We start from the raw sequence: 57,671 nt of genomic DNA on the forward strand, positions 1-57,671 counted from the left end.
TGGAAATCATTGATTCTTTTTCGCTCAAGATACTATTTAAATAAAATCATATAGATGATTTGGAAAACCAGCATGAATACAGCAACAAATAGTTGATTCTTGATCACGCCGTATTTATCTTTCATTTCTAACATCGCCACTGGTACTACGTTAAAGTTAGCAGCCATCGGTGTCAACAACGTTCCACAGAAACCGCATGTCAACGCGACCATACCGATCAATGCTGGATTAGCCCCTTGACTAAAGACAAAAGGTGCACCGATTCCGACTGTCATGACGGTGATTGCCGCAAAAGCATTCCCCATGATCACTGTAAATAGAACCATTCCTAGCGCATAGATGATGATACCAATATTGACATTTCCTTCTGGAACGATCGTACCGACTGCACTAGAAATCACGGTACCAACACCTGCACTCGTGAAGACCGCACCCAATGAAGCTAAGAGCATCGGTAACATACTTAAAGGACCGACTGTACCTAACATGTCTGAAGCATCATCCAAGAAAGTCGTTGGTCGATTATCTCTTGAAAAGAACATCAAGATCAACATCGCTACAAATACCCCAACACCTACACCGACTAAAGCACCTAAATCAGTGAATAGTGCGAATAAAATGGCAAAGATCCCAATACTCAATGCCGGAATAAAGATTTTCATCCCTAATTTATCTGACATTTTTTCCATGTATTCTTTTGATGGCAAACGACTTGCACCTTTACTCACTCTTTTGGTGATTGCTGGGATCGTCATCGCGAAAATCAAGATTCCGTTGTAAGTTGGAGATATCCAACGTCCAGCAGCAATCACGACTCCTAAAACTGTCCAGAAAAAGGCAGAACCAAATCGATGAGGATTACTTTTATCAAAGGCATTACGAAGGCCCGTATAGATCAAGACTAGTCCCATCAAGATATATAAGATTTCCAATAATTTTTCACTTAACAATATTTCAGAATTTGTAAAAAAGTTCAAAAAATCCATCTTATTTCTCCTTTCCTGAATAGTATTTCTTCGCTAATTTCTTTTCTTTTAGATAAAAATAGACACTCGCCACGACTAAAGCTGTGATTGCGACTGGTATTTGCACCAGTGCCAACTGTCCAAGAGTTACCTCGTAGCCTAAGTCTTTTAATGTGGATTGTACTAACAAAGCACCGGCCCCACCGATAAATAATACTTGACCAAAGAACCAACAAATATTTTCCATCGCTGAAGACATTCCTTTTAATTCCTCTTCATGTTCGGGATTGACGGTTAATCCTTTTGATTCAACGGTACCTAACGCCATTGGCATGATGATTGGACGTACAAAGCCGGCCACCCCACCAAAACTGACATTGAAAGCTGCAAAGATCATGCGGAAAACACCATAAATATCGATGATCATTCCAGCGGATACCTTCTTGAAACGTTTGATCAACGTTGCAGCAGACTCCTTCAGACCATTGCGTTCTAACGTACCAGTTGCTAACATAATAATAATAAAAATTGCCATTCCTCGGTTATTCACAAAACTTGTACCTAAAGTTTCCAGCATACCTTCTAGTCCTAATCCACCAGTAAATGCGGTCACGACTAACGCAACCATAACGATCAAGATCGAATCTAACTTGAAAGCAAAACCAAGAATAACAATCAGTACGCCTAACAGGCTAAGATAATTTTCCATCTGTTTTCCTCCTAAAAATTACATGATATTTTTTCATTATAAAATAAAATTGATTGAAAATATAGAGAATTCTTACAAAAAAAATAATATATTTTAAAAATTCTGTCAATTCCATAACAACAAATGACTTAGAGTCTTATTTATACTGCCGATTTTCTTGAACTACATAACATTTCTTTACATCTAACTAAGGGATCAAAACTGTAATGTTTGAAACTACTCATAAAAACAAATGAGACGTTTCTGAGACATTAGTCCTCTCTCCCCTAAAACCGAATAAACGACAGGAACAGAAGTAATCTCTTCGAAAAAACAAGACGCCATCCACAAGAATTTGAAGAACAATTTTTGTGGATGGTGCCTTATTTCTTGAGGCTGAACACTTCTGTCCAGACCTCGCCTCATTTGTTTCTTAATGAATAAAAGAAAAAATCAAATAAATGATCCATAAATGTAACGGATAAAACAAGTAAAAAAAGTATTTGTCGAATGCGCGTCCGGTTCCACCTAGTTTTCCATTATAAAGAATGATAAATGGGATGACGGTGACCATCATAAATTCATTATCAAACGTTAAAAATTGATACAATGATTGATAATCAGGCATTTGTGTGTAGGATAAAATTGCTAGACAAAATAAAATCAGCGTATACACAAAAATACCTAGAACCAATTTCCCTCGTTCTTTTTTCTCGCGGAAGAAATACATCAGCAACAACATTGGAACTAAATACAGACCACCTTCTGAAAAAGCAATCGTGATCATGACCAATAAAAGTGCTACTGCTACGAGCATTCCTTTTCTCCAAAGTGTTTTTCCTTTTATTGTAGAAAGAAGCCACATCAAGCAAAACAGCAAAAATAATGTCAAAAAGATATTATGTGGACCTAAAAATAAATAATAGTTTGGCTGATGATTATATTCACTGATGTAATTTCCTGTTAATAAATGATAGATGATATTTCCAATCGCTACTACGAATGCAGCTATTCCTAATCGTTTCGCATACTGATATTTACTATGCGTATACTTGAAACCTTCAACTAATAAAAATACAAATAATGGCGCAACAAAACGTCCCAACCACGAGACCCAAATTGGTAACCCTAATTGCATCCCGAAATAACTGTTGATATGATCAACGACCATAAAAACAATTGCTATCCATTTCAATTGATAGCTCGTCAACCCTTTCACTCTCATATATTCCCTCCATTTTTTTATGCCTCAAGGAATAAGTATAGGCAATCACTACCTATTTCGACCATCTTTCTCTCAACTTTTTCTCTTACAAAATTGTTTGTTTGGATCATCATTAAAACAAAATCTGCCTCAATGTGTCAAAATGTGACAACGTAACCATTCCTCTTCACTGAAATGAAACGAACAATCGCGGAAAAACGTTGTGAGAAAGTCACGTATCGTTTTTACTAAACAATCAGTGAATAGGCAGCATGAAAAAACACCTAAGAAATGACCTGAATCGGGTCGATCTCTTAGATGCTTTTTGAGTGATACAAAAGAATGGGTTTCAACTTTTGTGCGTTTTATAAATGCAATACTCCAGTTGCAAATAATGCCAATGCCACTACTCCAAAAATCGATACTAACGAAAGCAATAAATAATCAAGTTTTGTCTGTGGAACAGCTTGCTGTTTTTCTTTTCTTGCTTTGAGATAAAATAAGATACCTGGTAAAAATAATACAAGAACGAGCATCACTTCATTGAAAGCGACAAATAGCATTGCCCAAATTTGAAAAGCACTTGCTAATGAGCCAACCAAGAACTGGACCCATTCTTTTCTTTGATAAGATAGTTTCATTTGATACAATCCTAAGAATAACCACGTAAAGAAGATCGCTGCTGTTCCGAGGGTATAAGCAAAGTTATAGGCACTATCTGTAAACAGTAGCGAAAGTAAAAAGACATTTGTACATAAAGTCGTTAATACAATCGCATATGTCGGTGCGCCCTTTTTATTGACTTTTCCCCAACGCGCTGGCAATAAGCCGTCATCCGCCATATTGCGCATCGTTTCAATGGGTAAAATCGTCCAAGATAACCATACACCGACCAAGGAAATGATCAGTCCACCATTGATCACGACAGCTCCCCATTTACCAACCATCATCTCAAACACATAGCCCATTGCTGGTTGCGTTTGGATTGTTTGGAGTTCTTCCATCGTCATCGTACCGTAAGGCAACATCGAAACTAAAACATAGATCACGATCAATCCAAAAATTCCTAAGATCGTGGCTTTTCCGACATCTGATTTTTTCTTCGCTCGTGAACCCACCACAGATGCACCTTCAATTCCAACAAATACCCAAAGCATCACCATGATACAACTTAGGATTTGACTTGAGAAAGGAATCGACTGTCCATTGGCATTCAAGATGATATCACTTGAAAAATTATTGATGAATTGTTGCAATGAGAACGTGCTGATAGCAACAATGATAAATAAAAATAGCGGAACTAATTTACAAATTGTCACGATTGCATTGACGTAACTGGCATTTTCGACTCCTCGATTGACGAGCCAAGCATATCCCCACAAAAATATAGTACTGACGATGACCGAGGCGACATTTTGCCCCCCATCGAATACTGGAAAGAAATAGCCCAACGCACTCATCAATAGCGTAGCAAATGCCACGTTTCCTAACCAGCAGGTCAGCCAATAGCCCCACCCACTGATGAATCCCGAAAATCGACCAAAGCCAGCTTCGGCATAGCTAAAAATACCACCTTCTAATTCTGGACGTTTCTTATTGATATTATTGATTGACAAAGAGAGCATCATCATGGACGTCCCAACTAATACCCAGCTGAACAATGCTGGGCCACCAGCCGATCCTGAGATGTCGGTCATAATACCGAAAACGCCACCTCCAATCGCTGACCCAATCACTAAGGCCGCTAGTGGGATCAATCCAATACCTTTTTTCTGTTGCTCTGTGTCCATGTACGCATCCTCCAAAATAAACCGCTTTTATGCAAAGTATAGCAAAACTTCGTTTCATTTATTTTTTTCTAAAAAATTCTAATTGAAATTTAATTGTAACTATTTTTTTCTAATTATACAAGGAAAGCGACCGCTTCTCTTCCTCTTCTTATCTACCCAAAAAACAAAAAAATGCTATACTGGATAAGAATGATTGGAGGACGATATCATGAATATCTTATATATCTCAATTTCTGGTAACACCCGAGGATTCGTCAAAAAATTAGCAGCATTTGCTGTGGAACAACGTGAAAAAGATGCTTCACTTCCCTTAGTCCACTTGAAAGAGATCCATGAAAATAGCGACTTTGAAAAAGAAACTAAACCTTTCTTTGTGTTTGTGCCAACCTATCTAGAAGGAGGCAATGGCATTGACAGTGGTGACCAAGAAATTTTGACAGAAACCATGCGAGAATACTTGGAATATCAAGAAAATCATGCGCTTTGTCTTGGTGTTGTCGGTAGCGGAAATAAAAATTTTAACTATCAATATTGTTTGACAGCGAAACAATATGCTGAACAATTCGGCTTTCCTATGATAGAAGATTATGAATTACGTGGTACACCAATAGATGTTGAAAGAATCTACCATGCCTTAGTTCAACGATATAGAGCTTAATAAAAAGCGCAAAATCCTTTGATTTTGCGCTTTTTATTATTTTACACTTTCCACATCCATCACGGGTGTTTTTGCTGTTACTTCACCTGTATGTGTTAAAACAAACGTTAGGACATGTTCCATATTTGTCAGGAGAACCATCATAGCGGTTTCTTTTCCTGCCTCTTTGATCGCAGCTAGATCCACGTCCGCTATCATCGTATCTTTTGTGACAGCTTGTCCTTCACTCACTTTTATATCAAATGGCGTCCCACCTAGTTCCACAGTATTGACTCCCATGTGGATTAATAGCTCTAACCCATCAGCTGTTGTTAATCCGATGGCATGTTTCGTTGGGAAAATAGAGCTGATGATCCCAGAAGTTGGCGCATAGATATGACCATTCGTTGGTTCAACAAAATACCCTTCTCCCATCATCTTTTGAGCAAATACAGGATCACTCGCTTGTTCGATTGATTGCACTGTACCATCTGCTACTGCACATAATTGAACGGCTTGTGTTTGATTTGTTGAGTCAGTACTTGATGCTGTATAAACAGGTGCTTCTTCTGCTAATTCTTCTTTCGCTAATTGTTCTTTAGGAATCCCGAAAAAGAAAGTAGCTAAGAATCCGCCCGCATAAGCAGCTAATAATCCAAGGACGTAGCCAAACCATTTGCCATCTGAAATCAAAGGAATCAACGCTGCGCCAGAAGGTCCAATAGCAATGGCACCAATATTCCCGATCAAGCCAATCACCGCACCACCGATACCGCCTCCAATACAAGCAGTAATGAATGGACGACCTAAAGGCAATGTTACCCCATAGATCAATGGTTCACCAATCCCTAAAATCCCTACAGGTAACGCACCTTTGATCATTTCAGTCAATTCTTTGTCTTTCTTACAACGTACCCATAAAGCAAGCGCAGCACCAACTTGTCCAGCTCCTGCCATTGCTAAAATAGGCAATAATAATGTACGTCCTGTTTCATCGATCATTTGCACATGGATCGGAGTCAATATTTGATGCAAACCAAACATGACCATCGGTAAGAATAATGTACCTAATACAAATCCTGAGAAGGCACCACCCACACTAAGTACCCAATTGATCCCTCCTACCATACCATCTGAGATAAAACCAGCTAATGGCATGATCAAGAAAATCTCGATCAGCCCGATGACAATCAATGAAAGTGTTGGTGTCACAATGATGTCTACTGCATCAGGAACGATTTTGTGTAATTTCTTTTCAACGATCGAAAGCAACCAGACCGCAAAGATCACTCCGATGATCCCACCTTGTCCGGCAGCAAGTGGGGTTCCAGTAAACAGGTTCGTCAAAGGAGCTTCTGGATTCATCCCTGTCAACATGACAACCGCACCGATTACTCCACCAAGTGTTGGCGTTGCGCCAAATACTTGAGCGGCATTGATCCCAGTATAGATGACAAGATAACTAAACATCCCATTTTTAAGAATGTTCATGATGTCGATGTACTGTTGCCATGATGCGCCATCGATGGTTCCGGCTGTCACAAGGTTTGTCAATACTGCGGCAATCCCTGCAACGATCCCTGTACCAACAAAAGCTGGAATCATTGGGACAAATATATTCGAGATATCTTTTAAAATAGATTTGATTTTTGACGGTTTTTGTTTTGATTTTTGTACGTTCTTCATCTCTTGGGCACGTTCGTTGACCTTGTCTTTCCCTGATAAACCAGTTGTAACATTAGGGTTTCCAGGAATTTTTTCACCTAGTTTGACTCCTGCTTGGTCAACCATTTCTTGTGCGACTTTGTTTACTTTCCCTGGTCCGATGATGACTTGTAACTGTTCGTCCTCAACTACCCCTAACACGCCCGGTATCGCTTTCAATTTCGCTACGTCGACCAACGATTCATCAATGACCTTCATCCGAACCCGTGTCATGCAATGGACAACGCTGTCTACGTTGCCCATGCCACCAGCCCCAGCATAAATTTGTTTTGCCAGTTCTGTCAAAGTCAATTCATTTTTTGCCATTTCCTTTTCCCCCTTACAACGTTCGTTTTACAAAGCCGTCTGCCTCAGCTAGTTTTCTTTTTGCTGTCTCTTTGTCACTATTCGTCAATAACATAACGATCGCTAGTTTAACATTTTGTTCCGCTTCATAAAAGTATTTTTCTGCTGTTTCATAATCCACTTCTGTTGCTTCCATGATGATTCGCTTTGAACGTTCGACTAATTTGTCATTTGTTGGCTTGACATCGACCATTAGATTATTGAATACTTTTCCGATACCGATCATACTGATTGTAGAAATCATATTTAAAATCAATTTCTGTGCAGTTCCAGATTTTAAACGTGTCGAACCTGTTAAAAATTCTGGTCCGGCATCTACCTCAATAGGAAAATCAGCATGTTGACTGATTTCAGCTTCTTTATTACAAGAAATCGTGGCCGTCTTTGCGCCGATTGAACGAGCATAGTCTAAGCCACCAATCACATAAGGCGTGCGACCGCTAGCCGCGATACCTACGACCAAATCATTTTCCGTCAAGTTCAACTGGATCAAATCTTCTTTCCCTAACTCAAGTGAATCCTCTGCACCTTCAACTGCGACAGTCATAGCCGCTTCACCACCTGCAATCAAACCAACGACCATTTCAGGCTCTACACCAAATGTAGGAACACACTCGGCTGCATCCAGTACACCCAATCGTCCACTTGTGCCAGCGCCCATGTAGATCAAGCGTCCATTTTTTTTGAAAGAAACAATCGCGGCTTCAATCACTGGTTCAATACTTGGTAGTTCTTTTGCGATAGCTGCCGCCACTTCATGATCTTCTTGATTCATCAAGCGAGCGGCTTCAGAAACACTCATCTCATCCAAACCAAATGTCTTTTGATTTCTACGTTCCGTTGTTAATTTATCTAAATCGATCGTCATTTCTCAATTCCTTCTTTACATTTAAATTTATAAATCATTCCTGCATGGATTTGTTGGATCAATGGCAAATCAGCCGAGATCACTCGTGCCACACAATTGACTTTTTCATCTGCTGGTAAATCTTCTTTCATTAGTTGGATTTCACCCATATAGCGAAGATACGCTTCATTATCTAACGTGACCGTACCTATTTTCCGTTCATCTGTTAGTCGAGCAGGAATAGGAGGGATTTCTCTAAATCGTGCATCTGCACTACGTACCACAGCTTTAGCTTCATCTTGTCGATTCGTATGTGTACCTAAAATGATTGGACCAAATGTTGGGTCCAACAATGTCACATGCAATAAGATACCACCTGTTTCTTTATAATACGAAAATTGTTCCTGCGTGGTCAGCGATAGCCCACCGTCACCAATATAGATCAGATCCGTTCCACATGAAGCTAAGTCTAGCGCTGCTGCCAAAGGATGTTGGTAACGATGTTCTTCCAATGTTGGAAGTCCTTTGTATAAAGGCCCTCTCAACACTTCATCTCCTGGTACAAATCCTTGAATCGTAAATCCTTGTTCTGCTAACCATTGATTTTTTCTTTGGTACCACGATTTGTCTAACCCTGTTTCTGGGCGCGGATAATAATTGTGCCAAGCTTCCATCTGAGTAAAATCAGCACCTGCTTCTTTTAATTCTTGCACATCTTGTTCAGTGATCGTGCTTGCATTCAAACTGATTTTCAATTGATGAGACCACTTCGCAATCTGTTGGTTCGACAGGTGATAATCCATCCGCAGACCTGTCACACCAATCTCTTTTAATGGCTCAAGATTTTCTAAGGAGAACCCTGCCAACTCTAATGCCTTACCCGATATATCTACCATCAACTCTAATCCGGTTGCTTTTGCTTCTTGGCCAAGTTCAGTCAAACGCCTTTTATAAGCTGAAGGATCATCTTCTGGAATATGCATGGATGTAAAGATACCAATAAATCCCTTCTCTGCCATTTCATGGATATACGTTTTCGTTTCTTCGGACAACTCTTGATTCATAAATACAGAAAAACCAAACATGTACTCTCCCCCTTACCATGTATCCGCATTCATTTATAAATTGATTATACTTCGTATGAAATAATTTTTCAACATAAATATAAAATATATTAAATTTCATTTCTTGGTAGTGTAAAAAAAAACGAATCAATGAATTCATCTAAGCAACTAATCCAAAAAAGCCGAAAATAGTCCAACCTATTTTCGGCTTTTATAGATTATTCAGTTGATCAGTTCTGACAGAATCCTTTAATCAATTTATGTAGAATAAGTTTTTTGTGTTTCTTTGACTAACCTTTGTCTAAGGCTTTTTCTTGTTCGTCTAAAGCTAGCGACACTTTGTTGCCAAATTGCCCTTTGAGGGTCTCCTTCAATCCTGTACCTGCTGAAGAAATCGTGCGTTTTGCTCTATTTGTCTCATTCTTCCCAGATTGATTTGTCGTTCTTATTTTCAATCCCTTCTCACTTTTCAGCGCGATTCCAAGTGAACGAGTTAAGCATTTCTCCATATCTTTCTGATATTTCTCCCACCATTGATCAATCGTTTCAATCATTTCAAACATCTCAAAACCTCCATTCTTTTTAATCCAATTGTGCCAGTTTCTTACGATAGACCTGCTCGTTATCTTCTAGGTCAAGCTGGATTTTCTTTCGTTGATGGCGCAATTCCGTCGACAGATTCTCTTCTAAACGAGAAATCATGATACGTCCATAGTCAAAGGCCTCTTGTGGTTCAGAAAAAGAGTGCAAAATCAATCGGAGATCTTTGTAAGTTGCTTCCGCTAGCTCATGGACTTTTCTTTCTGTTGCAATCAATGCTTCTTCTTGCTCTGATAACCCTCGTTTCGTTGCTTGATATGTTTCATAAAGCTGTATTTCCTGACTCAATTTTCCTCTCCTCCTTTTATACACCAAACAATTGATTCGCTAATTCTTTGTCATTTGTCACCATTTCATTGATTTTTCGGGTGATTTCATCGGCGAGCGTTTGAAACTGTTCCGACATCTGATCGATCTGGCGGATTTTATCTCTAAATTCCTGTGTTGGCTCATCGACAATCTTCCATTTTGTACAATTAACTTCGGCTAATGTTTCAATTACCTCGTTGTACGTCAAATGTGGCGTATAATTGCGTACTCTTCCCAACCAGTCATTCCATAACTCTTCCAACTCCGTGATCCCGTTTTGGTAAATCACGCGAACATTGCTCATCGCCTCATCAAATTTACTTGCTGCGGTCCGTACTACAGCTAATGCTTGGCTATCCTCTAAATAAATTTTTTCTGATTGAGAAAGTCCGCCGCCACTTGCAGTCAGCTTCTTACCTAACTCTTTTAAGGTCAAGAATTCTTTGATTTGAACCTTGAGCCACTCATTTTCTTCTTTCAAACGCTTGATTTCATCTAGCGTATGTTCGCCACTGACTGCTAGTAGTTTGATCATTGCTTCGTTTTCCAAAAGCGTTTGTTGCCACAAAGTTGGGGCTAACAAGATCCCCCCATTGCCATCGACGTATACGATGATCTGTCCATGCTTATCGATATAATTTCCTTCTTTATCAACCCTGAATTGATCCAATGAATGCCCTGCTGTTTGCCACCCCGGGTTATCAATCCCAAAACTATTGATTGGAAGCATCCCTTTCCCACCAGTGAAAAGCCCACTCGTGACGACATCCGAAGTGTCGTAGATATTGATCAGGGTACCGTTGTGATTATCGAATAAGGCTTGTGCAAGCCCTGGTCCTGCCGCGCCGTACGTCACACTATCATAACCATTGATCGCTGCGACAAAAAGTGCTTTAGCGCCACCTAATGAGTGTCCTGTCGTTGAGATCGTATAGCCATCTGATTTGGGATACTGCTTTTCAATTTCACGGGCATAGTTCAAGGCAGAAGCAAATGCACCATTTGAGTGTTTATTACTTCGACCAATTTCCTCAAGGTTAGTATGCCAATCTTTGAGCGAAGTCGTGCCAGCATAGGCAATCGTCAGGTTTTTGGTGATGACGGAGTCGGGAAAGCCAGGTACTTTTTTTAATTCATCATGATTAAGTTTTTTGAATTCATCTTTAATTTCTGCTACTACCATTGCCTGTGTACTATTTTTCTTTGGTTTAGTTTCAGTACCGATTATGTTTTTATCGGTATCTATTGTATTTATAACAATATAGTTTTCATTTCTGTTTATCCTATCACCTACGACTAGATTACCATTTTCAACTTGATATACTTCATCTGAGAATCTTCTATTTTGATCCATTGAATTATATCCCTCCATTGTAAAATAAAATCTCTATTTCGTTTAGTTGATGATTGGGATATTCTAGCTCTTCTAAATAGTATTTATTACCAGGTTTAGTTTTACCTGAATCGATATCATAAATCCATTTATCAGTTTCAGCAGACTTGACACCTAATGTAGCAATTTGCTTATTTGAATCATTTATCAAAAAATGTACTTCTAAAAAATTCATTGGACTTACTGTATATCCAGTAAATTCTATTTTGTCTATATCTATATATTTCCTAACACTTACTACTTTTTCTACATATTCTTCTGTTGTCAAATCCCCATTACTATATTCTTGTGTAAACCTATCAGTTTCCTCATCATTGGTTGTATATAATCGATAGTTATTGTATACATAATTCGCCAGATCTTTCTGTATTTCCAGCAATTCTTGACGATCTCCTTCTCTTTTATCCATATACATTTTTCCTCCAATTCCTCCTAAAATAATTACTACTAATACACCTAACCAAAGTCGTTTCTTCATAGCTCCTCCTTTCAGATTCTATCTTGTTCTATATATGTTCAGACTAAGCTTCTCGCTTATTCTGGAATTTTTATGTAATATATATTTTTTTCATAGTTATGTACTTCTACAATAAAAGATAATTATATGAATAGGTAATACGTCATAACCGTTGATTTCTCTCACCAATTTCCTCAAGGTTTGTATGCCAATCTTTGAGCGAAGTCGTGCCAGCATAGGCAATCGTAAGGTTTTTGGTGATGACGGAGTCGGGGAAGCCAGGTACTTTTTTTAATTGCTCTTCATTGTACCCAAGATATTCCTCTTTTATTTTAGCAACTACCATTGCTTGCATACTATTTTTCTTTGGCTTAGATTCATTGCCGATTTTGTCTTTATTTGTATCTATTGTATCTATAACGATAAATTGAGTCCCTTTTACTAGTTTACCGATTTTTACTAGACCGTTTTCGATACGATATACAAATTTAGATATCTTTCTATTTTGGTCCATTAGTCTATCCCTCCCCTATAGTATATAATTTGATCATCAGGGAGTACAAGTTGAGTTTTTGCTTCTTTTTCAGTGATATAATAGGGACCTTCACCTGTACTATTAGTTATTGTATAAATGAACTTGTCTATTTCTGCTGACCTTGTATCTAACCATACTTCTTCTTGATAGACATCATTAACTGTGAAATAGATAATTAATGAATTCATTGGATCAATGGAATATCCAGTAAATTCAATTTTAGTTATCTCCTCATATTCTCTGACCTCCAACAATGCTTTCAAATATTCTTCCGTTGTCATTTCACCTTGTCCGCGGTCATACTTTCTGAAAATTTCTTCTTCTTTCTCCCGATTGTTTACATAGAGACGATAATTATTATATACATAATTCGCCAGATCTTTCTGTATTTCCAACAGTTCTTGACGATCTCCTTCTCTTTTATCCATATACATTTTTCCTCCAATTCCTCCTAAAATAATTACTACTAATACACCTAACCAAAGTCGTTTCTTCATAGCTCCTCCTTTCAGATTCTATCTTGTTCTATATATGTTCAGACTAAGCTTCTCGCTTATTCTGGAATTTTTATGTAATATATATTTTTTTCATAGTTATGTACTTCTACAATAAAAGATAATTATATGAATAGGTAATACGTCATAACCGTTGATTTCTCTCACCAATTTCCTCAAGGTTTGTATGCCAATCTTTGAGCGAAGTCGTGCCAGCATAGGCAATCGTCAGGTTTCTGGTAATGACGGAATCGGGAAAGCCAGGTACTTTTCTTAATTCATTATCACTAAGTTTTTTGAATTCATCTTTAATTTCTGCTACTACCATTGCCTGCATACTGTTTTTCTTTGGCTGGGATTCATTACCGATTTTGTCTTTATAAGTTCCTATAACGATATAGTTTGTTCCAAGAGGTTTATCGCCATAATTTACCTTGCCACTTTCTAATTGATATATAAATTTAGATAAGTATCTATTTTGATCCATTAATTTATTCCTCCTGTATAATAAACAATTTGTTCATCTGAGATATCTAGTTTTTTTTCTTCCTTTCTTTCATCAATAAAATACGGTCCTTTACCTCTACCACCAGTTATTCTGTAAATAAACTTGTCTGTTTCTGCCGATCTCGTATCTAACCATACTTCTTCTCGATAGACATCATTTAATGTGAAATAGATAATTAATGAATTCATTGGGTCAATAGAATATCCAGTAAATTCTATTTTGTCTATATCTATATATTTCCTAACACTTACAACTTTTTCTATATATTCTTCAGTTGTCAAATCCCCATTACTATATTCTTGTGTAAACCTATCAGTTTCCTCATCATTGGTTGTATATAACCGATAGTTATTGTACATATAATTCGCCAAATCTTTCTGTATTTCCAGCAATTCTTGACGATCTCCTTCTCTTTTATCCATATACATTTTTCCTCCAATTCCTCCTAAAATAATTACCACTAATACACCTAACCAAAGTCGTTTCTTCATATACGCTCCTTTATCTATGAATATCTGTTCCCTCATATTATTTTCTATCATAGGGTTACTCTCTTTTTTGTTATATACGTTTTTTCACTCAATTGTTTTTATGTAAAACTTCTCACTATGCCTATGGTCGTATCACTAAGGATTGATATCGGATGTTTTTTAATGAAAAAAGACATCTAAAACAGAAGGATTTCTGCTTTAGATGTCTTTATGACTATAAGATTATTCGCTAACTGTTACGTCGCCTGTTACTGATGCGTCGTTTTCGTCAAGTTTTGCTGAATCTTGGTATTCTTGTTTTTCAAATGTTACGTTACCCTCTACTTTTGCTCCGTCTAATACAAAGCCGTTCGCTTTTACAAGTACGTCACCTTTGATTGTTCCGTGAACGATATTTGTGTTTTCTGATTCAACGATCAATGTTGGAACAGTGATTGTGTATTCAGCAGTTACGTTACGGTCATCGTCTTGTGAGTACAAAGCAATTTTACGGTAGATGTCTGCACTTGCATCATCTTTGTCATGGAATTCGCCTGCGATAGTTACATCATTTGAGAATGTCACATCACCTGTTGCTGCAACGATCCAGTTACCGTCAGCTGACATTGCTTTTTCTAAAACAGCTGGATCATCACTGATTGAAGCTGTTGATACAACATCTGCTGAACTTTCTGTTGTACTTACTTCTGTTGTTGATGAAGCTGAACTAGAATTAGATGAATCATTGTTGTCAGCACCACAAGCTCCTAAAGCCAAAAGTGCTGTTGCTGTTAAACCTAATAAAGATAATTTTTTTGATAACATTAAATTTCTTCCTCTCTTTTTGTATTCCTATGAAATTATACCATGAAAGCGTACTTATGTGAAATAATCTTCATGAAAAGAAAAAATATTTTATATAGTAGAAAATTTACGATAACATCCTCTAGTTATTCTTGTTACGCCAAGAATAAAAACAGCTAGTCAAAGGTAACTAATTCCGTATTTTCAACAAAAAAGTCAAAGAATGTGTCATTTGCCATCGGATGAAAATAGGCATTGATGATTCGGATCAGTGCATTATGGCAAACAAGCAAGTAGACATTGTCCTCATCTTCTAAGCACTCTTTCAATAAAGGAGTGATCCGTGCATACACATCTAAAACCGATTCCCCATTTGGAAAACGTACCGCAAAATTTTGGCGTGCACGTTGAAAGTCTTCGTCTTCGCTAGGACGCCCATCATAATCCCCAAAATCCATCTCGATCAGTCGTTCATCCACTGTCATAGGTAGATTGACTTTTTTGGCTACCGCTTGTGCCGTATCTCTTGCGCGTTGCAAAGGGGAATGGATGATCTTGGTGATCGGTATTTCCAAGTTTACAACTTTTTCAGCGAGTTTTTCTGCTTGTTGTTTACCTTTTTCTGTTAATTCGATGTCTGCATGGCCACAAACTAAGCCTTGAGCATTCCAAGTCGTTTCGCCATGTCTAGTAATATATAACATTAGATAACTCTCCTTTATTTTATGCTCTTTCAATTTTATCATACAATTTCAGTCCAAATGGATCATCTGCTTGGAGTCGACGACGTTCGATTAGCCTTAGTGATTCAAATGTGTGTTTCTCTTCTTCTCAAGTCGATTCTTTTCGTTGCGACTTTTTCTAAGAATCGCTGGTCATGGTCGACGATCAACATCGCTGGTTTGACTTGTACTAAAAGCTGCTCGATTTGTTCTTGATTGAACACGTCCAGATAATTCAATGGCTCATCCCAGATATAAAGATCTGCGGATTGTGCAAATGATTTGGCTAATTCCACTTTTTTTCTTTGCCCCATACTCATGTTTTCAATGGAGGTATGAAACACGTCTCTTTCCATTCCTAATTTACGAAGATTATTTAAAAAGAGTTCCAAGTCTAGCTGATTCTTTTGCGCAAAATCTGTTAATGTTCCGGTGTTATCTTCATAGTTTTGGCGAACATAACTGATGCTGATTGTTGCCGGACGTGTGACATCCCCCTTGGATTGACCAGTAAATTCCCCAAGTAAATACTGGATGATCGATGATTTACCACTACCATTAGGTCCAGTTATTGCCACACACTCTTGTTGCTCGATGCTAAAGCTGATAGGATCGAATAACATCTCTTCATAGCCTAATTGTAGATTTTCTACTGTCAATAAGCGTTTATGATGCGACTGATTTGGGCACATATTCAATGAATCGATCGACTCTAGATCTTTCAATAATTTCTCTTTCTCACTAATTTGAGTTTCCATCCGATTGACGATCGCTTTTGAACGTTTCATTGTACGAGCAGCATCCGCTCCAATTGCGCCACGATTGACACGCCGTGCTTCGGTATCAATAAAGCCAACACGTTTTTTTGTTTTGTCTCCTTCTCGAGAGTTAGCCCACTCCGCTTTTTCAGCTGCGGTTTTTTTCAAACGTCCGACTTCTTTTTTGATTTTTTGGTTTTGTGCTAACTCAAATTCATCTTTTCTACGCTTTTGTTCTTCGTAGACGGAATAATTTCCTTGATAGATCACTAATTGACTTTTTTCGATGACCAAAAGATGGTCAACGACTTCATCAATAAACTGACGATCATGACTGACAACAATAAACCCTTGTTTTTTCTTATTCAGGTATTCAGCTACTTGCTGACGCCCAATCAAATCTAAGTGATTTGTTGGTTCGTCAATCAGTGGAAAATGTAGCTCATCGGTAAATAAGAGAGCCAGCAATACTTTTGTTTTTTCTCCGCCGGAAAGGGAATCGTAAGGGCGCCAGAGAATTTCCGGATTTGCCTGCATCAACATCAGCTCACGCTCGATCTCCCATAACTCACAATCTGAAACTTCTAACAACACATCATAGGTTAGTCGATTCGTTTCCCTGACCTGTTGTGGAAAATAGACAAATTCTTGTTGATGGGTCACTTGTCCTTGATAAGGTAGTTTGTTTTGCAAAATAGTTAATAACGTCGTTTTGCCACGACCATTTCGACCAATCAGTCCTAATTTCCATGTGGAATCAATATTTAAGTTTGCTTGATCGAATAACAGATCGTCTTGGCTGTCATAGCCAAACGTCAATTGTTTGATTTCGATTTTAGACATTTATCTTCACCTCGTTATAAAAAAGACCAGTCCTATTTTCAGAACTGGTCAAAGAAGATGAGTACAAAAAGAGACCCACTCATTGAAAACAGCCAATTCTGAAAATCTGCATACTATCCCCTTGAACGAACAAGGTATAGTTAAAATGCAGCTTCAACAAATTGACTTACTTTTTCAATGCGCGGATCCCTCACTTTGTCTTTATTTGCCACTAGGTTACCATAGGTGTTTTAAGACTGTCAACCAATAAATTATTGAAACAAGCCACTGATTGCCTGTGAAAGCAGTCTGACGTTCTCTAGTGTTTCTTGATGATCCAATGCCTTATCAAGAGAAGTTGGGCCAGTTTGGATACTAAATACACTAGGAAGGATCGTCGTTAATTCACCTAAATCTTTTTCCCGACTCCCACAGAACGCTACAACTTTTTTGTTGTGTTTTTTTGCCAAAGAAGCTACACCATAAGGCACTTTCCCATGAATTGTCTGTTGATCGATCCGTCCTTCTCCTGTAATCACGATATCGGCTGATTTGATTTTATCTTCTAAGTCTACTAACTCAGAGACAGTCATAAAACCTGCTTTCATCGTAGCCCCGACAATGGCTAGAGCGCCTCCGATTCCACCCGCTGCGCCACTGCCAGCGAGTTTATTCAAATCAATTGCTGTGCTTTCTTTGATTTGTTCAACGATCTTTTCTGCTTGGGCTTCCAAATATGCTAGAGTTTCTGGTGAACCACCTTTTTGTTTCCCAAATAGTTGAGTCGCACCCTGTTTGCCAGTGTAAGGACTCGTAACGTCCGCTGCGATCGTTAATCGTTGCTCGATTCGCTCTAATTGAGAGACGTCGATTGTCTCGATGGATAACAAAGGATTCCCTTCTGTAACGCCATTTAGTTTCGCCCCTAATGACTGCAATAAACCCAAGCCTCCATCAGAACAACCGCTACCACCTAATGTTACGATAACTTCGTCTACTTGCTGATCCAAAGCATCTTTGATCAACTCTCCTAAACCAAAACTTGAAGCTAACCGGATCGTTTGATCTGTCGGTTCGGTCAACAAGTCCAATCCAATGACTTCCGTCGATTCAATGATGGCTAACTTACGGTTCTTTTTTTGTGTCAGTAAATAACGACATGCTTTTTCCCGAAAGAGCAAATCTGGACAAAAAAGTGTTCGCCATTCCCCACCTAAAGTAGCGTAAATCACTTCAGCAGTTCCTTCGCCACCATCTGCGATAGGTTGATTGACTGTTTGTTCCGCCTCCCCCCAGCCTTGCAATGCTGCTTGGTTGAGTTCAATAGACGATGCGCTACCTTTAAACGAATCGATTGCTGCAAGTAATTTCATTCTGAGACTCCTTTTTCTGCGATGATTGAACAACGTGTTTTTCTTTAACTATATCATATCTAACGTGCTTCAATACCGCTATATTCATAGATAGAAAATACTTCAGGATCATAATCGATAAACCGCTGTGACCAATTTTCTACATCAAAAAATTCGATGATCTCACGATCGACGGTTTGATAAGGGCTATCTAAGAAGGCAGGAAGTTCATCCAAATTCCTTTCTTCCAACAAGAAAATATTTTGTGGATTGTAGAAACGATACCCGGAAATCGCTTTGTTATCAGTGACTAATTTTTTTTGGAAGAAAATAGATTCAAATGTTCGTAAAGTCACACCACTTTGACCTTCTCGCAACAATTCCAAAATACCGGTCGAACCATTCGTCTTTTGTAAATATTCTGTATAGGTCAGATACCCTTCTTGATCATTTCCACGACTTGGTAAAATATAAAAGTTTGTTGAAATACCTAACTGTTCAAATGCGGCTTGATAATCATCTGCTCGTTGTTTTCTGCCGTTATCAGTTGCTCCAAAGAACAGATCAGTCGTGACTTCAGCTTTTGGTAATTCCATCTCTTTTGAATAAAAAGAACTATTGTGTTTAATCCCTAACTCTTTTGCTTCTAAAATATCAAAATGGTAAATATCATCAATTGCTGGTTCTGCTTCTGCTTTCTTCAATAATTGAAGGTGTTCTTCTTTAAAATGGTTCCAAAAGAAGAGGATGATCTTCGCATTTGTGTACGGTCGAATACGAGAAGCAAATGCCACATCAAATCCATAATCTAAAAAAATAATTAGTTTATATTGATCGAGTTGCTGTTGGAACGATGACATAAAGAAATCATCCATCAAATCTTTTGCTGAGATGACGTCCATTGTTTGTACGTATGGGAAAAAATATAACGCCTTATTTTTCGCTATAAGCAATCGTTCGTGTTGGCTCATAGTTATCAACTCCTTATTTTTACTTACTCAAAACAATCCTATTAATTATGGGTTTCCTCTTATAATAGCCCTGCATGAAAGGAAAAAGCGAATGAAACGCTTTCGTTTCAAGTTATTTTTTATAGAAATATAACAATAATTATCAAAACAGATAAGAGTTCTATGATTGTTTCATTAAAAATTACAAAAAAGTTTTCAGAATAGTTGTAATTGTCAGACAATTTGTTATTATAGAGAATATTATTTTATAACCTATTTGTTTTTTCATTCATGTTTTTAGAAAAGAGGGTTTTTGATGGAAAGTACAGAACAAACAAAATTAAAAAAACAGCTAAGCTCCAGACACATCACGATGCTTGCTTTGGGTGGTGCAATTGGTGCTGGTTTATTCAAAGGAAGTGGTGAAGCCATTGGGATCGCTGGTCCTGCGGTCTTGCTTGCTTTTTTGATCGGTGGTGGTATTTTATTTATTGTTATGAGTGGTCTGGGTAAGTTAGTTTTAGACGGTGGGGATACACAACATGGATTATCTGGCTTGATTCGCCCTTATTTAGGTAATCATTCTGCGGATTTCGTCGACTGGGTCTATTATTCCATGTGGATGATCAATATCATCGCTGAGGCTGTAGCAGCAGCTTCCTTCTTACAATTATGGTTTCCGCATGTTCCTGCATGGTGTTTCATCTTACTTTTAGCTATTTTAACGACTCTGATCAATCTTTATTCTGTCCGCTTGTTTGCTGAAACCGAATATTGGTTGGCTTTTGCGAAGATCAGTGTCATTATCTTGATGATTCTTTTCGGGTTATATCTCGTCGGACAACAAATGTTAGGAACTGGAATTTTTCCTACATTAAGTCAATTGACTGATCACGGTGGCTTTACTCCCCATGGATTAAAAGGGGTCGTTAGTTCATTACTTGTCGTTATCTATTCATATGGTGGGTCAGAATTGATTGCAATTACTGTCAGTGAAGCGGACGATCCTAAAAAAGCCATACCAAAAGCGATAAAAGGGGTCATGGGCCGAATTGTTTCCTTCTATATTATTCCGCTTTTCTTATTGCTGATTCTTTTCCCTTGGAATACTTTAGCTGGTTCTGCGGTTAGCCCGTTCGTCTTGGTGTTTGAACAGATGAATATCCCTTTTGCTAGTGATATCGTGAACTTCGTCATTGTCTTGGCACTCTTTTCATCGATCAATTCTGGCGTTTATGCTTCTTCTCGTCTCTTGTTTTTCCGTTTGAAAGACAAAAAAGGCACCGCCAAGAAACTGGCAAAGTTGAACAAACATTATGTGCCACAACGTGCTGTATTATTTTGTACCAGCGTGCTATATCTAGGGGTCATCCTTTCCTATTTCGTAGGTGACAAACTTTTCGGTTACTTAGCCGGTTCTCTTTCTTATACGGTACTCGTGATTTGGCTAATGATCAGCGCTGCCGCTTTTCGTTTAGCATTGAAGAAAGGCACTTGGCAAGCCAAAAGTTTTAATTTATTTGCTTTGATCGCGTTAAGCTTGATCTTGATTGGGATACTCATGACAAATTCAATTGGTGTAACGGTCTTGACAGCTTTATTATATGCGGTGATTTTCTTTAGCTATCAAAAGAAAAAAGATGTCTTTACGATAAAAAATGAGCCTTTTTCTTCGATATGATTGATGGTAAAGATAGATAACTAAAACTTCCCCATGAACCAGCTAGAAAATACGAGATCACTTGATGGATCTTTGAGCTTTCTAGCTGGTTTTTATTAATCTTTTTAGAGAACTTTGAGCCTGAATGAACCATTCGTCCAAAAAGATCCCCCTCGTTTTTTTGCAACGACACTTGAACAGATGTTGTTTCACTTCATCGATACGTTCACTTGATAAGTCAATCCATTGATTATCCAAAAAAAAATAGCCCCCCGCTGATTGGGTGACTATTTTTTTGAGTTTATATCGTTTCCTTCACAACGTTCAATTGTTCCTGCTTTTCATTATTTTTTGCAATACCTAAACCAGTAATGGCACTGACCATTGAAAAGACGGGAGAAAGCAAACTGAAAAATACGAATGGTAAGTAGGTCATCGTTGGTATTCCAAACGTGCTGGCAACAAAACTACCGGCAATCCCCCAAGGAATAAGGTAATTGATGACTGTCCCTCCATCTTCTAAGGTACGACTCAAAACAGTTGGATCAAGTCCTGCTTTTTTGTATGTTTCTTTGAACGCATTTCCTGGTAAGATCACAGATAAGAACTGTTCACCGATAAACAGATTGACACCAATACTTGTCATTAGTGTCGTAAAAATCAGTTTAGGTATCGTCGTCATTTTCTTCGATACCACTTCCATAACTGTAGAGATCAACTCAAATTCGATCAATAAACCGCCTAATGAAAGCGTCAGAATAATCAAGGAAACTGTAGGCATCATACTTTCGATCCCACCGCGGCTAAGTAACGCATCGATTTGCGTGTTTCCTGTTTCAGATAGAAAACCAGATTCGAGGACTGTCGCTAGTCCTGAGAAGGAAGTGCTTGGATCTTGGATAAAAATCATTCCAACTGCTACGGCAATATTCAACAGGATCGTTAAGATCGCTGGAACTTTTTTCCAAGCACAAACCAACATCAAGAATAAAGGGATTAGAGACCAGATCGAAATCGTAAAGTTGTTTTCTAAAATAGTTGTTACATTTTGGATTTCTGTCAAGCTGGCACCTTTATCTGTATGTCCTAAAAATGCAAACAAAATCAAAGAAACAATAAATGCCGGAAGTGTTGACCACATCATATGTTTGATATGTTTAAATAGATCCGCATCAACAATGGCTGCTGCCAGATTTGTCGATTCAGATAATGGCGACATCTTATCTCCAAAAACTGCCCCAGAAACAATAGCACCGACAACTAATGCGGGGTTCAATCCCAACGTTGTGCCGATACCGAAAAAGGCGATACCGATGGTTGACATGACAGTAAAGGCACTACCGACTGCACTGCCGACAATGGCACACACAACAAAAACTGAAGGCACAAACCATGGGACACTAATGATGTTAAAGCCATAGACCATCAACGTTGGAATGATGCCAGCTTGGATCCAGACCGCAATCAATGCGCCGACTAAAATAAAGATAAAGATCGGGATGATCCCCGGTTTGAGACCGTTGATGATTCCTTCATGTAATCGATCGGTTGGCTGTTTCTTCACTACTGCGTAGACCATGACCATACCAATAGCAATCAAAATCGCGATATTCGGTGAAATCTTAAAGCCAACTACTCCGGCTGCTATCGTTGCAACGATAATTATTAATACACTCACTGCTTCTATAAAACTAGGTTTTTTTATTTTTTCCATATCCATTCTCCTTTTTTAAGTTTGTTACGTCTTAAAAAAGCTTCGATATCGAATGACTCCGCCACAATTCATCTGCGTTTCCTCCCTAAAAAAAAGACAAAAAGATCTGTTTTCAACTAAGGACGAATTTCTCCGCGGTACCACCTTAATTAAAAACAGATCTGTTTTTCACTTTGATTTGAATGATTTAATTGTTAAAACTTTTCCTGTAATTCATAGAATTGGCTTGGTCGGTTCGCAGCAACCACCGACTTTCTGAACAAAACACCAAAACTACTACTGGGTGAAAAGTGAACTTTCATGAAGTTTACCTGCATCTGTCCAATTTGTCAATCTAAATGTATTTTTTCTGAAAACAAATGTTTTGATTCATAACGATCTAGTCCTTTCACCCATCCATCATTTTCCGTTATTTTTTTGCAAGGATTGCTTGATGCTCCTGCTTTATTTTATCTAGAAGTTCTGGCTTTCCAAATAGATCTAATGCAGTATTTGCCAATAGTTCAGCAGCAATGGCAATCGAAGCTAGTCCTTTTTCACTACGAGCAGCTGCTTTAAATTCTTCCGAATGACCGGCGATATATTCATCAGCAATCGAGACGGTTGGTTGGATCGTCGGAATCACATGGCTCACGTTACCAACGTCAGAAGAACCTAGACTTGTTTGTTCTTTTGTTTCGATTTCTTCATCAGGTACACCTGCTGCATTCGCATGACTGAAGAACAGCGCATCAAATGAAGGCGTCACGATCACATCATCGACAGAATTTTGGAACAATCCAAATTCATAACTTGTTCCCGTACTCAAAGCCGCCCCTTTCACGATATTTTCGACTTTTTGATACACCTCATTCAATGTCTGACGATTTTTTGCTCGTAAGTAGAATCGACCTGCTGCGTATTCGGGAATCACATTCGCAGCGACTCCCCCATCCGTGATGATCCCATGGATATTGACGTCTTTTGGCAGTTGCAGGCGCAACGCATTGATTCCATTAAACACTTGAATCAACGCTTCTAAGGCATTCACTCCTTTATCTGGTGCGGCAGCTGCATGGGAAGCAACACCATGGAACTTGATGTCCACCGGGTCATTCGCTAATGATTCTGTCGTTTTGCCGTAACGATATGCGGGATGGACACAAAGTGCCGCATCCACATCTTCAAAGAAGCCTTCCCGTACAAAACTTCCTTTAGCTGATCCGTTTTCGCCTCCCTCTTCTCCAGGTGTGCCATATACCCGAATCTCTCCACCAATCTCAGCAATTCGTTCGCGCAAGACACTGGCAGCTAAGACAGAATACGTACCAAACAAGTTGTGTCCACAAGCATGACCGATTCCTGGTAAAGCGTCAAATTCTGCTAAAAAAGCAATCGTTGGTCCTGGTTTTCCTGAAGCGTAACGAGCATCAAATCCTGTTCGATGACCAGCAACATCTTTTGTGACAGAAAATCCTTCTTTTTCTAATTGTTTGATCAAAGCATCTGAGGAATAAAACTCATAATTACTTACCTCAGGATGGTCATGGATATCTAGTGCTAATGCTTGATATTCAGCTAATCGTTGCTGGATTGCTTCCTTAAAAGAATGTGTTGTTAAAGTAGATGTTGTCATATTGGCTTCCTCCAGTTTGCTTTTTATTTTTCACCAAATGTTTCCCAGGCAGGTACGCTTGATCCTTTTGATGTTTCTTCGATCACTTTTGCTGTTTCTTCCGTTTGATAGGTGTCAACGATCTTTTGATAGATTTCGTTATTTTCATCTTCTTTTCTTGCTACAATGATGTTGACATATGGTCTGGCACTGTCATCGACAGGTTCTAAAAAGATAGCATCACTCGTTGGGTTCAATCCTGCATCGACTGCCACACCACTGTTAATCACTGAAAGATCCACGTCATTCAATGCACGAGCTGTTTGTGAGGCATCCAGTTCAGAGATGTCTAGTTTTTTTGTATTTTCAGTGATATCTGAAGTAGTCGGCGTTTGGCCTTTCGCTGGATCAACTTTGATCAAACCAGCTGTTTGTAGCAATAGCAACGCCCGTCCGCCATTTGTGACGTCGTTTGGAATAGCTACTTTTGCGCCATCCTTGATATCATCAATGGATTGGATCGTATTGGAATAGATCCCTAAAGGTGCATTCACTGTGTTGCCGATCGAGACTAGATCCGTTCCGTGTTCCGTATTGTAATTGTCTAAAAAGAATTGATGTTGAAAAGCATTGAGATCGATCGAGCCATCTGCTAATGCAGCATTCGGTTGATTATAGTCGGTAAATTTCACGTATTCTAAGTCAATATCTTCTTTTGCTAAACGTGCCTTGACATCATCCCAAACGTCAGTGTCCTCTCCAATAATCCCAAGTTTTACTGTCGTTTGTTTTTTTGTGTCTGTTTCGGCATTGCCTTGGCTACAGCCAGCCAACCAAATAAGTGCAACAAAAGCAAGTACTGTATAACGAATGAGTTTTTTCATGATGATTCCTCCAGTTTAATGTGATATTTTTTTGATCAATAAATTGCTGATCCATTGACTTAAGAAAACAAGGATCAAGATCAACAAAGTGGCGACGATAGTCACGTCTGTTTGAAAACGATTATACCCACGAGAAATAGCTAGGTTTCCTAATCCTCCTGCCCCAACTGCTCCTGCCATAGCAGTCAAGCCAATGACATTGATGATCGTCAATGCAGAGACACGAATGATCCCTGGCAAGCCTTCGATCAAATAGACTCTAAAAACGATCCCTATTGGACTGGTTCCCATAGATTCGGCTGCTTCAATCACTCCAGGATCTACTTCTAACAACGCATTTTCCACTTGTCGAGCGAAAAATGGCACAACACCAAAGATCAAAGGGACTAAAGCAGCTTTCGCGCCGATCGTAGTACCGACTAAAAAGCGAGTCGTCAATGCCAGTAAAGAAAGTAAAATGATAAAGGGAATCGAGCGGACAACATTGATGACCTTGTCTAGCACCTCATAAAGCAAGCGATTTTCAAGCAATCCTTGGGGCCGTGTCACAACCAATACGATCCCAAAACCAAGACCGATCGCACCTCCGATCAACGCGGTCCAAAAAGACATATACAACGTTTGTTTCGTCGCTTCAATAAATTCATCGGGTATCAAATAGACATTAGGTAAATAGGTTTCTAAGAAATGGGTCATATCAGCGTCCTCCTTGAATCACTTTCATTTCCTTACTTGCGCCATTTTTTTGTAAAATCGTTGCTTGTACACCGGATTCAATAAGATAAGCCAAGGCTTTTTCTCGTTGATGGATCTCTCCTGATAAAGTAACGATCAATCGTCCTAATGGGGTTTCTTGTAATAGTTCTACATTGCCGTATAAAATATTCGCACTGACTTGGTATTTGCTATAAAGTTGTGCGATCAACGGTTCATTCGTTTGTGTGCCCACATAACTCAATTCCACTAACCATTTATTGGTCAACTGATCTGCAAAAGCACGATGCGAGCGAATCGTTTCTAATGCTTGGTCAACGTGGGTGGCTGTTCGGATAAACTCTTGCGTCAAAACTTCTTTTGGTGCACTGAAAATCTGAACGCTACTTCCCTGTTCGATCACTTCCCCGTTTTCCATCACAGCTACTTTGTTGCAGATTTCTTTAACGACTTGCATCTCATGTGTGATCAAAACGATTGTCAATCCTAATTGCTGATTCAGTTTTTTCAATAAAGCTAAAATCTGATGGGTCGTTTTTGGATCTAAGGCACTCGTTGCCTCATCACAAAGTAATACTTGCGGATCACTGGCTAATGCACGAGCGATAGCAACTCTTTGCTTTTGTCCTCCTGAAAGTTGTTTTGGATACGCAGTAGCTTTTTCTTCTAACCCGACTAATGTTAAAAGCTCATTAACTTTTTGACGACGCTCCTGTTTCGATTTTTTCGTATATTTCAACGAGAAATCGACGTTGTCAAAAATCGTGCGACTTTCCATTAGGTGAAAATGTTGAAAAATCATCCCGATCGATTTTCGTTCTTTTCGTAATTCTTTCGGGGATAGTTTTCCTAGCTCTGTTCCATTGATGATGACTTTGCCACTTGTTGGTTTTTGTAACAGGTTCATGACACGAACCAGCGTACTTTTCCCAGCACCTGAATAACCTACGATTCCGTAAACATCCCCTTTAGCAATCGAAAGATCCACCTGTTTCACTGCCTGGATCGTCTTTTCTTTTTGTTGGAAAGAAACATTTATTGCTTGTAATTCAATCATTTTTACTCCTCCTTCGGTTTGACGATAAAAAAAGGCATCCTCAAGAAAATGACTCATCACTTTCTTGAGGACGCCTTTTTGCGTGTTACCACCTCATGTTCAAGTTACACTTACATGTAACTCCTCTTCGAGTACAATCATACTCTAGCAAGCTAACGGTTGCGACCGTCACCGTCTCACAATTTTGCTCGGGGTGAATTGCTCAATAGCCATTTTCCAAACATGCCGCCTTGCTTCTTCTCAGCTACCGAAGCTCTCTGTTAAAGGTTTTTGTATTTGTACTTACTATTTCAACGCAAAAAATATAAAAAAAATCCTTTTATCAGCATAAATCTACTGATAAAAGGACGACGTATCGTGGTACCACCTTTATTCGGAAGTTTCCTTCCCTCGATCCAACATCTCTTGACGAGAGATTGGTTGTCCGTTTTAACGGTCAGACATTTCCGAACTTGCCTACTTATCGACAAGTTATTCTCCAAGGCCATTTTTCAACTTTTCTTACTTGACTCTTTCCACCAACCAGAGCCTCTCTTTGAAGTTTCCAAGTTTACTTTCCTTATCAACGAATCCATATTTTGTTGTTGAGAACACTTTATCTAAGTGAAAACAAAAAGTCAAGCAAGAAATTTAAAAAAATATGCACTCAGTCGATTGATCAATAAAAAAATCGTTGGTGGCACTGGATTTCCAGCCGTTTATTTTTTTCCTTTTTGTTTTTCTAACATCTCCAACACGATCAAAAGATCGGTACCTTCTGCTAAGATCGATAAATCTGCTTTTTCTCTTTCGGTATAAGCCCGATCAAAGCTTGAATCTGGAATCAAAACAACACCCATTCCTGCTCGTGATGCGGCGGTCGCACCAACCAAAGAATCTTCCACTGCAAAGGCTTCTGACGCTGTCAATCCCGACCGCTCTAGCGCAGTTAGATAAGGAATTGGTGAAGGTTTATTTTCAGACACTTCATCCCCAAAGGTATATGTATGAAAATAAGGCTTCAAAGAAAATTGATCCAAAATATTGTTTGCTCGTTTTGTTACCGTCGTCGTTGCGAGACCAAGAATGAGTTTTTGGTCATTCAATTCTTTCAATACTTCTTTTGCATGAGGTTTTAATTGGATAGCGCCACTATGCAGTTGTTGATAAAAATATTCTTCTCGTTTTTCGCGAACCTTTTGTACCATTTCCGGTGTTCCCGCCATTTTGATCAACAAATCATAGCTTTGTTTCCAATTTTTTCCACCCCATGTATCAACGATTTCTTGAGGTATTTCGATATCAAATTGCTTGAATCCCCATAGCCAACCGTCACGATAAGTTCTTTCTGTATCAACTAATAGTCCATCTAAGTCAAATATTGCACCCTTCATATCCACTGATCCTTTCAAAAAAACAATATCTGTAGTGTATCATGTTTTTTCATTCAAACCAATGGGATCTCAAGCATTTTTGTTATGAGTGGTAATTACACTCACCCTCCGTACTCAATTATTCGGATTCATTTTAGTTATTTTATTTCTACGAATCTTTAATAATTGATTCGTAAAATTTGCCCAATCGACTGCCCTTGGAGGAACTAACCAAATGATTTGGAACAAGTCTCCAAAAGAACAGATTTCTTTATCTGTCAAAAGTAGATCTGTTTCATCATCTGCCTTCGTTTGGTAGATGATATTCAAGTCAGAGATTTTCTGGATATTATTTTTGATCAACGCATTAAATTGTGGTCCAAAGGAAAAATCAATGCAAATACGGAGCGGTTTCAATTGTTGATCGATGGGTAATATATCCATCATCACTAACACATAATGAAAAAATAAAAATTCTTTTGCGAGCCAAATTTGCTTGTTCTTTTTTTGTTTTTTGATGTAATCTCTGCAAAACAAAAAATATTCTGGATACATTTCATAAAATAAGTGACATCCAGGTTGTTATTGTCATCAATATTTTCTTCTTTGAAATATTTGACCTTCAAATGCAAGACCGTCAGCTGTCTTCTGATTTCTTTTAGCTGATTCTCTGAGAGAATAAATGCTTGTCCAAGTTCTTCAAGAAATAAGTCATTCAAGGCAAGTATTTCCTTTAGTGTCACTCCCTCAATAAGTTCCGGCTCATTGATTGCGCCTTCGACAACAAGATAAGCAAAAATCTGTTGCGCTTCGCTATATAGCTCTTTTTCCGTATCGATCTTTGCCTCTTTTTCAAGCCAAGAAAATATGCTTCGAAAGAAATCATTAGTTTCTAACATTTTTTTATTGAATGTCAATTGACTTTTTTTATTCTCGGACATTCGCCAACCTTGCTTTATTCGAATCAAGCTGACTGAAAGAAAATGTTGGAGTTTTGTTTCACTAAAACCTGTAAAAGAAGCAGCGAATTTCGGTTCAAGCAACCGAATCAATTCTTCCACTGGTTTCGTGATCTCTGTTGGATAAACCGAATAAGCCCGTCCGTATAATTTGGTGAAATAAATCGTCACCAATCCACGTACAGAGCCTTCTTCCCCACTTAGTAAGAATTCTTTTGTGACTGTAAGTTCTTTGTCTGCTAATCTCGTACGCATGTCTTTCAGCTTTTGGTAGACGAGGGGATGACTGATATAATTCTTGATCGCATAGTCATTGACAGATTCGAACGTTTCAAAAAATATTTCTTGTAACATCAAAAAACCAAAGGAATGGCGGACATACATTTCACCTAAAATTGTCGAATTCCCTCGACCACTCTCAATCAGTCGGACGTTATTTCCTTCGAAAAACAGTTGAAATTCATCCGTTAGCCCATAGTCCACAAAATCATGTGACAATTCTTCCATTGACTTATTCAGCAGAAAATAAGAGATATCCAATTCTTCCAGCACTTTTTCATGATTTTCAATTAAAAGTGGCTTTGTTTCCAAATAACGTAGCAACTCTAACTTTCGTTGCGCTGGCTTATCTAAAAATAGTTTGAACATTTTGATTTCCTCTACCTTCTGGTTTTTCTCCATAGAGTATCGTAACTGAAAATAAGTAGCTCATTACTGCCATCTGACTATTATCTGAACTAGCAGAACCAGAACCACTCGATTGTGGCAACATCACTTGGCTATGAGAGTGATCATCAGAAAAAAATTGATCATCTAAGGTTATTTTACGTGATGTACTAGCAATCTGGCTAATAATATCGCCCTGGTTATCTAATAATTTTGTTTTGTTTGGTCGCTTTTTTTTAGGAATTGAAGAATCTTGATACGGTAATTCGGCTGGTGGTTGTTCTTCAACTTTCTGCTTTTCGTTATTTATAATTGCAGTATCTTGTGATTGTTCGGTGTGTTCAACCTCTGCTTCTTTCTCATCCGTTACAGGCCGTTGGGGAGTAACTGGTTGAATTTGGATTTCTTCTGTTGGATTCAACGGATCATAAATGATCGTTTCTGCATATATATAGTTGGAAGATTCAAAATAGACTGCCGCGAACAAAAGTGTTCCTAATATGGCGATTTTTTGTCTTTTCACTTTTCTCCCCCTTTTTTGATTAGACATTTTAAGTAAGTGAAACCATTCGTTTCCAAGTAAAAATTGTCTGACTGATCTTATTTATTTGATCAGTCAGACGTTTTTTTATCAGGGATTGATATTATTTATTTTCAGATTCGTCTTCATCTTTTTGTTTTTTTCTTTTCCAAAAAATAAATAGAAGTAAAAGAATCAATAATAATAGGATACCGAATAATAGATAGATCCAAGTATTGTCTTGTTCGATCGTCACATCTTTTTCGTTTAATTCCCTAGCAACTTCGCCTTTGATTTCAAAGTCTTTTTCAAATTCCCATTTATATTTATAGGTTTCCTCAGAGCCATTAGAAGTTTTGACTTTGTATTCTCCATCTTCAGCTTTTTCGCCGTAAGCAGTCATCTTCATCGTATACTTCCCTGCTTCCAACTTTTCACCATTTAAAGAAATGGGGTAAGCAAAGTGAGAATTTGGCGCCACTTGCATACTTTCGGCTTGGCTTTCGTACAGCACTTCAGCTGATCCTTTTTTCGTGATCGTTGTTGCTACATTCAATTGATTCAAGTAAACCGCTTGAGGGTTTTGCAAATGTACATTGATCACATTTCTCGCATTGACTTGTGCGGGTTCCACTTTCGTTGCTTTGAGATCAGGCTTGATCGCTGTCATATTTTGACGGATCAATAATGCAACTACGTAAGAGTACTCATTTTTGATGGCTAATCCTTTATCTTCGGAAGAAGAGTCCTGAGTGTCATCCGTTTTTTCTTTAAAAGTGATCCCGCCTGCCATGACACCATCAAATTTTTCTGCTGGCATCGTGACTGTGATTGGCACTGTCACTTCCGAATGTTTTGGTAACGTCACTTCTGGCTCTGCTTTCGCATAATCTTTTAAATTGTAAACCAAACTATTATCGGGTTCAATTTTATTTTCACCATACTCCACCACACCATTCAAATTAGTTGTTGCACTGTTGATCGTGGTTTCGATCGTGATGTCGTTGTCTGTGTCATTGCGTAATTGGACTTCGATTGTTTGTTGTTTGTCAGGTTCCATCAATAGATCGAAATATGTTTTTTCTTTATCGATTTGATTTTCAGGAATCACTGGGGTAACCGCAAAATTAAATTCTGATGCAAAAGTTGATTGGACTGGAACCATACTTAGCATGGCAACAATGAGGCTGACAATAAGGATAAATCTTTTTTTCATAATATTTTTAACTCCCTGATAAATTAGATGTTGGCGAGGCTATGACAGAAGCGTTCTATCCCTTCAAAGGTAACTAATATCACTGCGTTGCACCAATTTTTTTGAGGTCAAGACAAAAAGTTCTTTCATTTTTGCCTTGACCAGATTGTATTCGATTAGTTTCCTGGCGCATCTGTTAACGTCCAAGTGAACGTTGTTTGATAAGCTTTTGCGTATTTTGTCGTTGAACCTGGTACTTCTAGTGCAATACTATTTTTCGCGGTATCCACTGAATTTCCCCAATCCATCAAATACGTTCCAGCACCTTCACCATTTTTCGCACTCATCACTAATGATTCACTACCACTTGGATCTAAGCTGAAAGTTGCAACGCCTGTTGGTTTTGCTGATTGTGAACCAGTCACGACATTACCATTTGATAATGTGATTTTTGCACCTGTCAATTCTTGGTCTTCCGCTGTTTTGAATTGTGCATTTTGTTTTACTTTCAATGTCCAACCTGTTTCAGTTCCGCGGTTGTCAGATACTTGAACAAAGTTTGGTCCTTCTTTTTCAACATCACTTGCATCTTTATATTTTTGTGCTGCAGCATAGTATGTTTGCGTTTTAGACGTGATTTTTTGTTCACCGAAGACTAGACTTGAAGCAAAGTCGATCGACAATGGTCCATTTGTACCTGGATTTGGCTTACCATCAGGATTTGTTGGATCAACTGGCGTCACTGGTTGTTCTGGATCAAGTGGATCAACTGGATCAGTCGTCTCTGTATTTGGCACATAATTGATGACACCATTTGAAGTATACTCTCCACCATCAGCTGCTGCTACGCTAACTGTGCTAAATACTCCGCCTAATAACATTGTTGATAATAAGATCATTGGTGATTTTTTCATTTTTATTTTCTCCATTCTTAATTTCCTGGTGTATCAGATAGATTCCAAGTTAATGTTGTTGAGTACGTGACTGCATCTTTCGGCGTTTTACCCGGGATGGTCAATGAAACACTTTTTGTAACCATTGAGGATACGTCTTTATTTTTTGGGTCTTTCATTGTGATTGTCTCCACTTTATCCCCCCACGCTTCGATCCACGTGCCAGAACCTGCATCTTGTCCTGCACTTAGAACAATCGATTCTGCACCGTTTGGATCTAAGGCGATTTCAGTGGTCGCAGTCGGTGCAGCCACACCCTCTGCATTTGATTTGACTACCGGATCTTGCAATTCGATTACCGCGCCAGTCAACGTGTTGTTTAATGTGTCATCGTTCTTAAATTGACCGTTTTGACATACTTTCAATGTCCAACCAGCATTATTTCCTCGGTGATCAGACACTTGGACATAATCTGGTGTGACTAGATCCGAAAATGTGCCATCGTCATTTACATAAGTCTGTGCTTTGGCATAATAGGTTTCTGTTTTATTCGATATCTTATTCATGCCGAAATCAAAACTTGAAGCAAAGTCGATCGATAGTGGTCCTTTTGTACCTGGTTCTGGGTCGGTTCCATCTGGATTAGTTGGATGAACCGGTTTGTCTGGATCAGGGTCGATTGGATTGACTGGATCGGTTGGTTCCGTATCAGGTATAAAATTGACCGTACCGTTACTTGTATACTTTGCTTGATCGACTGCTTGGACGGTAACCGTAACTCCTGTCAAAAGACTAATGATCATTAAACCACTTACTGTTTTTTTCATACGATCCCCCAAAGTGATTCATTTTCTGCCTTTTTCTTTTATGGTGCTGGAGTAGATTTAAGGCTCCATGTCAATGTGGTGCTATACTCTTTCGCTAATTTGACCGTTTTACCTGGTACGTTAAGTTTTACAGCAGTTTCGCCTTGTGTGGCATCCGTACCAAATTTGTAGATCCAAGTTCCCATGCCTTTACCCGCGTCAGCAGTCATCAAGACTGATTCGCTTCCAGGAGTCAATGTGTTTTGTGTTACTAGATCTGGTTTGTATTGATCATCCATGATCGATGCACTTGCACCGTTACTTAAGGATAGTACTGCACCAGATAACTCTTCATCAGCAGCAGTTTTGAATTGACTGTCTTGCTTGACAGATAAGCTCCATCCTTCTTGTGTTCCACGTTTGTCTGTTACTTGGACGTAGTTTGGTCCGTCTGTTCCATCTTTGAATGTTTGGATCTGTGCATAGTAGTCTTTTGTGACAGTAGTGATTTTTTGTTTCCCAAATTGGAAGCTTGAAGCAAAATCAATTGATAATGGTCCGTTCGTCCCTGGATTTGGTCCATTTGGATCAGTTGGATCTACTGGTTCTACCGGACTTGTTGGATCAGTTGGATCAACCGGGTTTGTTGGATCGGTATCTGCTTCAAATGCGATCACTCCATTTGTCTCATAGCTTGCAGTTTCATCCGCAGCAAATACTGTGCTTGTTCCTACTAGTGTACTAAATAAAATAATTCCAGCTGTTAACAACGTTGTCTTTTTCATTTTTCTCTTCTTCTCCTTTTTATAACAATAATTATCAATACGATCAAAAGAAGGAAACTTCCAATAATCGTAAATTGTTTACTTCTGTATTCTCCAGTTTTTGGTAACTGTTTGCTATCCCCTTGTATCGCCTCTTGCTGTTCCACAGTTGCTCCATTTTTTTCAGAGGACGTTTGATCCTCTTGAGTAGAGCTGGGGGAAGTTGGCTCACCCACCCCTTCTTTGGAACTGCTACTTCCTGCTTCAGGATATTCATAGGTGCCATAAAATCCTGTAACACCCTCACTTTTGAACGATTGCTCTTCATCGGCTAGACCAATTGGCGTTTGAGTAAAAAGAAGTCCTAACAACACAAGGATCTTCCACCTTTTTTTCTTCATCTTTCCCACCTATTCTCTATCGTCGTGTTTTCTATGGGTTACCAGGTGCTGCAACCAATGACCATGATAATGTTCCTTGATAACTTCCGACTTTTTGTTTTTCCGGAGGAACAGTTAACTTGATTCCTTTGTTGTTCGTTTGTCCCCACTCTTGATTGACAAGATATTCACCATTTGTCGTCAGTGTCTTCTCTTCCACGATCACTGCATTGGGGCCGAGTACGGTATTCTTTGTACCGTCTGTAAATGAAAGTGTATTAGAAAGTTGGGTTGTCCCCGAAGTCAAAGGTTGTTTTTCAGTGACTGTCAATTGCCAACTATCCCGTTCAGAACCTCTTGTATCTTTCACGATCAAATCACCTTCGATCAATGGCCAATACGTTTGAGTCGTTGTCTTAACTTTTTGTGTCTCGAAATTCATCGTATTTGGTACTTCTTTAAGCTCTAATGTCCCTGTAATTGCTACATTGATTGTTTTTTCAGTTGTTATTCCATTTAGTTGATAGCTATACGTCGTTGAAACATTTTTTAAAACTTCCGCTTCTGTCGCATTCTTGATTGCTGAAAACGTTGCGTCTGTCAACGTTGGTACTTGATTCGCACTGCCATCGGCTAAGATCACTTGTGCCAGTGTTCGTTGATTCAACTCTTGTTGAGACGTCAACCCATTGGCATCAGATAAACTCATCCGAACATCTTTTGCATAGACTGCAAAACTGCGATCCGTCGAAATCGTTGCTTCATTTTTTACAACAATCAAGTTTGCTTGTTGTTCCTTTTCATTCCCTGTCGTACCGACTTTGTAATCAATGACATGTTTTCTGGAAACTTCATCTGCAGCTAGTGGTTGCTTGATCTCGTCCATCACATCAGCAGTGATCGAATCCGTAAAGAATGGACGTCCCTTCGCCTCCATCAATGTTAAAATCGATTGTTTATCGACTAAATCTTGTGCTTCTTTTTCAGAAATGATCACATTTTTAGCAGAAAGCTCAGCTGCATTCGAATACTTCACTTTGACTTCATAACTGTATTCGCTATCTGGCGATTGCCAATCGATCGTTGAAGAATCCTTTTGTTCAGCAATCGTTGTCGGGGTATCTCCTTTTTTTGAACTGATGATTTCTGCTTGGTACAACCATGAACCAGTTGTTTGTGTTTCTGGTTCAAAGCTTAATTTTGGTGTGATACCTTTTCCTGATGGAATCACCAAGCGTCCTTTTTGAACTTTTGTACCTGCAGTTTCTGTTCCCCATGCATTCAGGACTAATGGCGCATTTCCTTCTTTCACTTCACTGACGTCATGAAAAATACTTCCTTTGCCTTGAGCGATCCCAGGATTTTCTACTTCATAATCGATAACTGAACCAGGTATGGCGATACCATAACCACTACCGGATTTTGAGACATCGTTATCTCCGATGAAGCTTTTCCCAGTTGCTTTTTCAGTTCCTCTGAAATTCAAAGGTGTTAGCTTTGTTGCATTGGCAATCGTTGGATTGATTGTCAAAACTTGATAGGCTTTATTTGCACCGAACCATGTACCGGTACTATCTACTTGCGTTGCTGAATCTCCAGTAGTTGACTTGATCCAGACTAATTCATCTTTTGCAGGATCAGGAAACTCGACATCTGAAATATTGACTTTTCCTGTTCCAGGAATCGTTTCTAAAGTGGCTTCATCCTCTATAGTTAACTTAGCTGCTGAAATTAAGTTACTAGAAGTTGAAACGCCGATCCCAGCATTTTTTGACAGATGGATGTCCCCAAATGAATGATAGGTTGTTGCATGATTGGCAGCAGTCGCAGATAAACCATTTTTGATATTTCCGCCATTTGCCATTAATTTCAATCCGTTTGTTACATTTAATTCGGTGAAATTGACGATGCCTAGTCCAGTAAGATTGATTGGATCAGTTTGATAGTTGTTTGTACCATCGACAGTCTCACCAAAATTGAACACGACTTTGTTTGTACTAGCACTAGCGATCGTATTCGTAAAGTTATCACTCGCTGAACCACCGGATAAACCGTTGATGCTGACCGCTCCTTGAACATTAGCAGTAACATTACGCAAAATTTTCCCACTGCTGATATTGGAATACTGTGTAGCATACAGATTACCAATACTAGAACCCTCCGCTTGGATATTCATCTGGATCGAGCCATTTTTGGTGTACGCAGCATTACTACCACCATCCCCATAAATGCTCGCACCATTTAATGAATCCACACCTGGTTTGGTAAAGATATTCAACGTAATCGTATTGTCTGCAGATGTCCCCAAATTCGTGTTTTGTCCATATGGTCGTCCACCTGTGATATACGTATTACCTGGCAACTTGAATTCACCGTCATAGTTTCGTAAATCGATGAGTAAACTAGCATTTCCAAGTAGTGACCCATAGTTTGTGATACCACCAGAAAAGCCGTTAGAACCAGTTCGTGGAGTACCAGAGAAGTTCCCACCATAGATGCGATTATCTGAATTTCCAGTGACAGTATGTCCACCACTTGCGCCATAGGATGCACCCATTGAAGCATTAATGACGCCTTCATAAACGGTCACTCCTACGTTTCCGACAATTTTTTTGTCATCCCATCCGCCACCAGATAGGAACCAGTCTACTTGACCATCATTGACGATGGTTTGTCCGTTACCATACACACGTGTACCTGCATAGCCTGTACCTTCTAACGTATCAGCGATTCCACCATTTAATATGTTTGAGCTATTTCCTTCAATAACCCCTGAATAAGAACCACCATAAGTCCATCGCGCTACAGTATTATTTAATACTGTTTGTGTATCTCCTTTAATATAGATGTCCCATGTATCATTTGAAGCAGGATAACCACCTCCACCTACAACGTCCCAATCAGAAGCTTCCCCACGATTTTTCTTCGTGGTCGAATAGGCTAAATCGGTTGGCATTGATCCGGAATAGGCAAAGCCAGCTCCGCCGATTGAACCATCTGCATTAGCCGTTCCAACTTCAATCGTTGTGTTACCTTCGATGTAGCCACCGCGACCTGCTGCTGTTGTCCAAATTGCACCATTATTGAATGAACCACTGACTAATTTTGAGGTGATGTTACCGAAGACTTTGAACTCTGCTGCAGCTTTGGCTAAATCCGCTCTTTGTTGTGGTGTATACGCATCATAGGTTGTTTCATTTGATGCCCCAATCCCACTTTTATTGAATTTAACCACGTTATTGCCGGCGCCCCCATTGAAGTCATTGATTCCACCGGCAGATGGGGTTCCTGCTTTGACCGTATTCGTGATATTCCCAGTGACCGTACCGGTATAACGATTGCCGCCTTCAAATTCTGCCCGTCCAGCACTGTATAAACTACTATCCAAATTTGTTTCGATTCCGTCAGTTGAACGATTGGTTCCGATATTTCCTCGAGAGGACCCACCGATGAATCGTTCCCCTGCGCCGTACCAACGACCATAACCTGAAATGTTATTGGTTACTTTTCCACCAATATTCCCGTAGATGACACCACCATAAAAGGTACTTAATTGAAACCCTGTTGCACTATTTGTAATCCCGATAGTTGTAGATACAGTGCCCGTAACATTTGCTGTATTGGTCGCACTGGTTCCATTTCCACCACCGTACAAATTCGTGATTCGTCCACCCGCATTATTGATAATCGTAGAGACGTTTCCATCAACGGTACCAATATTAGCTCCTCCTGCTAATGTATTGATTCCCCCATTATTCGTATTGTTGATAACGATACTCGTATTCCCTTTCAGCGTGCCGCCATTTTGATTACCACCAAAGATATTCCATGTATAAGAACCTGTCGTATTGATGGTGATTACCGGATTCCCTACGACATCTCCTGAATTGGTTCCACCATAGATTGAAATACTATTACCGTTTGCTCCCCCATTCAAATTCAAGCTGTGTCCATTCATATAGAAGTAAGAGCCGGTATAGCTAATATTTCGTAAAGTAATCGTTGAACCAAAGTAAGCGTTCGCAGTAAAAGCAAGTGTTTTTGCACCAGATGGTACCGTTAAATCTTGTGTGATTGGATCATCTGAATGGCCAGTGATCACTAGTTTATTTACTTTATCTTTTAATGAGGCAAACGTAGCATTAGTTGCATCGACCGTACTTGGAATATTGTTAGCGACTGTTGCAGCTGTTAATGTGACGTTTGATCCAATATACATGACGTAATCTTGCATATTGCCCGCATGATACAAATCATTTAATGCCGCTTTTACTCCGGCATCTGATGCAGCATATGTCTGGTAAGCTTGCGTGCTATCTGTGGGATTTGGTACAACAAGTACTTTCGTCTTATCCGCGGTAGCAATCGTATCTTTGATCGAAGCATCTGTACTTCTCAAAGAGCGGAACGCCTGTTGTTTAAATACTGCTTTTAGTTGTAGATCCTTCGTCACTGTTAATTGGCTGATTTCTTCATTCGTATAGAGTTTGCCTTCAACTTCCCAACCGTTCAATGGTTGATCATCCGCAAAACTCGGAATATCATTACTTGCTAATTTTTCGTTTTCCTTCACTGTCAGTTCTTTAACTTCCGCTCCTGATTCGAATAAATGAGTGCTATCTGTCATAAAAGTTAAAGTAAAGTGTTTTTCTTCAGTCGTCGATTCTTGTGTCTGCGCCTCTGACTGTTTCACCTCCTCTTTTACTGATTCTGTTGTCTGTGTGACTGTCTCTTCACTTTGCATGGTTTGATCAATCGACTCTTCTGTTTGAGTTGTGGGTGATAGAGTGACTGAGTCATTTTCAGCATCCACTGCCTGCACGACGGTTGACAATGGAGAAGTTATTCCTGAAAAAAGAAGCATTGCGGCAACACACATAACAATATTTTTTTTCATCTTATCTTCCCTTCTGCTTCATACAACAAAATTAACTTATTGATAATTATTATTGCTTGCTTGATTCTTTTTGTATTGTATAATGTTAAATCCAGTTATTTTTAAAAAAAATTTCTTTATTACTGAAAAACGATTATTTTTTTTCAGAGCATTTTATTTGACTTTAAAAAATAACAAGCGATTTCAAAAAAATCAATTGAAAGTAAAAAAGCTGTTATATCAACGTTAATCATGTGTCGCTAATTCGCTTTATCACCCATTTTCTGCTTATTTAATTTTCTACCATGAAAAACGAATGAAATTTTCATGAATTATATTATAGTAAAGAACCAGTCATTTTTTTAAACGGCTATTTTTCCGAGTGCGTTTTGTTGTTTTTTTATTTCGAGTTTTGCATTATAATCTTATTTTTTTGTTTATACTCATCGAATGACCATGCGTAATCCCTTCAAAAATGAATACATTCTATTCCCAAACACCATTTTTCATAAATAAGCCATCATTCATAAAAATTTGTAAAATACAATTTTTCATGAATGATGGCTTATTTGTTTGAACACTTATGTTCCGACCTTAAAGGATCAATTTTAGACTCTACTATTTTCGACTCAAACCTCTGTAACAAAAATTTTATCTACCTGTCTCAACATTATTAGCTACCGATCTAAACAAACAGCTATTTTTATAAACGATAGCGCAACTATTCGTGACCGTAACCCCAACTACACTCACTTATCATTAGTTATTCGCTTAAATCTACTTAGAGTAACTACGACAATATATCATTCCCGCTTCTATTGAAGCCACGATTCCCAGCATACTCTTATGATCGTATTTCCCAAGAGTATTTCCCCGTCGGATTGCTTCAATTGATCCATTCTTCGCCCCCTTATCCCGTTGCGAGTCAAGAAGTGAGACAAATGATCCATTTGATTCAATGTTTGATCGAACTGCTATATCAATGGTTTATCGTTATCTAGTTTTTCTAAAAATCAAGCATTTTGAGTCTTACTTGAATCATAGATTTTCTTTATCCAACATAACAATAGCTGGCAACGGGTAATAATAGATTGCTTTTAAACAATCGCTCGAACACATTGTATAACGCTTGTTTCCGTTATATTTAAATATAATTTATTCTTTTTTGAAAAATTATTTAAATATAACTTACGCGAGTACTTGACTTTTTTAGTAGCGCAGAAAAAAAATAGATTAGGTATTTAAAATACCTAATCTATCAGCGTTTTACTATTGATGGAACGATGCAGCGATTCGCTAAAATTTTATAGAATAAGCGAACCATTTAAATGAAGTTTATTTTTTTATTGAAATCTTACCTGAAGGATGCTCAAATTCCCCGTACGAAAGTGCAGAAAAGATTTTCTTTTACAATAGTTCTCCAAATTTATTGATATAGATTTTTTTCATGAATGTAACTAATCCTAAATAAGCGATAACAGTCACGATCAACCAAATCCAATAGTTAGCTGGTAATGGTAACAATCCTAGTCCTTCACCAAAATTAGTAAAAGGAAGAACAGAACCTACCAGAATACCTAATGTTGTAATTGAAAACATAATAAAAGTGGCATTACTTTGCAAGAAAGGCACTTTAGGTGTCCGTAACGCATGTAACACTAAGGTTTGCGTCCATAAAGATTCAACAAACCAACCAGCATGGAACAATGCGATAAATAGAACTTGTTGTGAGCCAGTCAATGTATGGTAACTTCCACCAACCACTGCTGGACAAATCACAAAGTACATCAATAGATAGGTCGTGATGTCAAAAACGGAACTCGTTGGTCCGAAGTACACCATAAATTTGCCAATACTTGATGCTTCCCATTTTTTTGGTTCATGCAAATATTCTTTATCCATTCTATCCCATGGCAAAGAGATACAAGATACATCATAAATCAAATTTAAGAATAAAATTTGTAACGGTAGCATAGGTAAAAATGGAAGGAATGTACTAGCTACTAAGACAGAAAACATGTTGCCAAAGTTTGAACTAGCTGTCGCTTTGATGTATTTCATAATATTGCCGAAAGTCTCTCTACCTGACAATAATCCTTTTTCTAAAATCATCAAATCTTTTTCTAACAAGATAACATCCGCTGATTCTTTTGCAATATCTACTGCTGTATCTACTGAAATACCGATATCTGCGACTTTCATTGCTGGTGCGTCGTTGATACCATCGCCTAAAAAACCTACTGTGTGACCATTGTTACGTAAGGCAGTGGTTAATCGTGCTTTTTGTTGCGGATTCAATTTGACAAAGACATCATGTGCCTCAGCAACTTTTCCTAATTCCTTATCAGACATCTCAGCGATTTTCTCGCCAGTGATCAATTCATTGATTTGTAAGCCTACTTGTCGACAAACAGAACGTGTGACCAACTCGTTGTCACCAGTCAATACTTTTACAGCAACACCATGATCTTTCAAAGCTTTCAATGCTTGTTTGGTTGTTTCTTTTGGTGGATCAAGGAAAGCAAGATAGCCAATCAAGACCATTTCTGACTCATCTTTCACTGAAAATTCTCCAACGACACTTGGATTCGTTTTTTGCGCGACACCGATCACACGCAACCCATCTTCATTCAAGTCCTTCACTTTCGCCAAAACTGTTTCTCTTTGTTCAGCAGTCAATGGTTTGACTTCACCACCAAGGTCGATGTATGAAGAGATACTTAACATTTCTTCGATTGCACCCTTTGTGATCATTTGCGTTTTTCCAGCTGGGTCAGCCACCACGACACTCATTCTTCTACGTTCAAAATCAAAGGGGATTTCATCTACTTTTTGATAACGAATCTTCTCTGTATCTAACGTCTCAACTGCTTCATCGATAATGGCAACATCTAAAAGATTCTTTAATCCAGTTTGGTAGTAACTATTCAAGTAGGCGTGGCGCAGTACTCGGTCATTTTCATTTCCTTCACAATCCATGTGGTATTCTAAAATAATTTTATCTTGAGTCAATGTACCTGTTTTATCTGTACAAAGGACATCGATCGCACCAAAATTTTGAATGGCATTTAGATTTTTGATGACTGTTCCTTTTTTTGCCATAGCACTGGCACCTTTGACCAGATTTGTCGTAACGATCATCGGTAGCATTTCTGGTGTTAACCCAACAGCGACTGATAAACCAAACAAGAATGCTTCTAACCAGTCTCCTTTTGTAAATCCATTGATCACGATCACAGTTGGTGCCATCAATGCCATGAATTTGATCAACAACATGGATGTTTTTTGGATGCCTAATTCAAAGCTTGTTTTTATCGGTTTTTGTGATAAGTTTTGTGCCACATGTCCAAACATCGTGTCGTTCCCAACAGAGATGATGATACCTTCTGCACTACCACTGATCACATTGCTTCCCATGAATGCAATATTTTCATAACTCGTTTCGCTTTGTGTTCTTCCAGAGCACACAGTCGCATGTTTCTCAACGGGATAGCTTTCACCCGTTAATGCCGCTTGTGAGATAAATAAATCTTTAGCAGAAAGCAACCGCATGTCTGCTGGGATCATATCTCCCGCTGACAAACGAACTTGATCGCCACAAACAATTTCCTCCATAGGAATTTCTTTGTATTCACCATCTCGTTTTACGGCAGCTGTTACTTTCACCAATGATTTCAACTTTTCAGCAGCTTGGTTCGAACGTACGGATTGGATCAAGGTCATCGTGCCACTGACTAACACCATGGCAAAAATTATGATTACACCAAACAAATCTTTATCTGCTGGAGCAGCTAATAGATACTCGGTGATAAAAGAAATAATTCCTAAAGCAATCAATACTAATGTGAAAGGGGTGATAAACGCCTTGATCACTTCTACAATAAACGGCGTTTTCTTTCCATATGAAATACTATTATTTCCATAAGTTTCTCTTAAATTTTCTACTTGTTCTGAAGACAAGCCTTTTTGTGTTGTTTGAAATAAGTCAAATAACTGTTGCTTATTTTTACTAGCAAAACCAGCGTAGACTTTTTTTGTTTCTTTCTTTTTTTCCATCTCGTGTTCCTCCTTTGATCTTATCAAGCACACACTGATATCTGTTGTGCGCTTGATCGTTTATCTAATCAACGGAGACAGAGTGTTCTAAAGGCGCTGAGAACAGATAGATAATAGTCTCAACATACCAACGCTTTGTCTCCTTGTACACCGGACTTTCATCCATTTGTTCTCATCTCCTTTCGTTTACTTAAATTACTTTCTTGGCCGACTACTGGATACTTCAACTTCCCAACTTGATCACCCTCTAACACCTTTTTATTTGAAAAAACAGATTGGTGAGAAACAAAAAACCTTTCGCCAAAACTCAGCGAAAGGTCAAAAAAGTGCACAAAAAAAAAGCACGGATGATCTACTCGTTGAGTTTTGGCACTATACAACGTAAAAAGCAAAAGCGCTTTTAGCTACCTTATGAAAAGCCTTATCTCGACAATTCCTGTTCTACCCATTGGCGTCTCTCGACATTTTTGGGCAGTAGCCTATGTTTGTATAGGAGCCTCACCTAACAAATCTTATTCAGTTTTCCCTCACCTAATGTAACAACTATTGGCTGGAATGTCAAACACATTTTCAAAAAAATTGAAACTCTAAGGGATTCGTTTGTCATGTTTTCTTTCTCTAGGTATAATGAACCTATCACAACAGATCGGAGTGAAGGATATGGAACGTACACTTGTTATTATCAAACCTGATGGGGTAAGACGTCATTTGATTGGCCGAATCATCCAGCGTTTTGAAGAAAAAGGATTCGCAATCGCTGAAATGAAATTCGCGACGATGACTGAAAAACTAGCAAAAGAACACTATCAACATCTATCTAATCGAAGCTTTTTCGATGACTTGATCGACTATATGACTTCTGGTCCAGTCGTCTATCTGGTATTAACAGGTGAAGATGTGATCGATCTCGTACGCAAAATGGTCGGTGCAACAAAAGCAGCGGATGCCGTTCCTGGGACGATCAGAGGCGATTTTGCCTTACCTGGTACAGAAAATATCATTCACGCTTCGGATTCACGAGATGCAGCCAATACTGAGATCACACGTTTCTTTCCGCCATTCGATACAAAGAAAGTAGAAGATGCGAAAAAATAAATTTTTTGCTCACTGACTTTTTGAGTGCATAAATTTTTGATCATCTTATTGATATGCCAGTCCTTCTGTTAGAGGTCATGCTCCACACGTTTAGTGAGAAGATTGACTCAATACTAGAGGGACTGGTTTTCCTTTTGTATTAAGTCAAATGCCCACTAAATAGCCGCTTTCAGCAAATCTCTAGCGTTGTGCTTGGATAGACAATAGTTTTTCTTCTAATTCATCTCGCTCTTCTTTGCCTAAGGTATACTCGATCACTGCAAATAATGACTCAAACTCCTCTTTTTTGATGGGTTCCCCTAATGCGGTGGCGATCAATCGACGATAATAATCGGACATCAAACTCTCGTAAATGACTGCTGTCTTTGATTTCAAACCTAAACAACGATACATATCTTCATTGATGCTTCGTGCTTTTTTATATCTTTTTTTGTCGATATAATAGATAGTCAAATTCTTTAAAAAAAGAAACAAACACTGATCATAACCTGACTTCATTGCTTTACGCATTCGTTTTTTAATTTTCAAATAATTGTTTTCGATAAAGGAATCGCTAAAAATAAAGGGGAACTCTGCTAATAAGTCTAGTTCATATCGACCAAATTCTTTCAGTTTCATAAAGTAATCTTCGATCATTCGTATCTCATATCCCAAAAATTCCAATTGGATATCTGGCTTCACACTTGATTTCCAATACATATGTATATTCAGTACGAGATAGTAAAGATCAGCCGTTCGCTTAAATTGCTTGCGATTGTCGGCAATTTCTTTGTAGGGATCAAAATCATCCTCCTGAACTTTATTCAAAAGATTACGTGTTTTTCTCGTTTTCCGTGGTTCTTCCACTTGATTTCGTAACGATTCGTATTCAGTAAGTGTGATATTCAACCGATCAAGAAATGCCATCAGTGTTAAAAAAGAAATTTTTTTGATCGTACGATTCTCGATCCCCACAAGTGAAGTTTTTGAACAGATCCCTTCTGCCAATTGTGACTGTGTCAACTTGCGACTTACCCGTAATTTTTTGATCAATTCTCCATCGTGCATAATATGCCTCCTTTAGTGTGTGCATTTTCCAATAAGATCCTCTTCGTCAGAGCAACAACCGAAAAAGAGAAATAACTATCGAAATATTTATTGCATTCACTAATTAAGTACGCATAAATAAAAAAAATATTTGAAGAACAATAAAAAAACTTCTAAAAAGTGAAATTACAACTTTTTAGAAGTTTAGTAAGGTTGTGAAAGAAGCGCTTTGACCTGAACAGTAAGATGAAAAGACAGAAAATAGTTCCTCATATTTTTTGATTTTTCAGCTTAGTGTTGAAGGTCAGCTACTTGAACACCGTTGATCCAGGTTGTGAGAAAGCCGTTCAGCTCCGAATATTAAGACGAAACTTGAGGAAATAGCTTTCTATATTTTTTCAAGTTTTGACTTAATATTGAAGGAGCTGGTTTTCGAACACCGTTTATCATAGGTTGTGAAAGAAGCCTTCAGATAGCTTGCTCCTTCACCGACATCTAGCCATGTCTATGGTTTGTCCGCCGATCCATCCTCTGCAGGGTATAGATTGGTTGTTGTTTGATCATGATTTTTAGAATAGACACTTGTTGAGGCTGCACCTTTTTCTTTTTCAATTTGTTGGTTCCGTTGCACTTGATTCTTATAGTCATACTTTGCAGGATCGATCGTCGTAAATCCATTTGGCACATAGAATCGCAAAAGATTTTCTTGATTGAGTTTATCGGAAAGACTCAAAGCTGTTTTTACCTGATTTTGTTCTTGTGCGACTTTTTGTTCCGCTGCTTGGTTTTCTTCAAGTAATGCCCCTGTTTTCGTATCATAGATTTTTCCACCTAATACGGTGTAATCCGGCGCGACAAAATTCCCATTTCTGAATGCCACGACTTGATCATGTTGAGGTGAAAGTAAATCTGTACCAAAATGGATATAATTTTTGTCCTCGATTCCTAATAAATGGAGTAAAGTTGGTAATACATCGATTTCACCACCATACTCATGTTTGACTGTTCCTTTTGTATAACCTGGAATATGGAACATCAGCGGTACTCTTTGCATCTGCGCATTATCAAAATCGCCCCATGTTTCTGGATCTTTTCCTAGTGCTGAAGCAAGGTCTTTATTGTCCGTATTTGAGATACCAAAATGATCCCCGTAAATCACGAACATCGAATGGTCATAAATCCCAGAAGCTTTCAAATAAGTAAAGAACTGTTTGAGCGACTGATCTAAATAATGGGCCGTTCGCACATAATTATCAACGGTACTATTTCCTGTATTTAACGAAGGAAAATCAAAGTTTTTGTCATCTGTATAATAAGGGGTGTGATTCGTGACAGAAAGAAACTTCGCATAAAATGGTTGTTGCAAATGTTCGAGATAGTTTGCGGATTCTCGAAATAGATTTTTATCTAAAATACCATAGCCAAGCATCTCATCTGAATCATCGAAATATGAGCGATCAAAGAAATTATCATACCCTAGATTTTTGTATACATGATCACGATTCCAGAAACTACCGACATTCCCATGAAAAACCGCACTGGTATAGCCTTGTGTCTGATCCAAGATGGCTGGAGCAGCTTGGAACACATTATCTGAACCTAATTCTGTAAACAACGAACCTTGGGGTAACCCAAACGTCCCGGTTTCCAACATGTTCTCAGCATCACTGGTTTTCCCTTGTCCAACTTCATGGAAAAAGTTATCAAAACTGATTGTTCCCTGATCGGTAAAGAGACTATTTAAAAAAGGAGTGACTTCTTGTCCATCTACTTTCATATTGATCAAAAATTGTTGAAAACTTTCCAAATGCAATACGATCACATTTCTTCCTTTTGCAAGTCCAAACATCTCTGGATCAGGAACAGCGTAATGAGATTTGGTGTAATCGAGGACTTCATCTAAGCCATTGCTGCTTGCATGCGCTCTGACACTGCTAGTGATCCCTGTTTTTATCCCATCATAAATCGTATAGGCATCAAGTCCAAGATATTTGACAATATAAGAACGATCGAATGTCCGTTGCAATAATTGAGGGCGATTCGCTTCACTCATTGCCAGATTGCCAGAAAAGATCAACGCAGACAAACAAGTCACCGCAACCGCCACTGGCTTACGCACAGGGGGTGCTTTCAATGGTACTTTTTTTATAAATACGCGAATCAGCAGAAAAGCAAAGACGGCGATATCGATCCAATAAAGGATATCATGAGGCTTCATCAAAGAAAAAGAGCTACCAGACAATCCCTGGGAAACCTTGGAGAAACCTAGTGCTGATTTAACGGTAATGAAATCTGTGAACTCACGATAGAAAATAATATTCAAATATAGCAATAACGTGTTTAAAAAATCGATGATAAATAAAACGATCAAACTTGTTCTGACTTTCTTAAAATACAAAGAAATCCCAAAAAACAATAGCGTTGTCGCTATTGGATTGATCCATAAAATAAACGTTTGGATGCTTCCTTCTACGCCTAAAGAAAAATCAGTATAGTAGGCAAAAATCGTTTTCATCCAAAAGAAAAAGCCAGCAATCAAAACGATGAGTACTTGATGTTGGCCAATTTTTTTTAGTTGTGTCAAAGTCACCACTTCTCTCTAAATTATTGTTCCTGTCTATTTTGCTCCTAAACATTTAGTTTTTGCTAAAAAAATCTGTTTTTTTACTCTTTTTTATAAATTAATAACTGGTGTTCTATCGTTGCTTTTCTGCTTTCCGGAAAGTAACTGCTTCGAAAATAAGGCGGAATCTAGGCAAATTAAGACAATTTGCCTAGATTCCGCCTTATTGATCAGAGCTGAACATTTCTTGCCCCAACTCTTCAACTAGCTGATCTCAATATTTTTATGTTAGAAAATTTGAACTTTTTTCACTTGTTTATGCGCTTGTTGCTGTTACGGTCCAGTTACTACACTAGAATTAGTCGTATTGGACGTCTCTTCGGATGAAGAGGTGGTGGTTTCAGTTATTTCTTGGATTTCTTCTGTCGTCTTCCGCCATTCAGTCAAGCGTTGATTGACCATCTCTGGGTCTACTTTTTCAGAATAACTAGAAGATACCTTTCCATTTTTTAACCGTGCGACTTTCTGTTTATCTTCGGTCAAAAGCAGCACGCTCAAGTGCTTGTCCCCGTGTTGGACTTGCCTGATTGAAATGGCACTTAATACATCATTGACATTGATGAATTGATTTTTTTCCTTGTCTTTTGGCAGATAAATCTCTAATTCTCCCTTTTCATAGTTCGCTACAACTTCGTAGTCCGCCCACCAATAGGTTGAAAATTCTTTTTTGAATTCATCTACTGAAGCTTTATTTGCAATGGTTGTTTCTGGTTCTTTGTGCGCAAGATCAGCGGTCATTTTACCAGAAAATACTGCGGATAACATAAGTATTATAAAAAAGCCAATTAACCAAAAGAGAAGAAAAGGCCTTTTTTTTCGCATACCTTCTTCCACTCCCATTCAAATTTACCTAATCTATTATATACAAAAAATGAAACTTTAAGCGAAGAAATTAAAGAAAAAAATAAAAAATAACGCATATCGATGATGTAGGAAAGTGAAAATCCCGAGATCATTGTGAATCTCGGGATCATTTTTTAAATTAAAAAATTTCAAAAAAGAACAAATTTCTAATCAAACAGAAAAACTATTTGTATCAGCTACTTCTTTGAACCAGTAGCCAGATTTTTTGATCGTCCGTTTGCCATCAGCTAGATCGACTGAAATAAAGCCATAGCGATTTTTATACGCATTCGTCCATGACCAGTTATCCATACACGTCCACATGTGATAGCCTAAGCAGTTCGCACCTTCTTCGATTGCTTGATGCACATATTTTAAGTGTTCTTGGACAAATTCGATGCGATAATCATCATGGATCATTCCGTCAGCTTCAATAAAGCGGGCTTCATTTTCAACACCCATACCGTTTTCTGAGATAAAACAGTCGATGTTGCCGTAGTTGTCTCGAACATTGATCAAGATATCGTAAATACCTTTTTCATAAATCTCCCACCCACGATAAGGATTCATTTTACGTCCTGGCATTTCATAGTTATCAAAGTAATCTTCGGGCATTGGGCCATTTGTTGTATCGATTGCTGTTTCTTTAGCTTTGACACGGCGTGGCTGATAATAATTGATTCCTAAAAGATCCACCGTATTATTTTTGATAATTGCTAGATCTTCTTCCTGCATGTCCGGAAGAATCTCTAGCTCAGTTACGATCTCGATCAATTCTTGTGGAAATTCTCCTTTAACAGCGGGATCTAAAAATGAGCGATTGAAAAAGGCATCGGCGATTTGCGCAGCTTTCACATCGGCAGGATCGTTCTCATTTCTTGGATAACTAGGTGTTAAATTTAAGATGATCCCGATTTTACCGTCTTGTTTTGTTTCATGATAGGCTTTGATAGCTAACGCAGAAGATAATGCCTCGTGATAGCCAACTTGAACTGCTTTTTTCATATCCGACTCTTCAGGATAATGCCAACGATATAAATAACCAGCTTCGACAGGAACGATTGGTTCATTATGCGTGAACCATTTTTTTACCTTCGTTCCAAATAATTCAAAACAAGTTTTGGCATACGTTTCATAAGCTTCGACAGTTTCACGGGCGAACCAACCACCTTTTTCTTGAAGGTACATCGGCATATCGAAATGATACAAGTTAACAAATGGCTCAATACCATGTGCAATCAGTTCATCAAAATAACTATTATAAAATGCGACTGCTTGGGGATTGACTGCACCTGTATCATCTGGAATCAAGCGACTCCATTGAATAGATGTCCGAAATGAATTATGTCCGGTTTGTTTCATCAACTGAACGTCTTCTTTATATTTTGTATAGACTTGCGACGCTTTTTCCGGACCGACTTGATCAAAGAATTTTTCTGGCTCTTTGGAAAACCAATAATCGAAAATATTGTCTCCTTTATGATCGCCAGGTACCCGACCTTCTGTTTGTGGTCCACTTGCTGCAGAACCCCACCAAAATTTTTCTGGAAATTGATATGTTGTCATTTTTGCACCTCGTTGATTCTTTTCATTTATGTTTTTTTATGTCGCACATCTCAATACAGCAAACGTTTTCTCCGCTTACAACCATTATTATAAACCGTTTCCTCCAAAAAGACTAGACCAATTAGGATAAATAATAAAATCGAACCAATAAGACTAAAAATGTTTACTTCCCAGCAAACTTCTCCTGGAACCACTCTAAAACATCAATCGCTTCAAAAACTTACTTTTTGTAGCCATTTATTTCATGTTGCTGGATTCAATGGTATAATCACTTTATCCAATCTACTGGGGGCATTATTTTGAAAAAAACATTGATTTACTTTACGTTGATTTTTGCCTTATTCGCTTTTTCTGGCTGTAATCAATCAAATCACTCAACGGAAGAAACAACGAATACGACCACTTTTCAGGCGGATAAATCTGATATAACAAATAGCACCTATACACTGAAGGTCCGAAAAAACATGGACCTTGCCAATGCAGAGATCAAATTTAAAGACGACACGATGGAATGGACACGAACATATGCTGAGTCTGAAACTGATACAGCAAGCACGTCTCCAGAGAAAATCGTGTTAACCGATGTCAAGATCACAACTGAAAATGAGGAGTATACGATCGTTGGTAAAAAAGACGGTTCGACTCAGACTTTTCATTTTAGAAAAATCGGTAATTTTCGTATAGAAGATGATGAAGGTAATATCTATACGTTATAGTTTGAGTGCATAACATAAAAGTAGCAGTCGAGACAGAAATGTTTCATCTCGAAAAATAAGGCGTCATCCACGAAAATTGTTTTCCTAATTTTTGTGGATGGTGCCTTATTTTTCGAAGCGGTTACTGCTATTTCGACGTTTATTCAGTTTTAAAATATGCTTTCCCACTCATGTTTCTTTTCATTAGATCGTGCATCTTTTAGCCGTTTTTCACTATGAAAGCTCACAATGATGAGTCAATTTTCTGATACATGCTCATCACTAAAAATTCTAAGTTTTCTTAATTAATTTTGTTTCTATCCTGTGTTTCTGCTATAGTAAAGAAGCACTTGATATACTAAGGAGAAAGAATATGCAGACAGCAAATACTCAAGATTACTGTACCTGTACGACGAATCAAAATGTACACACAGAGATCAACGACCAAGGAAGAGCCAATTTTTGTGACCATTGCCATAAAATGATCGAGGGTTCGAATCAACCTTTTGAGTTTTTTACAAGCCGAGAAGAGTCGAACAAAGAAACAAATAGTTAAAAATACAAAAAAAGAGCGCGGAACAGAAATGTTTAGTCTCTAAAAATAAGGCGACAACTACAAAAATCATTCTTCCACTTTTTGTAGTTGTTGCCTTATTTTTTTAAGAGAGAACTTCTATCTCCATCGTTTATTCAGTTACAGGTTGAAAACAATCAGTGAATTTTGCTTTTGTCTCGCCTTACATAGCACCAGACGAATCTAATTGCTGCCCTTTAGCATGTTGATTGTCAGTATAATAACTTCCAGACTGCTGTTCTTCTAATTCAGCCAATTTTGCTTGAATCTGCTCAATCACGACTTGTGCATCTTCAGGTCTTTCAACAAAATCAAAGGCATCACCATCTATTTGGATTTTTGGACAAACATCAAAGTCTTCGTACCATTGATCATATCGTTCATTTAACGAGCGGTAATACTGATAGAGCGTTTCATCACTATCCAATTGTTCATAGTCTCGTCCACGTTTTTTGATTCGTGCCAACATCGTATCAAGAGAGACTTTGATATGCACGAGTAGATCGGGTCTTTTTTTAGGTGCAACATCATCTAATTCATGAAGCATCGTATCTAAGAGGTTATCGTATTGTTGGACTTCAATATCTGACACACGACCTAAATCAGCATTTAGATGAAACAATAAACTGTCTTCATAAATTGAACGGTCCAATACGTTATCATCATGGTTCAGTGCATTTTTCATAGCTAAAAATCGTTTATTCAAAAAAAAGATTTGTAATAAAAACGCATATTGCTCTGGATTAGAGTAAAACAAAGGTAGTACCTCGTTGTCCTCTACATTTTCATAAAATGGTGTTGAATCAATCTTTTTGGCAAGCATATCGGTCAAACTACTCTTTCCTGCGCCAATTGTTCCTGAAATCAATATCACTGACATCTAATCCCTTCTCATTCTATAAATATTCGCCTTTATAAGCACTTTTGGGTAACATCTTAAAATCATATGCTTGGATCGCTTCGAACGTTTTTACATATGAATGTAAACTTTGGGTGATCATCAAATTAGTAGGTACCGTTTCTTCTTGAAAAATGATGATCGGTTTGTCCATCATCGTGGCGACGCCTAATTCATAGGCAGTGCCAGGATCGATCGTCTGATGTTCAAAGTCTAGGATTGCTACAACTTGTTCTGCCGAGGCAAGTTCTTTCATGTCTCTCTCGTAGACTTCTTGCGCCCATCCGCTACTAAACATCTCATAATTACTGTGTTGATGGTGTCTTGGTGAGTAGAAACTATCCACCGTTGGATTGGCAGTCAATGCCGTTTCAACCTGAGCAATCCGCTCGATTTGTTCATCTGAAAAGAAAGGTCCTGCTAAATAAATATAACTCATTATTTAATCTCCTGCATCATTGATTTCGTTTGTTTTTCTGTTGCACATAATTGATCGATCAGCTCAAAAGGATCATTTGAAAAATAAAGATGATTGAGCCATTTCTCAGCCATAAATCCTTCTCTTGCAAAATTCCTAATCAATTCTTTCAATCCTGAATAATACCCATGAACATCAAGGATACCAATTGGTTTTTCTGGTACCAAGCCGATCGCCATCCAGGAGAGTAGCTGCGAAAATTCTTCAAGTGTACCTAGTCCTCCAGGAAAAACCAGCACTGCTTCCCCTTTTTCGAATAATAGTTCCTTACGTTTATCGATCGTTTCTGTTGGTATAAACGTCGTCACATCTGTTTTTGGTAATTCTTCAGAAAACAGCCCGACTGGATAAATACCTGTTACTTGTCCGCCATTTTGTAAGATCGTGCGACTAAAAACACCCATGATACCCGAATCTGAGCCACCATAAACCAATTCAATTTGTTTTTCTGCCATATATTTTCCAATCGTTTCAGCTAACAGAATATACTTCTGATCTTGTCCAAAACGTGAACCACAAAAAATAGTCAACTTCAAAAAAAACACATCCTTACTAATCGATCTACCTTTATTCTACTCTTGTTTTTTTAAAATAAAAGACTAGATTTAGTTGTATTTTAGTGTTATGCAAAATAAAAAACACTATATATAGTGTTTTGTCTTAGGGTAGCATTTCAATAGATTATGTTTTAATACTATTTTTTAAATAACTAAAAACTAAAAAAACGTATGGTCTTACTTTGTGATATTCTCTTTCTTTCGACTTTCTTGCGAATAACATTTGACTTCTGTTGAAGAAAGAAATCTATTTTATTTCTTTTGTTATTTTTATTTGTATCGATCAACAAATTCTCAATGACTGATCCGTTAGAAGATAGAAAACAGTCAAAACATGGCTGAGGTCAGTACGCATGACTTGCCTTGATCATTGATAAGGGTTCGGAAAAAGCGATAAACGATGTTGTGGATCATTACTTATTCTTTCGATCTTACTTCTGATCAATCGTCCTTGGGTATACGTGTTGGACAAAAAAAGAAGAGGGAACGATTGTCCCTCCTCTTTTGGCACAGTAAATAAAAGCCCATACATTTTATTCATTTAATCGACAAAAAACCTAGCAATCTCTTTTAAGATTCGATACAATGAACTCGGTCGATGGTTTCCATTGACTATGGCAAACTTGATTGGTCAATGCGTTGACTACTCAAGCCCTCAATTTTTAGCTGCCACTAAAAATTGGGGGGCCTTTTTTATTTGACTGTTTCTATCTGCCATTTATGATACTGATTCCCAGATGGAGAGTCAAGCGAATCTGAAAAGCTACGAAAAACTGTACCATTTTTCGCCCATTTTTTTGTATAACTTATTTTATCGATTTAAATCAATCGTTGGATGCGTCAATAATTGGTCCACTTGCTTTCTGGTCGTCAGTGGCACATCCCCTTGGATCGTGTGGGCTAAGCGTGAATTACCTAAAGCAAATTGGACGGTTCGATCCAATGACCATTCCTCACTATAGCCTAATAAAATCCCCGCAGCAAAGGCATCACCTGCTCCGATACGATCTAAACTATCCAGTGGATAAGCTTCTGTTTCGATCCATTCTGTCGAAGTCATCAGATAGCCACTTAGTTGTTTCTTTTCACTGGTTGATTGCCGTGTCGTACCAGCAAACCAGTCAATTTGGTAATCACTTAAAAATTCTTGGAACGAACGAATCTTGGCAGAACGACTGGAAAGGTCGATCGGCCTCTCTAATAATTCAGACAAATCACGAACAGAACCAAAGATGACCGTGCAATAGGGCAATATTTCTTGATAACGTTCCTTCATCACTCTTTTTTTATCTGGCTCTTGGTTTAGACTCGGACGAAAATTAAAATCAAAACAAACTTTTTTTCCTTTCCTATGCGCTGTTTTTGCTACAGCAAGCGCCACTTCCGCTGAATGCTCATTCAAACTCAAACTGATGCCACAGATGTGGACTAAATCAACTGTTTCGATAAAGTCCTCGATGGCATAATCAGCCACTGTAGCTAAGCCAAAAGAACTGTTTTTACGATTTTGATAGGTGATTTCTGTTGGTCTGATCCCATAGCCCATCTCAGCAAAATAAGTACCGATATGTTGTTCTTTTTGAATGACATAGGAGGTATTGATGCCTAAACTCTTCAAATTAGCTAACGCTGCATCTCCCAAACGATTGGCTGGTAGTGCCGTCAACAAGTAACTTTCCAATCCAAAATGTGCTAGATTACCAACTAGATTCACACCTGTTCCAGTATAAGCCATACGCAAAGTGTGTGTTTGTTCCAACATCAGATATTCAGGAGGTGTCAGCCTCAACATCACTTCACCAAATGCACCGATTTTCATGGTCACTCACCTGTTTTCACTAATTTTTTCATCATTTCCAACAACTGACGGACTTCCTGTGGTCGAGTGTCACCTGTCTCTGGATCAATGATCGAACTATAGACGTGGGGGATGATTTTTTTGACTCCTGCATCTAATGCGATCTGAACGATTTCTTCAAAATTCGTCAAATCGATTCCACCTGTTGGCTCTAAATAAAAATCAAACGCTGCACAAGCTGCTGCAACAGCTTCATATTCTTTCTTATGCGCCAATCCCTTCATTGGAAAATATTTGATCGAGCTTCCACCCATATCCTGTAACAAACGAATAGCTGTATCGATCGGTACCATCGCAGCAGGGCCTTGGCTACTTAAAGGACCAGTGGCAAGATTGACGTATCCTTCTTTTCCAGTTGGAGAAACTAAACCATTGACGATCGTGTCTGACTGTCCTAAGACTGCACGAGAAGCGCCAACACCTGTGAAAACTTGGTTGACATGTTGGGGTTGTAATACTTTCGCCAAGCGAGTCACCATCTGGCTTTGTTTTGGATCGCCGGCACCTAAGCCGATCGATAAGGCGTTATTTGTTGCTTCTTGGTATTTTTTCATGTCTGTGATAGCTGCATCATCACTCGGATAATTTTTAGATAAAACACCTAGTAGGATATGCCCTTCGGCTGCTTCATAACATTCTTTTGCATTTTCGACAGAATTGGCTAGCACATTCAAACAGATTCTATCTTCAAGATAATTTGGGGTCAATGACATCATGATTACTCCTTTGGTTGTAAGATTTCATTTAAACGTTGGATGATCTGTTCCATCTCTTTTTGCGTCACTGAGCGAATATCGAACTCAATGATCCCATTGTTCGCTTGGTACTCTCTGGTATAAATGACTGGGGCTTTTGCTTTTAGCTGCTCGATGATCGTCCTGGCAGAGCCTGTAACGACTTGGATGCTGGCACGATAGATTTCTCGCCCAGCTGGATCTTGGACGACTTTAGCCTTGATACCTGGCAACTTTTCCAGTGCTTCGACAAATGGCTGAACTCTTTTTTTCATCGATTCACCTGATTCACTACCATGTATCAAATAATCATCGACTGCTTGGACAAAGCCTAAAACATTTTCTTTGCCGATCTTCATTGATCGACCAATGCCTTGTGATTGCAGACGAACCCAAGAAACGAGCGGATCTTTACCAATCACCATCCCTGCACTTGGACCTTCAATCGCTTTGGCACCTGAATAGATCACTAGATCAGCGCCCAATGCGGTATATTTCAGTAAGTCTTCTTCGGCTGCTGCATCAACGATCAAAGGCAGTTCGTAGTGATTAGCCACTTTTACCGCTTCTGCCACATCCAACATACTTTTCTGTACGGTATGATGACTTTTGATGTACAAAATACCTGCTGTTTGCTCGGTGATCATCGCCTCGATGTGGTCAGGTGTACATTGGTTGGCATACCCTGCCTCAATGACATGCCCACCTCCTTGATGGATCATTAATTCCACTGGCACACCGTAATCGACATTGTGACCTTTTGGTAAAATGATTTCTCTGCGTTTGATCGTTTCGTCATAAGGGTGATGCACATGGTACATCGATCCTTGACCGATCACCGCAGCAACGGATTGAGCGATTCCAGCAGATGCGGAAGAAACGATTTGAACATCGTCTACTTCTAATTGTTTTGCCAAGTATACACCGGTTTTCTTCATCAATTCAGCCATTTCAAAAAAATGTTCGCCCCCAAAACGCTGGGCTTCTAACACCGATTCGCTCAAGGTGGACACGCCTAAGATCGTCATTCGACCAGAAGCATTGATCACTTCATTCAAGCCAAATTTCTCATGATTCACAGTCATAACTGACACCTCCAATAATAACGCTTACAGGGATGATTTGCTGTGTGGTCGTTCGTGTATTGCCATTCGAATCCATCAATTGTTTTTCTTGATCGAGAAACTTATAAATC

Annotated in this window: 51 protein-coding genes, 1 pseudogene, 1 riboswitch and 2 other annotated features (1 of these 55 cut by a window edge); of the genes and pseudogenes, 5 read left to right on the forward strand and 47 right to left on the reverse strand. The window is 38.5% G+C overall.

Going from position 1 to position 57,671, the window contains the following annotated elements; translation table 11 throughout:
• Window positions 1–32: 32 nt before the first annotated feature.
• The 4 genes from IGK01_RS10330 to IGK01_RS10345 all read right to left on the reverse strand — a co-directional run bounded on the left by IGK01_RS10330 (window position 33) and on the right by IGK01_RS10345 (window position 4,647).
• Complete coding sequence (locus IGK01_RS10330) at window positions 33–977, reverse strand: DUF979 domain-containing protein (RefSeq protein ID WP_034691805.1); 945 nt, start codon at window positions 975–977, stop codon at window positions 33–35.
• A gap of 10 nt (window positions 978–987) precedes the next feature.
• Window positions 988–1,674 (reverse strand): DUF969 domain-containing protein, encoded by a 687-nt coding sequence (locus IGK01_RS10335; RefSeq protein WP_023520114.1) that lies wholly within the window; start codon window positions 1,672–1,674, stop codon window positions 988–990.
• A 412-nt stretch (window positions 1,675–2,086) separates the two neighbouring features.
• Complete coding sequence (locus IGK01_RS10340) at window positions 2,087–2,878, reverse strand: TraX family protein (RefSeq protein WP_153830275.1); 792 nt, start codon at window positions 2,876–2,878, stop codon at window positions 2,087–2,089.
• A 344-nt stretch (window positions 2,879–3,222) separates the two neighbouring features.
• Window positions 3,223–4,647, reverse strand: coding sequence for a basic amino acid/polyamine antiporter (locus IGK01_RS10345; protein ID WP_153830276.1), 1,425 nt, complete (start codon window positions 4,645–4,647; stop codon window positions 3,223–3,225).
• A 208-nt stretch (window positions 4,648–4,855) separates the two neighbouring features.
• Between IGK01_RS10345 and nrdI the strand changes: the two genes are divergently transcribed.
• A complete protein-coding gene (gene nrdI, locus IGK01_RS10350; RefSeq protein ID WP_438840726.1) occupies window positions 4,856–5,305 on the forward strand; it encodes a class Ib ribonucleoside-diphosphate reductase assembly flavoprotein NrdI in 450 nt (149 codons plus the stop codon).
• Window positions 5,306–5,341: 36 nt separating this feature from the next.
• On the opposite strand, the gene IGK01_RS10355 is transcribed toward nrdI, so the two are convergent.
• The 16 genes and pseudogenes from IGK01_RS10355 to IGK01_RS10430 all read right to left on the reverse strand — a co-directional run bounded on the left by IGK01_RS10355 (window position 5,342) and on the right by IGK01_RS10430 (window position 19,460).
• Window positions 5,342–7,315 carry a glucose PTS transporter subunit IIA gene (locus IGK01_RS10355; RefSeq protein ID WP_023520117.1) on the reverse strand — a complete coding sequence of 658 codons (1,974 nt, stop codon included), beginning with the start codon at window positions 7,313–7,315 and terminating at the stop codon, window positions 5,342–5,344.
• A gap of 13 nt (window positions 7,316–7,328) precedes the next feature.
• The gene (gene murQ, locus IGK01_RS10360) at window positions 7,329–8,222 is read right to left on the reverse strand and encodes an N-acetylmuramic acid 6-phosphate etherase (RefSeq protein WP_023520118.1); all 894 of its coding nucleotides are present in this window, start codon (window positions 8,220–8,222) and stop codon (window positions 7,329–7,331) included.
• Window positions 8,219–9,286, reverse strand: coding sequence for a DUF871 domain-containing protein (locus IGK01_RS10365; protein WP_195339372.1), 1,068 nt, complete (start codon window positions 9,284–9,286; stop codon window positions 8,219–8,221). The genes murQ and IGK01_RS10365 overlap by 4 nt, the downstream gene beginning before the upstream one ends.
• A gap of 269 nt (window positions 9,287–9,555) precedes the next feature.
• Window positions 9,556–9,828: a hypothetical protein gene (locus IGK01_RS10370; RefSeq protein WP_010734740.1), complete on the reverse strand. Its 273-nt coding sequence runs from the start codon at window positions 9,826–9,828 to the stop codon at window positions 9,556–9,558.
• 19 nt (window positions 9,829–9,847) lie between these two features.
• Window positions 9,848–10,153: a hypothetical protein gene (locus tag IGK01_RS10375; RefSeq protein ID WP_438840727.1), complete on the reverse strand. Its 306-nt coding sequence runs from the start codon at window positions 10,151–10,153 to the stop codon at window positions 9,848–9,850.
• A 16-nt stretch (window positions 10,154–10,169) separates the two neighbouring features.
• A complete protein-coding gene (locus IGK01_RS10380) occupies window positions 10,170–11,528 on the reverse strand; it encodes a lipase family protein (protein WP_438840728.1) in 1,359 nt (452 codons plus the stop codon).
• Window positions 11,529–11,532: 4 nt separating this feature from the next.
• On the reverse strand, window positions 11,533–12,045 hold the full coding sequence (locus IGK01_RS10385; RefSeq protein WP_349521549.1) for a hypothetical protein: 513 nt from the start codon (window positions 12,043–12,045) through the stop codon (window positions 11,533–11,535).
• Between the two features lie 151 nt (window positions 12,046–12,196).
• Window positions 12,197–12,538 (reverse strand): annotated as a pseudogene (locus tag IGK01_RS10390) (triacylglycerol lipase); the annotation flags it as partial.
• A complete protein-coding gene (locus tag IGK01_RS10395) occupies window positions 12,538–13,056 on the reverse strand; it encodes a hypothetical protein (protein ID WP_438840729.1) in 519 nt (172 codons plus the stop codon). The gene IGK01_RS10395 and the pseudogene IGK01_RS10390, both read right to left, overlap by 1 nt.
• 142 nt (window positions 13,057–13,198) lie before the next feature.
• Window positions 13,199–13,540 carry a hypothetical protein gene (locus tag IGK01_RS10400; RefSeq protein WP_438840730.1) on the reverse strand — a complete coding sequence of 114 codons (342 nt, stop codon included), beginning with the start codon at window positions 13,538–13,540 and terminating at the stop codon, window positions 13,199–13,201.
• Entirely contained in the window at window positions 13,540–14,052 is a 513-nt protein-coding gene (locus IGK01_RS10405) for a hypothetical protein (RefSeq protein WP_438840731.1), read from the reverse strand. The genes IGK01_RS10400 and IGK01_RS10405 overlap by 1 nt, the downstream gene beginning before the upstream one ends.
• Before the next feature lie 222 nt (window positions 14,053–14,274).
• A complete protein-coding gene (locus IGK01_RS10410) occupies window positions 14,275–14,856 on the reverse strand; it encodes a polymer-forming cytoskeletal protein (RefSeq protein WP_019723609.1) in 582 nt (193 codons plus the stop codon).
• Window positions 14,857–15,011: 155 nt separating this feature from the next.
• A complete protein-coding gene (locus tag IGK01_RS10415; protein ID WP_409173542.1) occupies window positions 15,012–15,539 on the reverse strand; it encodes a histidine phosphatase family protein in 528 nt (175 codons plus the stop codon).
• A 104-nt stretch (window positions 15,540–15,643) separates the two neighbouring features.
• The gene (locus IGK01_RS10420) at window positions 15,644–17,158 is read right to left on the reverse strand and encodes an Lsa family ABC-F type ribosomal protection protein (protein ID WP_438748451.1); all 1,515 of its coding nucleotides are present in this window, start codon (window positions 17,156–17,158) and stop codon (window positions 15,644–15,646) included.
• A gap of 251 nt (window positions 17,159–17,409) precedes the next feature.
• On the reverse strand, window positions 17,410–18,510 hold the full coding sequence (locus tag IGK01_RS10425; protein ID WP_010734733.1) for a glycerate kinase family protein: 1,101 nt from the start codon (window positions 18,508–18,510) through the stop codon (window positions 17,410–17,412).
• 59 nt (window positions 18,511–18,569) lie between these two features.
• The gene (locus IGK01_RS10430) at window positions 18,570–19,460 is read right to left on the reverse strand and encodes a hypothetical protein (RefSeq protein WP_010734732.1); all 891 of its coding nucleotides are present in this window, start codon (window positions 19,458–19,460) and stop codon (window positions 18,570–18,572) included.
• Window positions 19,461–19,755: 295 nt separating this feature from the next.
• Between IGK01_RS10430 and IGK01_RS10435 the strand changes: the two genes are divergently transcribed.
• Window positions 19,756–21,120 (forward strand): amino acid permease, encoded by a 1,365-nt coding sequence (locus tag IGK01_RS10435; RefSeq protein ID WP_010734731.1) that lies wholly within the window; start codon window positions 19,756–19,758, stop codon window positions 21,118–21,120.
• 280 nt (window positions 21,121–21,400) lie between these two features.
• Here the strand turns inward: IGK01_RS10435 and nhaC are convergent, their stop codons facing one another.
• From nhaC to mgtA, 16 genes are all read right to left on the reverse strand, one after another.
• Window positions 21,401–22,813: a Na+/H+ antiporter NhaC gene (nhaC, locus tag IGK01_RS10440; RefSeq protein WP_169058938.1), complete on the reverse strand. Its 1,413-nt coding sequence runs from the start codon at window positions 22,811–22,813 to the stop codon at window positions 21,401–21,403.
• Between the two features lie 409 nt (window positions 22,814–23,222).
• Window positions 23,223–24,428, reverse strand: a complete 1,206-nt coding sequence (locus IGK01_RS10445) for a M20 family metallopeptidase (protein ID WP_010734729.1) — start codon at window positions 24,426–24,428, stop codon at window positions 23,223–23,225.
• A 23-nt stretch (window positions 24,429–24,451) separates the two neighbouring features.
• Entirely contained in the window at window positions 24,452–25,291 is an 840-nt protein-coding gene (locus IGK01_RS10450) for a MetQ/NlpA family ABC transporter substrate-binding protein (RefSeq protein WP_137072702.1), read from the reverse strand.
• 15 nt (window positions 25,292–25,306) lie between these two features.
• The gene (locus IGK01_RS10455) at window positions 25,307–25,987 is read right to left on the reverse strand and encodes a methionine ABC transporter permease (RefSeq protein ID WP_023520129.1); all 681 of its coding nucleotides are present in this window, start codon (window positions 25,985–25,987) and stop codon (window positions 25,307–25,309) included.
• 1 nt (window position 25,988) lies between these two features.
• The gene (locus tag IGK01_RS10460) at window positions 25,989–27,062 is read right to left on the reverse strand and encodes a methionine ABC transporter ATP-binding protein (protein ID WP_010734726.1); all 1,074 of its coding nucleotides are present in this window, start codon (window positions 27,060–27,062) and stop codon (window positions 25,989–25,991) included.
• A gap of 63 nt (window positions 27,063–27,125) precedes the next feature.
• Window positions 27,126–27,365: a binding site (T-box leader), on the reverse strand.
• Window positions 27,366–27,402: 37 nt separating this feature from the next.
• Window positions 27,403–27,637 (reverse strand) — a binding site (T-box leader).
• Between the two features lie 123 nt (window positions 27,638–27,760).
• Window positions 27,761–28,435, reverse strand: a complete 675-nt coding sequence (locus IGK01_RS10465; RefSeq protein ID WP_010734725.1) for an HAD family hydrolase — start codon at window positions 28,433–28,435, stop codon at window positions 27,761–27,763.
• Between the two features lie 114 nt (window positions 28,436–28,549).
• The gene (locus tag IGK01_RS10470; RefSeq protein WP_375152445.1) at window positions 28,550–28,858 is read right to left on the reverse strand and encodes a hypothetical protein; all 309 of its coding nucleotides are present in this window, start codon (window positions 28,856–28,858) and stop codon (window positions 28,550–28,552) included.
• Window positions 28,859–28,863: 5 nt separating this feature from the next.
• Window positions 28,864–30,021 (reverse strand): helix-turn-helix domain-containing protein, encoded by a 1,158-nt coding sequence (locus IGK01_RS10475; protein WP_438840732.1) that lies wholly within the window; start codon window positions 30,019–30,021, stop codon window positions 28,864–28,866.
• Window positions 29,999–30,562 carry a hypothetical protein gene (locus IGK01_RS10480; protein WP_409173548.1) on the reverse strand — a complete coding sequence of 188 codons (564 nt, stop codon included), beginning with the start codon at window positions 30,560–30,562 and terminating at the stop codon, window positions 29,999–30,001. The genes IGK01_RS10475 and IGK01_RS10480 overlap by 23 nt, the downstream gene beginning before the upstream one ends.
• A gap of 121 nt (window positions 30,563–30,683) precedes the next feature.
• Window positions 30,684–31,775 (reverse strand): DUF916 and DUF3324 domain-containing protein, encoded by a 1,092-nt coding sequence (locus IGK01_RS10485; RefSeq protein ID WP_438840733.1) that lies wholly within the window; start codon window positions 31,773–31,775, stop codon window positions 30,684–30,686.
• 155 nt (window positions 31,776–31,930) lie between these two features.
• On the reverse strand, window positions 31,931–32,668 hold the full coding sequence (locus IGK01_RS10490) for a WxL domain-containing protein (protein ID WP_010734721.1): 738 nt from the start codon (window positions 32,666–32,668) through the stop codon (window positions 31,931–31,933).
• Window positions 32,669–32,685: 17 nt separating this feature from the next.
• Window positions 32,686–33,474 (reverse strand): WxL domain-containing protein, encoded by a 789-nt coding sequence (locus tag IGK01_RS10495; protein ID WP_438748468.1) that lies wholly within the window; start codon window positions 33,472–33,474, stop codon window positions 32,686–32,688.
• A gap of 38 nt (window positions 33,475–33,512) precedes the next feature.
• On the reverse strand, window positions 33,513–34,238 hold the full coding sequence (locus tag IGK01_RS10500) for a WxL domain-containing protein (protein ID WP_077151925.1): 726 nt from the start codon (window positions 34,236–34,238) through the stop codon (window positions 33,513–33,515).
• Window positions 34,235–34,618, reverse strand: coding sequence for an LPXTG cell wall anchor domain-containing protein (locus IGK01_RS10505; protein ID WP_349521434.1), 384 nt, complete (start codon window positions 34,616–34,618; stop codon window positions 34,235–34,237). Before IGK01_RS10505 ends, IGK01_RS10500 begins: the two co-directional genes overlap by 4 nt.
• 31 nt (window positions 34,619–34,649) lie before the next feature.
• Entirely contained in the window at window positions 34,650–39,494 is a 4,845-nt protein-coding gene (locus IGK01_RS10510; RefSeq protein WP_438840734.1) for a hypothetical protein, read from the reverse strand.
• Between the two features lie 1,386 nt (window positions 39,495–40,880).
• Window positions 40,881–43,529, reverse strand: coding sequence for a magnesium-translocating P-type ATPase (mgtA, locus tag IGK01_RS10515; protein WP_023520136.1), 2,649 nt, complete (start codon window positions 43,527–43,529; stop codon window positions 40,881–40,883).
• Between the two features lie 344 nt (window positions 43,530–43,873).
• A riboswitch (M-box (ykoK) riboswitch) is annotated at window positions 43,874–44,046 on the reverse strand.
• A gap of 143 nt (window positions 44,047–44,189) precedes the next feature.
• Between mgtA and ndk the strand changes: the two genes are divergently transcribed.
• Window positions 44,190–44,624 carry a nucleoside-diphosphate kinase gene (gene ndk / locus IGK01_RS10520; RefSeq protein WP_010734714.1) on the forward strand — a complete coding sequence of 145 codons (435 nt, stop codon included), beginning with the start codon at window positions 44,190–44,192 and terminating at the stop codon, window positions 44,622–44,624.
• A gap of 180 nt (window positions 44,625–44,804) precedes the next feature.
• On the opposite strand, the gene IGK01_RS10525 is transcribed toward ndk, so the two are convergent.
• The 4 genes from IGK01_RS10525 to IGK01_RS10540 form a co-directional block, all read right to left on the reverse strand.
• Window positions 44,805–45,671, reverse strand: coding sequence for a helix-turn-helix domain-containing protein (locus tag IGK01_RS10525; RefSeq protein ID WP_010734713.1), 867 nt, complete (start codon window positions 45,669–45,671; stop codon window positions 44,805–44,807).
• Window positions 45,672–46,155: 484 nt separating this feature from the next.
• Window positions 46,156–48,234: an LTA synthase family protein gene (locus IGK01_RS10530; protein WP_023520139.1), complete on the reverse strand. Its 2,079-nt coding sequence runs from the start codon at window positions 48,232–48,234 to the stop codon at window positions 46,156–46,158.
• A gap of 312 nt (window positions 48,235–48,546) precedes the next feature.
• Window positions 48,547–49,095, reverse strand: a complete 549-nt coding sequence (locus tag IGK01_RS10535) for a hypothetical protein (protein ID WP_080674330.1) — start codon at window positions 49,093–49,095, stop codon at window positions 48,547–48,549.
• A 192-nt stretch (window positions 49,096–49,287) separates the two neighbouring features.
• Entirely contained in the window at window positions 49,288–50,682 is a 1,395-nt protein-coding gene (locus IGK01_RS10540; protein ID WP_010734710.1) for a glycoside hydrolase family 1 protein, read from the reverse strand.
• A gap of 299 nt (window positions 50,683–50,981) precedes the next feature.
• Here IGK01_RS10540 and IGK01_RS10545 point away from each other — a divergent pair, with 299 nt between their 5' ends.
• Window positions 50,982–51,398, forward strand: a complete 417-nt coding sequence (locus tag IGK01_RS10545) for a hypothetical protein (RefSeq protein ID WP_023520141.1) — start codon at window positions 50,982–50,984, stop codon at window positions 51,396–51,398.
• A 352-nt stretch (window positions 51,399–51,750) separates the two neighbouring features.
• Entirely contained in the window at window positions 51,751–51,933 is a 183-nt protein-coding gene (locus IGK01_RS10550) for a hypothetical protein (RefSeq protein WP_010734708.1), read from the forward strand.
• A gap of 181 nt (window positions 51,934–52,114) precedes the next feature.
• Here the strand turns inward: IGK01_RS10550 and IGK01_RS10555 are convergent, their stop codons facing one another.
• The 7 genes from IGK01_RS10555 to IGK01_RS10585 all read right to left on the reverse strand — a co-directional run.
• On the reverse strand, window positions 52,115–52,831 hold the full coding sequence (locus IGK01_RS10555; protein WP_010734707.1) for a deoxynucleoside kinase: 717 nt from the start codon (window positions 52,829–52,831) through the stop codon (window positions 52,115–52,117).
• A gap of 16 nt (window positions 52,832–52,847) precedes the next feature.
• On the reverse strand, window positions 52,848–53,288 hold the full coding sequence (locus IGK01_RS10560) for a nucleoside 2-deoxyribosyltransferase (protein ID WP_010734706.1): 441 nt from the start codon (window positions 53,286–53,288) through the stop codon (window positions 52,848–52,850).
• Window positions 53,288–53,863 (reverse strand): TIGR00730 family Rossman fold protein, encoded by a 576-nt coding sequence (locus IGK01_RS10565; RefSeq protein WP_023520143.1) that lies wholly within the window; start codon window positions 53,861–53,863, stop codon window positions 53,288–53,290. Before IGK01_RS10565 ends, IGK01_RS10560 begins: the two co-directional genes overlap by 1 nt.
• An 832-nt stretch (window positions 53,864–54,695) precedes the next feature.
• Window positions 54,696–55,703 (reverse strand): sugar kinase, encoded by a 1,008-nt coding sequence (locus IGK01_RS10570; protein ID WP_010734704.1) that lies wholly within the window; start codon window positions 55,701–55,703, stop codon window positions 54,696–54,698.
• Window positions 55,704–55,705: 2 nt separating this feature from the next.
• Window positions 55,706–56,455 (reverse strand): 2-dehydro-3-deoxy-phosphogluconate aldolase, encoded by a 750-nt coding sequence (gene dagF, locus IGK01_RS10575; RefSeq protein WP_438840735.1) that lies wholly within the window; start codon window positions 56,453–56,455, stop codon window positions 55,706–55,708.
• Window positions 56,456–56,460: 5 nt separating this feature from the next.
• Window positions 56,461–57,561, reverse strand: a complete 1,101-nt coding sequence (locus IGK01_RS10580) for a DgaE family pyridoxal phosphate-dependent ammonia lyase (RefSeq protein ID WP_438840736.1) — start codon at window positions 57,559–57,561, stop codon at window positions 56,461–56,463.
• On the reverse strand, window positions 57,545–57,671 hold the final stretch of the coding sequence (locus IGK01_RS10585; protein ID WP_438840737.1) for an amidohydrolase/deacetylase family metallohydrolase. 986 nt of this gene lie beyond the right edge of the window; the window shows 127 of its 1,113 coding nt (coding positions 987–1,113); its start codon lies off the right edge, out of view; the stop codon is at window positions 57,545–57,547. Before IGK01_RS10585 ends, IGK01_RS10580 begins: the two co-directional genes overlap by 17 nt.

Origin of the sequence: Enterococcus sp. AZ080 (assembly GCF_051714945.1) — a bacterium.
GTDB lineage: Bacteria > Bacillota > Bacilli > Lactobacillales > Enterococcaceae > Enterococcus_B > Enterococcus_B pernyi.

Bases quoted from the DNA above. Each gene is read 5' to 3' on its own strand.
- IGK01_RS10335 (WP_023520114.1), bottom strand. From the start codon at position 1,674: ATGGAAAATTATCTTAGCCTGTTAGGCGTACTGATTGTTATTCTTGGT.
- IGK01_RS10340 (WP_153830275.1), bottom strand. From the start codon at position 2,878: ATGAGAGTGAAAGGGTTGACGAGCTATCAATTGAAATGGATAGCAATT.
- IGK01_RS10345 (WP_153830276.1), bottom strand. From the start codon at position 4,647: ATGGACACAGAGCAACAGAAAAAAGGTATTGGATTGATCCCACTAGCG.
- nrdI (WP_438840726.1), top strand. From the start codon at position 4,856: ATGAATATCTTATATATCTCAATTTCTGGTAACACCCGAGGATTCGTC.
- IGK01_RS10355 (WP_023520117.1), bottom strand. From the start codon at position 7,315: ATGGCAAAAAATGAATTGACTTTGACAGAACTGGCAAAACAAATTTAT.
- murQ (WP_023520118.1), bottom strand. From the start codon at position 8,222: ATGACGATCGATTTAGATAAATTAACAACGGAACGTAGAAATCAAAAG.
- IGK01_RS10365 (WP_195339372.1), bottom strand. From the start codon at position 9,286: ATGTTTGGTTTTTCTGTATTTATGAATCAAGAGTTGTCCGAAGAAACG.
- IGK01_RS10370 (WP_010734740.1), bottom strand. From the start codon at position 9,828: ATGTTTGAAATGATTGAAACGATTGATCAATGGTGGGAGAAATATCAG.
- IGK01_RS10380 (WP_438840728.1), bottom strand. From the start codon at position 11,528: ATGGATCAAAATAGAAGATTCTCAGATGAAGTATATCAAGTTGAAAAT.
- IGK01_RS10385 (WP_349521549.1), bottom strand. From the start codon at position 12,045: ATGAAGAAACGACTTTGGTTAGGTGTATTAGTAGTAATTATTTTAGGA.
- IGK01_RS10395 (WP_438840729.1), bottom strand. From the start codon at position 13,056: ATGAAGAAACGACTTTGGTTAGGTGTATTAGTAGTAATTATTTTAGGA.
- IGK01_RS10400 (WP_438840730.1), bottom strand. From the start codon at position 13,540: ATGGATCAAAATAGATACTTATCTAAATTTATATATCAATTAGAAAGT.
- IGK01_RS10405 (WP_438840731.1), bottom strand. From the start codon at position 14,052: ATGAAGAAACGACTTTGGTTAGGTGTATTAGTGGTAATTATTTTAGGA.
- IGK01_RS10410 (WP_019723609.1), bottom strand. From the start codon at position 14,856: ATGTTATCAAAAAAATTATCTTTATTAGGTTTAACAGCAACAGCACTT.
- IGK01_RS10415 (WP_409173542.1), bottom strand. From the start codon at position 15,539: ATGTTATATATTACTAGACATGGCGAAACGACTTGGAATGCTCAAGGC.
- IGK01_RS10420 (WP_438748451.1), bottom strand. From the start codon at position 17,158: ATGTCTAAAATCGAAATCAAACAATTGACGTTTGGCTATGACAGCCAA.
- IGK01_RS10425 (WP_010734733.1), bottom strand. From the start codon at position 18,510: ATGAAATTACTTGCAGCAATCGATTCGTTTAAAGGTAGCGCATCGTCT.
- IGK01_RS10430 (WP_010734732.1), bottom strand. From the start codon at position 19,460: ATGAGCCAACACGAACGATTGCTTATAGCGAAAAATAAGGCGTTATAT.
- IGK01_RS10435 (WP_010734731.1), top strand. From the start codon at position 19,756: ATGGAAAGTACAGAACAAACAAAATTAAAAAAACAGCTAAGCTCCAGA.
- nhaC (WP_169058938.1), bottom strand. From the start codon at position 22,813: ATGGAAAAAATAAAAAAACCTAGTTTTATAGAAGCAGTGAGTGTATTA.
- IGK01_RS10445 (WP_010734729.1), bottom strand. From the start codon at position 24,428: ATGACAACATCTACTTTAACAACACATTCTTTTAAGGAAGCAATCCAG.
- IGK01_RS10450 (WP_137072702.1), bottom strand. From the start codon at position 25,291: ATGAAAAAACTCATTCGTTATACAGTACTTGCTTTTGTTGCACTTATT.
- IGK01_RS10455 (WP_023520129.1), bottom strand. From the start codon at position 25,987: ATGACCCATTTCTTAGAAACCTATTTACCTAATGTCTATTTGATACCC.
- IGK01_RS10460 (WP_010734726.1), bottom strand. From the start codon at position 27,062: ATGATTGAATTACAAGCAATAAATGTTTCTTTCCAACAAAAAGAAAAG.
- IGK01_RS10465 (WP_010734725.1), bottom strand. From the start codon at position 28,435: ATGAAGGGTGCAATATTTGACTTAGATGGACTATTAGTTGATACAGAA.
- IGK01_RS10470 (WP_375152445.1), bottom strand. From the start codon at position 28,858: ATGGATATATTACCCATCGATCAACAATTGAAACCGCTCCGTATTTGC.
- IGK01_RS10475 (WP_438840732.1), bottom strand. From the start codon at position 30,021: ATGTTCAAACTATTTTTAGATAAGCCAGCGCAACGAAAGTTAGAGTTG.
- IGK01_RS10485 (WP_438840733.1), bottom strand. From the start codon at position 31,775: ATGAAAAAAAGATTTATCCTTATTGTCAGCCTCATTGTTGCCATGCTA.
- IGK01_RS10490 (WP_010734721.1), bottom strand. From the start codon at position 32,668: ATGAAAAAATCACCAATGATCTTATTATCAACAATGTTATTAGGCGGA.
- IGK01_RS10495 (WP_438748468.1), bottom strand. From the start codon at position 33,474: ATGAAAAAAACAGTAAGTGGTTTAATGATCATTAGTCTTTTGACAGGA.
- IGK01_RS10500 (WP_077151925.1), bottom strand. From the start codon at position 34,238: ATGAAAAAGACAACGTTGTTAACAGCTGGAATTATTTTATTTAGTACA.
- IGK01_RS10505 (WP_349521434.1), bottom strand. From the start codon at position 34,618: ATGAAGAAAAAAAGGTGGAAGATCCTTGTGTTGTTAGGACTTCTTTTT.
- IGK01_RS10510 (WP_438840734.1), bottom strand. From the start codon at position 39,494: ATGAAAAAAAATATTGTTATGTGTGTTGCCGCAATGCTTCTTTTTTCA.
- mgtA (WP_023520136.1), bottom strand. From the start codon at position 43,529: ATGGAAAAAAAGAAAGAAACAAAAAAAGTCTACGCTGGTTTTGCTAGT.
- ndk (WP_010734714.1), top strand. From the start codon at position 44,190: ATGGAACGTACACTTGTTATTATCAAACCTGATGGGGTAAGACGTCAT.
- IGK01_RS10525 (WP_010734713.1), bottom strand. From the start codon at position 45,671: ATGCACGATGGAGAATTGATCAAAAAATTACGGGTAAGTCGCAAGTTG.
- IGK01_RS10535 (WP_080674330.1), bottom strand. From the start codon at position 49,095: ATGCGAAAAAAAAGGCCTTTTCTTCTCTTTTGGTTAATTGGCTTTTTT.
- IGK01_RS10540 (WP_010734710.1), bottom strand. From the start codon at position 50,682: ATGACAACATATCAATTTCCAGAAAAATTTTGGTGGGGTTCTGCAGCA.
- IGK01_RS10550 (WP_010734708.1), top strand. From the start codon at position 51,751: ATGCAGACAGCAAATACTCAAGATTACTGTACCTGTACGACGAATCAA.
- IGK01_RS10555 (WP_010734707.1), bottom strand. From the start codon at position 52,831: ATGTCAGTGATATTGATTTCAGGAACAATTGGCGCAGGAAAGAGTAGT.
- IGK01_RS10560 (WP_010734706.1), bottom strand. From the start codon at position 53,288: ATGAGTTATATTTATTTAGCAGGACCTTTCTTTTCAGATGAACAAATC.
- IGK01_RS10570 (WP_010734704.1), bottom strand. From the start codon at position 55,703: ATGAAAATCGGTGCATTTGGTGAAGTGATGTTGAGGCTGACACCTCCT.
- dagF (WP_438840735.1), bottom strand. From the start codon at position 56,455: ATGTCATTGACCCCAAATTATCTTGAAGATAGAATCTGTTTGAATGTG.
- IGK01_RS10580 (WP_438840736.1), bottom strand. From the start codon at position 57,561: ATGACTGTGAATCATGAGAAATTTGGCTTGAATGAAGTGATCAATGCT.